The organism is Promicromonospora sp. NPDC057138 (assembly GCF_042670845.1).
Lineage (GTDB): Bacteria > Actinomycetota > Actinomycetes > Actinomycetales > Cellulomonadaceae > Promicromonospora.
In genome coordinates, this window is sequence record NZ_JBHUUX010000026.1 from 1 (window position 1) to 56,805 (window position 56,805).

Here is a 56,805-nt window from a genome sequence, read left to right on the forward strand (position 1 = left end):
GTCCGGCTCTCCCTGGTGACCCCTGGGAGAGCCGGACAGGCGCTCTACTTCGCGGATCCCTTCGCGGATCTGCTCACCGAATAAAAAGTTGCGGAGTGAGTGCTCACTCATTTAGCGTCGTCGGCATGCACACCACACGACGGCGGGCCGCCCCCATGGCGCCCGATGACCGCAAGGCGGCCATCGTCGACTCCGTCCTCCCGCTGGTCGCGGAGCGGGGCAACGACGTCACCTCGCGCGAGCTGGCGCAGGCCGCCGGCGTCGCGGAGGGCACCCTGTTCCGGGCGTTCGGCGACAAGACCGCGCTGGTGGGCGCCGTCGCCGCGGAGGGGCTGCAGAGGGCGGCCCAGCCCGAGGAGATCCTCGAGGAGCTCACCGGCATCGACACGAGCCTCCCGCTGGAGCGCCGGCTGGAGCTCGTGATCGAGCTGGGCCGCGCGCGCACCGCTGACGTCATGCGGTGGATGACGGTGCTGCGCCAGCTGCATGGCGGTATGCCGCCGTCCGACGACGAGGCCACGCGACGGAGGATGAGCGAGTTCCGCAACGAGTTCATGGCCCGGCGCGCGCGGCAGCACGAGGCTAGCGTCAGAGGTATCACCGCGATCCTGACGCCCGACCTGCACCGCCTGCGCGTCCCGGTCGCGGTCGCTGTCGCTCTCGTCGAGTCGGCGATCGCGGGCACGCACTCGCGGCTCGACAGCCTCCAGCCGGAGATCCCCGCCGACGTCCTGGCCGACGCCATCGTGAACGGGCTCGCCGGTCACGAGGAGCCGAGCAGCCCCTGACGAGCGGAGCGGCTCCCGACCCGGTACTCCTGAATGACCCGGTACTCCTGAATCCAGAATCCCCAGAAACTGAATCCCCAGCCCCGAAGGGAACTCCTCAATGCTTGTCACGCTCGCCCGGAAGTATCTGGGCCCGTACCGCTGGGCGGTGGTGGCGGTGCTCGTCCTGCAGCTGGTGCAGACGCTCGCGGCCCTGTATCTGCCCAGCTTGAACGCGGACATCATCGACGAAGGCGTGGTGGTCGGCGACATCGGCCACATCTGGCGCACCGGCGGCTGGATGCTGGTGGTGTCGCTGGGCCAGGTCGTCGCCTCCGTGATCGCCGTCTACTTCGGCGCGCAGGTCGCCACGGCCTTCGGCCGGGACCTGCGGCGCGACCTGTTCCACACCGTGCAGACGTACTCCGCGCGGGAGATGGCGCGGTTCGGCGCGCCGACCCTGATCACGCGCGGCACCAACGACGTCCAGCAGGTCCAGATGACCGTGCTCATGACGTTCACCATCATGGTGATGGCCCCGATCATGCTGGTCGGCGGCGTGATCCTGGCGCTGTCCCAGGACGTCTCGATGTCGGGCCTCCTGCTCGTCATCGTGCCGGTGCTGGCGGCCACCGCCGGCGTCATCGTGTGGCGCATGGTGCCGCACTTCCGGCGCATGCAGAAGCGGATCGACGCCATCAACTCCGTGCTGCGCGAGCAGATCACCGGCCTGCGGGTGGTCCGTGCGTTCGTGCGCGAGCACCGCGAGAAGGAACGCTTCGGCGTGGTGAACGAGGAGCTGTTCGACACCTCGCTGCGCGCCGGCCGCCTCATGGCGCTGGTGTTCCCCGTGGTCATGCTCATCATGAACATGTCGTCCGTGGCGGTGCTGTGGTTCGGCGCGCGCGAGATCGAGGCGGGGGCCATGGAGATCGGCTCCCTGACGGCGTTCCTGAGCTACCTCATGTACATCCTCATGGCCGTGATGATGTCGACGATGATCTTCATGATGATCCCGCGCGCCGCCGTCGCGGCGGAGCGGATCGGGGAGGTCCTGGAGACCGAGTCGTCGGTCGTCGACCCGGAGAATCCGGTGCGGTTGGTCTCGACAGGCTCGACCAGCGGGGCGGACGACGAGGTCTCGACAAGCTCGACCAGCGGAGGAGGCCCGCGCGGCCGGGTCACCTTCGAGGACGTCGAGTTCCGCTACCCGGGCGCCGAGGCGCCGGTGCTGCACGACCTGACCTTCGCCGCCGAGCCGGGCCAGCTCACGGCGATCATCGGCTCGACGGGTGCGGGCAAGTCGACGCTGCTCAACCTGGTGCCGCGCCTGTTCGACGCGACGGGCGGCACGGTCCGCGTCGACGGGATCGACGTGCGCGACGTGACGCAGCGCGACCTCGGCTCCCTGATGGGGCTGGTGCCGCAGAAGGCGTTCCTGTTCACCGGGACCGTCGCGGACAACCTCCGGTACGGCAAGCCCGACGCCTCCGAGGAGGAGATGTGGGCGGCGCTCGAGGTGGCGCAGGCGCGCGACTTCGTCGAGGCCCTGCCGGACGGGCTGGAGTCGGTGGTGGCGCAGGGCGGTGCCACGTTCTCCGGCGGGCAGCGGCAGCGGCTGGCGATCGCCCGGGCCGTGATCCGCAAGCCGCGGATCTACCTGTTCGACGACAGCTTCTCCGCTCTCGACTACTCCACCGACGCGCGGCTGCGGGCGGCCCTGCGGCCGCAGACCCGCGACGCGACGGTGATCATCGTCGCGCAGCGCGTGGCGACCATCCGGGACGCGGAGCAGATCCTGGTGCTCGACCAGGGCCGCATCGTCGGCCGGGGCACGCACGCGGAGCTGCTGGCCGACAACCCGACGTACCAGGAGATCGTGACGTCCCAGATGAGCTTGGAGGAGGCCGCATGAGCACGCAGGACAAGCCGCAGAGCAGCACGACCGCCCCGGCGGGACCGCCGCGCGGTCCCGGCGGAGGCCGCGGCCCGGGGGCCGGCGGTCCGTTCGGCAACATGGGTATGCCCGTGCAGAAGCCGATGGACTTCAAGGGTTCGCTGCGCCGGTTCGCCGGCATGCTGCGGCCCGAGCGGCTGAACGTCGTGGTCCTCATGGCGCTGGGCATCGGCTCGGTGGCACTGACCGTGCTGGGCCCCAAGCTGCTCGGCAACGCGACGAACGTGATCTTCGCGGGGTTCGTGGGCGCTCAGCTGCCCGCGGGCGTGACCAAGGAGCAGGCGATCGAGGGGCTCCGTGCGTCGGGGCAGGGCCAGCAAGCCGACCTGCTGTCCGGCGTCCCCGGCGTCGTGCCCGGCCAGGGCATCGACTTCACGCTGCTGGCGCAGACCCTCGGCTGGGTCGTCGCGGCGTACCTCGGGGCGTTCCTGTTCGGCTGGATGCAGGCGCGCATCACCACCGGCGTCGTGCAGCGGACCATGCGGAACCTGCGCGACCAGGTGGAGGCGAAGCTGCACCGCATCCCCCTGTCGTACGTGGACGCCAAGCAGCGCGGCGAGATCCTCTCGCGCGTCACCAACGACATCGACAACGTGGCGCAGACGACCACGCAGACCCTCGCGCAGCTCGTGACGGCCGCGCTCACCGTGGTGGGCGTGCTCGGCATGATGTTCTGGATCTCCCCGGTCCTGGCGCTCGTGGCCCTGGTGACGGTGCCGCTGTCCGTGCTGATGACGGCGCAGATCGCCAAGCGCAGCCAGCCGCAGTTCGTGGAGCAGTGGGCGGCCACGGGGCGCCTGAACGCGCACATCGAGGAGTCGTTCACGGGCCACGCGCTCGTGAAGGTCTACGGGCACCAGGAGACCACCGCCGAGGCGTTCGCCAAGGAGAACGCCGCGCTGTACGGTTCCAGCTTCAAGGCGCAGTTCATCTCGGGCACCATCCAGCCCGCGATGGGCTTCCTCGCAAACCTGAACTACGTGATCGTGGCGGTGATCGGCGGGCTCCGCGTGGCGTCGGGCACGCTGTCGCTGGGTGACGTGCAGGCGTTCATCCAGTACTCGCGCCAGTTCACGCAGCCGCTCACGCAGGTGGCCTCGATGATGAACCTGCTGCAGTCCGGCGTCGCCTCCGCGGAGCGGGTGTTCGACCTCCTGGACGCCCCGGAGCAGACGGCGGACCCCGCCGAGTCGCAGAAGATGGTGCCGACGCGCGGGCGGGTCGCGTTCGAGGACGTCGAGTTCTCGTACACGCCCGACCAGCCGCTCATCACGGGGCTGAACCTGGTCGCCGAGCCGGGCCAGACCATCGCCATCGTCGGCCCCACGGGCGCCGGCAAGACGACCCTGGTCAACCTCCTCATGCGGTTCTACGAGGTGGACGGCGGGCGCATCACGCTCGACGGCGTCGACACGCGCGACATGTCGCGCGACGAGCTGCGCTCGTCGGTCGGGATGGTCCTGCAGGACACCTGGCTCTTCAAGGGCACCATCGAGGAGAACCTGCGGTACGGCGTGGCCGACGGCGCCACGGTCGACGACGAGGCGTTCCGCGCCGCCACCCGGGCCACCCACGTGGACCCGTTCGTGCGGACCCTCCCCGACGGCTACGACACGGTCGTGGACGAGGAGGGCTCGTCGGTCTCGGCGGGGGAGAAGCAGCTCCTCACCCTCGCCAGGGCGTTCCTCGCCGACCCGGCGATCCTGGTGCTCGACGAGGCGACGTCGTCCGTGGACACCCGCACCGAGGTGCTGGTGCAGGAGGCGATGAACCGGCTGCGCCAGGACCGGACGTCGTTCGTCATCGCGCACCGCCTGTCCACGATCCGCGACGCCGACGTGATCCTCGTGATGGAGCACGGCGACATCGTGGAGCAGGGCTCGCACGACGAGCTGCTCGCGGCCGACGGCGCGTACGCGCGGCTGTACGCGAGCCAGTTCGCGGCCCCGGTCGTGGAGGAGCCGGCGGCGACGTAACCGCTCCGCAGCGGCGGCCCGCCCGTTGGTCGAGCTTGTCGAGACCCGTGCTGTCATCACGGAGGTCTCGACAAGCTCGACCAACGAGCTGCGGTCTCGACCGGCTGGGGCGCCGCGCCGCTAGGGTCGGTCCGTGACCTCTCTCTTTACCGCGCCCGACGACGGACGCACGCCCGACCCGAGCCTGGCGCACCGGCGCGCCGATGCCACGGTGACCCTCCACGGGCCGGACGGCGCTCCGCTGGCCGGCCGCGACGTCGTCGTGCGGCAGACGCGGCACGCGTTCCTGTTCGGTTGCATCGGGTTCGACCTGATGGACCTCGCGAACGGCACCTCGCGGGACCCGGAGTACGACGGCCGCCTCGCCGACGCGTGGTTCGACGTCTTCAACCAGACCACGCTCCCGTTCTACTGGGGCACGTTCGAGCCCGAGCGCGGGGCGCCACGGACCGAGCCGCTGCTCGGCGCGGCGCGGTGGTTCGGGGAGCGCGGCGTCGTCGTCAAGGGGCACCCGCTCGTGTGGCACACGGTGCAGCCGGGCTGGCTCCGCGGGCTGCCCGACGCCGAGGTGGAGCGGCTGCAGCGCGAGCGCATCCGGCGGGACGTCGCGGCGTTCCGAGGCGTGATCGACACGTGGGACGCGATCAACGAGGCGGTGATCATGCCCGTCTTCACCGCCGAGGAGAACGCGATCACGCCCCTGGCGCGCCGCAAGGGCCGGGTCGAGATGATCCGGATGGCGTTCGAGGAGGCCCGCGCCGAGAACCCGGGCGCGACGCTGCTGCTGAACGACTTCGACATGTCGACGGCGTACGAGTGCCTCATCGAGGCGGTGCTGGAGGCCGGGATCCCGATCGACCGGCTCGGCCTGCAAAGTCATATGCATCAGGGCTACTGGGGCGAGGAGAAGACCCTCGCGATCCTGGACCGGTTCTCGCGGTACAACATCCCGATCCACTTCACGGAGACGACGCTGCTGTCGGGCGACGTGATGCCGAGCCACGTCGTGGACCTCAACGACTGGCAGGTCGAGTCGTGGCCGTCCACGCCGGAGGGGGAGGAGCGCCAGGCCGACGAGGTCGAGCGGCACTACCGGACGCTCCTGTCCCACCGGGGCGTGGAGGCCATGACGTACTGGGGCCTGTCGGACCGGGGCATGTGGCTGGGCGCCCCGGGCGGGCTGCTGCGGGCCGACGGCTCGCGCAAGCCCGCCTTCGACCGGCTGCGCGGCCTGGTCAAGGACGAGTGGTGGCTCCCGCCCACCACGCTCCGCACCGACGCCGAGGGCCGGCTGAGGTTCGGCGGTTTCCTGGGGGACTACCGGATCGAGCCGGTGGACGGCGGAGGTGCCGTCGCGGAGATCACGCTGGACCACCCCGGCCCCCTGGTACTCGACGCCACCACCCTGCCGCCGCGGTAGTCCATCTGTGAGGTCTCGACAGGCTCGACCACCGGTGGTCGAGCCTGTCGAGACCCGTCGTGGCCATCAGCTCGCTGCGGCTGCCGCGATCGGTTCCGACGCGTTCAGGGCCTCTACGACCTCGTCGTAGTCGCCCCGGACCTCGCCGTAGCGGAGGAACTTGACCAGCTCGACCTGGATCTCGTGCGCGTCCGGCTCGGACTGAAGGAGCGCAAGCGTCTCGTCCGCGTACTCGTCGAGCGGCATGGCATTGGGGTCCACGTCGTGGCCCGGCATGAGCGCGGTCTGCACGGACGGCGGCACCAGCTCCGTCACGGACACGCTCGTGCCCGCGAACTGCAGCCGGATGCTCTCCGACAGCATGTGGATCGCGGCCTTGGATGCGTTGTACGTCGGGGTGACGCGCAGCGGCGTGAACGCGAGCCCCGACGACACGGTGAGGATCGTCGCGTCCGGCCTGCTCTGCAGGTGCTCGGTGAACGCGGCGATCAGCCGGATCGGGCCGAGCACGTTGGTCGTGACGACGTCCTCGGCGTCCGCGAGGAAGCCGCGGCTGCGCCAGTTCTCCGCGCGCATGATCCCGGCCATCGGGACCAGCACGTTCACCTCGGGGAACCGCTCGATCACCTCGGCGGAGGCGCCGGCGATCGAGGCGGGGTCGGTGGTGTCGATCCGCACGGTGGCGAGGCCGCGCTCGGCGGCGGCGTCCAGCGCCACGGTGTCGCGGCCGCCGACGATCACGGTGTTGCCCGTGGCCTGGAGACGAGTGGCGAGGGCGAGGCCGATGCCGCGCGTCCCGCCGGGAATGAAGATGGTGTTGCCTGTTGTGTTCACGGCTCCACCGTGCAGCGCAAGGTCCGACGGCGGGAGAGACCCGGTGAACCAGGGACCGGCGATCCCTGGCTCCGTTCCGCGGCGCGGCGCACGATAACCACATGAACCGTGCAGCCCTCGCCGACTTCCTCCGCCGACGCCGCGAAGCGCTGCGCCCGTCCGACGTCGGACTGGTGCCCGGGCCGCGCCGTCGGGCACCTGGGCTGCGCCGCGAGGAGGTCGCGGCCCTCACCGGGATGTCCGTGGACTACTACGCGCGGCTCGAGCAGCAGCGCGGGCCGCAGCCGTCGGAGCAGATGCTGGCCGCGCTCTCCCGGGCGCTCCGGCTGACGGTCGAGGAGCGCGACTACCTGTTCCGGCTCGCCGGGCACGGCGTGCCGAGGCGGACGCCGCTCGAGTCCCACGTGGCCCCCGCGCTGCTGCGCGTGCTGGACCGGCTGGAGGACTCCCCGGCCCTGATCCTGTCCGGCCTCGGCGAGGTGCTGGTGCAGAACCGGCTCGCGGAGGCGATCTTCGGCGAGCCGCCGGCCACTGGCCTCGCGCGCAGCTCGGTGTACCGGTGGTTCACGGACCCGGAGTCCCGCAACGTGTACCCGCCGGAGGACCACGAACGGCAGGGCAGGAGCCAGGTCTCCTCGCTACGGGCGGCGCTCGCGGCCGCCGGCCCGGGCTCGGTCGCCGACGAGATGTTGCGCGTGCTGCTGCGGGAGAGCCCCGAGTTCGTCCGGGTGTGGGAGCTGCACGAGGTGTCGCGGCGGTTCGAGGACCACAAGACGCTGGTCCACCCCGAGCTCGGCCGGATCGACGTGGACTGCCAGGCGCTGTTCACCGAGGACCAGGCGCAGGCGCTCGTGGTGCTGACGCCGGCGCCGGGCAGCGAGGCGGAGGAGAAGATCCGCTTGCTGGCGGTGCTGGGGCACGAGACGTTCGCTTAGCGTTCCGCCTGCGAGATCGCCCAGGCCGCGTTGACCAGGCCGATGTGGCTGAACGCCTGGGGGAAGTTGCCGAGCATCTGGTCGCCGAGCCGTTCCTCGGCGAGGAGGCCGAGATCGTTGCGGAGGCCGATCGCCCGGGCGAAGACCTCGCGGGCGCGGTCGACGTGGCCGGCGGCGGCGTGCGCGTGTGCGAGCCAGAACGTGCAGATCACGAAGGCGCCCTCCGAGCCTTCCAGGCCGTCGTCGGACCGGTACCGGTACACCAGGCCGTGCTCGTCCACCAGGCTCTCCTCGATCGCGGCGATCGTCGACAGGACCCGGGGATCACGCCCCGGGAGGAACCCCACGATCGGGATCAGCAGGGCGCTGGCGTCGAGCGTGTCGGCGTCGAGCGACTGCGTGAACGCGCCGCGCGCCGGGTTGAACCCCCGCTCCAGGACCTCGGCCATGATCGAGTCCCGCTCCAGGAGCCACCGGGCCCGGGCGTCGGCGCCCGCCCCGAGCTCGCCGGCCATCCGCAGCGCCCGGTCCAGCGCGACCCAGCACATCACGGCCGAGTGCACGAACCGCTGCGGGTCGCCGCGAACCTCCCAGATCCCGCGGTCCGGATCGCGCCACTGCTGGGCGGCCGCGTCGGCGAGGCCCCGGAGGAAGGTCGCGGTCGCGGGGTCGGTGGGAAAGATCTGCGGGCGCAGCCGGTGGACGGCGTTCAGCACCTCCCCGTACACGTCCAGCTGGCGCTGAGCGAAGGCGCCGTTGCCGATGCGCACGGGCCTGCTGTCGCGCCAGCCGGCGAGGTGGTCGAGCGTGCGCTCGGTCAGATCGTGCTCGCCGGCCAGCCCGTACACGATCTGGATCCGCCTGCCGCCGCCCAGGTCGGCCGCAGCGGCGTCGACGAGCCAGGACACAAACTGGCCGGCCTCGTCGGGGCAGGCGGCGACCCAGAGCGCGTCGAGCGTCATGCTGGCGTCGCGCAGCCAGGAGTACCGGTAGTCCCAGTTCCGGGTGCCCCCGACGACCTCGGGCAGCGACGTGGTGGGGGCCGCGACGATCGCGCCCGTGCGGGTGAACGTCAGCCCCTGCAGGACGGCGCCGCTGAGCCGGACCAGGTCGCGCCACGGCCCCTGGTAGCTCTGGTGGTTCGCCGACCACGACGCCCAGCCCTCGGCCGTGTCCGCGATCCGCCGCGCGATCTCGCCGGCGTCCCACGGCGGCGCGACCTCGCCCGGGGCCGCCCACTGCAGCACGACGCCGACGCTCTGCCCGGCCCGCAGGGTCGTCCGGCCCGTGGCGACCCCGCCCTCGACGGTCATCGGCAGGTCAGTGGTCAGGAACAGCGTGTCCGCCTCGCCCCGCACCTCGATGCCGTGCGGGGTGCGGCGGAGCAGTGGCACCGCCAGGCCGTACTCGGGCCGGGGCGCGTAGGACAGCTCCACCTCGACCCGGCCCGACTCGCAGGTCGCGTGGCGCACCAGGGCGTGCGGTGCGCTCAGGCCGATGTCGTGCCCGCGCTCGCCCTCGCCCAGCGCCATGGCGTCGGTGATCCGCAGCACGCCGCCGTCGGTTCGCCGGGTGGTCTCGAGCACCAGCCCCCCGTCGAGGTATCGCCGGGTCACGCGGGCCGGGCCTGTCGTCCCGAGCCGCAGGTGTCCCGCGCGCGGGTCCAAGAGCCGGCCGAGGACGCTGGGCGCGTCGAACCGCGGGAAGGCCAGCCAGTCCACCGACCCGTCCGTGGACACCAGGGCCGCGGAGTTGCAGTCCGACAGGAAGGCGTAGTCCGCGATCGGCAGTGTGCTCATGGCATGCCCCTCGAGGTTGCGAAGCCGACGCCTCGACCCTATCGCCGCGGCACGCGAGAGTGCCCGGACCGTCGGGCCCGGGCACGTTCGGTGTGCAGCTGATGTATGTCAGCCGCTGAAGGAGATGTACGGGCTCGTGAAGCCTGCGAACGTCAGCGTGTAGCTCCAGCTCGCGATGTGGACGCTGCCGGACTGGACCGAGGGGGTCCAGTTGGGGTTCGGGCAGTCGGCCTGCGCGAGAATGGCGGCGTTCGTCGGGGCCGTCGAGCTCAGTGCCGGAACGACGAGCCGGCCGTTCTTGCTCGACGTCAGCGCGGCGCTCGTCACCGTGGTCACCGCGTCGCTGTGGACCTCGACGAGCTGGCCGCCGTGGTTCGTGCAATTGATGGTTGCCCCGTACGTCACCGCGAGGGAGACCGTGGCGTTGGTGTGTCCGACGCCGGCGAGCTCGAACGAGGCGCAGCTGACGCCTGTCGCGGTCGCTGTACAGCCGGGGGTACCTACCTGTACGTGCGTGCCCGAGGGCGCGTTCGCGGGGAACACTGCCGCGCCCGCGGGACTGGAAAAGATCAGCAGGGCGAACAGTGCGGTGATAGCAATGAGCACCGCATGTGCTGCGCGTTTGGAAGTGGTCATGAGGGGTGCACTCCTTCGTGCTTTGTCGTGGCACCTAAATGGCGCTTTGTGGAGATTTCTGCTGGGCACCCCGGAGGGAGCGGATGGGTTGCGCGGAGGATTGTCCTGGCAGGACTTCCGCCTCTTCAACGTACCCCTCTGTGAAGTGTTTTACCGCTCGGCAGCGCAGCCCCGTATATTATCCCGTTTCAATGAATCCGTCGGAGCGGGTGAAAAAACAATTAAACCACCATGATTGCCGAGATCTAATACGTATTCAGGCGAAAATAGAGTTCCATGAGATTCTGCGATTCATTCGCCCCGTAGCAATTCTGGTCCGGACTTGGCCGCCGATGCGAGGATTGTTCCGTGAATGACGACAACCGCTGCCCCTGCCTCTCCGGCGACACCTACGGCGCCTGCTGCGGGCGCTACCACTCCGGCGCCGCGACCGCGCCGACCGCCGAGGCGCTGATGCGCTCGCGGTACTCCGCGTTCGCGGTCGGCGACGACGCCTATCTGCTCGCCACGTGGGCGCCGCAGACCCGTCCGGACACTGCCGGGCTGGGCGACGAGCAGTGGCGTCGCCTCGACATCCACCGCACGGAACGAGGCGGCCCGTTCGACACCACCGGCGTCGTCGAGTTCACAGCCTTCTACCGCTACCCGACCACCGGCGTGCGGGGCAGCCTGCACGAGACCAGCCGCTTCGTCCGCGAGGGCGGTCGCTGGTACTACGTCGACGGCGACCGAGAGGCAAACGACCGCTAGACCGGAGGTTCGCTGCGCCGCAGGTGGCATGGCCCAGGGCCAGACCGGGCCGAGCTGAGTCAAGCTACCAGGGGGCTGCCGAAGTCCCACTGCCATGGCGAAGACACTCGTTGACATCCCCGTAGGCCGAGATCTATGCTCCAGCGAACCGGTTCGCCCCGCGGTCGTCACTCCCCACGTTGGGGCACTTCATGACAATCCACCCGGTTCGTCCCGCTCCGCATCGGCGCCGAGCGAGACCCCTAACCGCCGTTGCTAGACAGCACGTCGCTAGGCACAGCAGATCCCCTGTCACCACCGGAGGAGTCGCTCATGAACAACCCATCAGAGACCCGGCCGAGACGACGCGGCACGCTCGCCGCCCTCGTCTTGGCCGGTGTCCTCGCCGCCGCATTCATGGTCCCGGCCGCCCTACCCGCACAGGCCGCAGACGAGTCGATCAGCGTCGACTTCTCCGTGGCCGGAGGCTCCCCGACCTACCGTGCGTCTGGGTGGATCTATGGCATGACCGAGGACGCGTCAGGGCCGGCGGACCACTTCTACCGCGACGTGAAGTTCCGTTACATGCGTGCCGGTGGTGCGCAGCTCGACCAACCGGGCGGGTGGGTCTCCGGCCAGTACGACCGCCGGTGGAACGCAACGCGCGCTCAGATGCTGCGGACGCAGGCGCTGGGCGGGACGTTCATCCTGCTTCCGCATGACCTGTGGGGTGCGGATGGTTACCCGATCTCGCGCTTCCCGGGGGACAACGGCGACTGGACGGACTACGACAACTTCCTCACCCGTCTGATCAACGATGTGCGGGCCACGGGCGTGCCGGTGCAGTGGGACATCTGGAACGAGCCGGACGGCTCCAACTTCTGGAACCGTCCGCAGTCGCAGTATCTGGAGATGTGGCGCCGTACCCACCAGCGCATCCGCCAGGAGTTCCCGACCCAACTGATCTCAGGTCCGAGTGTTGCCTGGCACCCCAGTGCCCGCGACGACTGGTGGATTCCGTTCATCGACTACGTGCGCGCCAACAACGTTGTCCCGGATATCTGGAGCTTCCACACCCTGCCCGCCGATCCTGTCAACGAGCGCAACGTGCTCAACGGCTGGTTGGACTCGCGTGGGATCGCGCACTCGCGGCCGTACCAGATCAACGAGTACGCCTCGTCCGTGGAACAGAATCCGGGCGACGGTTCCTGGTACATCGCGCGCCTGGAGCGGGCGGGCGTCGATGGTCTGCGCGCCAACTGGGCAAGCACCGCGAACCTGCACAACGATCTGGGCAACTTGCTCGTCCGCAACTCGGCGGGTGTGCACCTGCCGAAGGGGGAGTGGTGGGTCTACCGCTTCTACGGCTCGCAGACCGGCTCAATCTCGTCGGTCACCCCTAGCGCGACCTACGACGCGTTCGCGACAAAGGCGACCGGTACCGCGAAGATCCTCGTCGGGGGCGGCGGGGCGACGGGCAACGTCGCCGTAAACCTGCAGCGCCTGGACACGACCAGCGGCATCGTGCAGGGTAACCAAGTGCGGGTGATCGCTCAGCGCATCCCGTACAACAGCGGCGGCGCGGTCCAGGGCCCGATCACCATCCAAAATTCGGTCGTGACGTTGTCGAACAACGCCACGACGGTCAACTTGCCCCACACGAATGCCGACGAGACCTTCACCATCACGTTGTTGCCGCCGTCGGACGGCAGCTTTCAGTCCGTCGCCGTCGCGCAGCACTCCCAGCAGTGCCTGGACAACACCGACCTGCGCACGAACGACGGCAATCAGCAGCAGCAGTACTACTGCGAGGGCGGCGACCAGCAACTGTGGAACTTCCGGCCGGTCGCCGGTGTCGCTGACACGTACACACTCGTGAACCAGCAGAGCGGCAAGTGCCTGGACGTCAGCGGCGTATCCACCGCCGACGGTGCGGCGGTCCAGCAATGGACCTGCATCGACGGGGCGCAGAACCAGCAGTTCGCTCTCCGCAAGGTGACCTACTCGGGCAACGACTCCCACGACTACCAGGTCGTCGCCCGGCACAGCGGCAAGTGCGTCGACGTGAGCGCGATCTCGACGGCGGCCCGGGCGCCAATCCACCAATGGACATGCAACCCGGCAAGCCAGAGCAGCCCGCTGAACCAGACCTGGCGACTCTGGGGGCGCTAGCCGTACCAGCACCACTGCACCCGGCGCTGTCATCCCCGACAGGGAGAATCAGCGCCGGGTGCCAGCAAACCCGTGGCGCAGCCGAACGCAGTTCAGCCCACCTGGCACCTATCAAACAGCACACCTTGCCCGATGGCGACGGCTGCCGGGCGGCGAGTCGCTCGCCCCGGTCACCGCGTCCCTTAGATCCAGCCTTCTTCCCAGGCGCGGTGCGCCGCCGCGTGGCGGGTGGCGACCCCGAGCTTGGCCATCGCCGACGACAGGTAGTTGCGTACCGTCCCGGGCGCGAGGTGCACGGCTGCCGCGATCTCCGAGACCTGGGCGCCGGCGCGCGCCTCGCGCAGCACCTCCAGCTCGCGGTCCGTCAGCGGGCACTCGTTCTCGGTGAGCGCGGACGCGGCGATCTCGGGATCCACGTACCGGTGCCCGACGGCGACGTCGCGCACGATCTGCGCGAGCCGCGCCGCCGGCGTCGACTTGGGCACGAACCCGCTCACCCCGGCGGCGAGAGCCCGGCGCAGGACGGCGGGGCGGGCGTGCCGCGTGACGATGATGATCCGGGGCGGCGTGCCGTCGGCGTGGGCCAGGATCTGGCCGGCCGCGTGCAGCCCGTCGGTGGGCGGCATCTCCAGGTCGAGCACGGCGACGTCGGGCCGATGCTGCTCGGCGAGCCGCACGGCGTCGGTGGTGGTGGCCGCCTGGGCCACGATCCGCAGGTCGTCCTCGAGGTCGAGCAGCGAGCAGAGGGCGCCGCGCAGCAGCTCCTCGTCGTCGGCCAGCAGCAGGCGGATCATCCAGCCACCGTCGCGGTGACCACGAACCGGTCGCCGTCGCCCACCCACGACAGGCGCCCGCCGACGGCGTCGAGCCGCTCCGCGAGGGACACGAGGCCGGTGCCGTCGCCCGCCGTGCCGCTCCCGTCGGTGCCGGAAGTCCCGCCGGCGTCGGCCGGATCGGCAGACCCGTCGCCCGCCGTGCCCGGACGCGCGCCGTCGTTGTCGATCACGAGGCGGGCGCCAGCGTCGTCGGGCGTCAGGACGAACGCGGCGCGCGTGGCGCGGCTGTGCCGCAGCAGGTTGGTGGTGGCTTCGCGCACGACCAGGCCGAGGAGGCTGCGCGGGCCCTGGGGGAGGGACGCCGCGAGGTCGGCGTCGACGTCGGCCCGGACCGCGACGCCCGCCGCGGTCAGGACCTTGGACGCGTTGGCGATCTCCGCGTCGAGGGTGGTGCGCCGGTAGCCCTGGACCAGGGCGCGGGTCTCGCGCAGGGCGTCCCCGGCGAGCCGCTGCACCTCGCGCATCTGCTCGGCCGCGCGGGCCGGGTCGGCCTCGGCGAGCCGCGCCGCGAGCTCGCTCTTCAGGGCGATGACCTGGAGGTGGTGCCCCTGGATGTCGTGCAGGTCGGCGGCGAACCGCAGGCGCTCGTCCGCGACGGCGAGCTGGCCGGCGAGACGCCGGGCGTCGTCGAGGCGGGCCGCGACCTGCCAGGCGTGGAGCATGCCGACCATGGCAGGGCCGAATGCCAGGACCATCAGGGCGGGCATCCACGCCGCGTGCGCAACGTTGGGCTCGCCCATGGCCAGAGCCGCGACCAGTCCGATCGTCGGCAGCACGAGCAGGGCGGCGCCGAGCGTGAACCACGCCCGGCGGGCGGTCAGGAACGTGACCAGCACCGAGATCGTGGCGGCGGGCGCGATCGGCCAGATCCCGAACTCGCCGAGGGCGAGCGGCACCGCGGCGGCGACCGCTGTCGCGCAGCCCGCGGTCACGAGCCAGATGGCCGACGGCGTCTCGTCCCGGATCCGCCGCGCCAGGAGGACACCGCACGACACGATCGTCGTCGCCGTCGCCAGACCCGTGAGGGCGCGGAGACCGGCCTGGATGTCCGGGTCCAGCACCCAGTCGCCGACCGAGAAGCCCAGCACGCACGCCACCGTCCCCGCGAGGACCCACCACGTAGTGCGGCGGAAGCTCACGAGGCCGCTGCCGCCGTCGTCCACGACGGCCCGTGCGGTGCTCATGACGTCATCCTGCCAGCGCAGTCGCTGGTCCGGGGCGCGACGCGGGGCCCTGATGACATCTGTCATGCGGGCTCGTGACATGTGCCCGCGCCCGAGTGCGGTCCGGCACTACTGGCCGCGGTCGCCGTCGGACAGCGTGGAGACCAGCGCGGCGAGGGACGCCGCCCGGAGGGTGAGGAGACGACGATGACGGAGACGACGGCGGCGGCACGGACGCACGTGGCGCACGTGGCGCACGGGGCGCACGGGGCTGAGCACGACACGGCGCACGGCACCAGGCCCGCGACGCGGGGGCGGAAGGTCGGCAGGTTCCTCGCGCACCTGGTCGAGATGGTCGTGGTCATGGTGCTCGGGATGATGCTGCTGGGACCGGCGTGGGACTGGGCGGGCGCGGCCCTCGGGATCGAGGCGGTGCTGGGCCGGCCCGACGTCGGCGCCGTGGTGATGGTCCTGGACATGGTGGCCGCGATGACGGTGTGGATGCGGGTCGGGCGGCACGGCTGGGCGCCGATCTGGGAGATGAACGCGGCGATGGCGGCCCCGTTCGCGGTGCTGCTGGTGCTGTTCTGGCTCGGCGCCGTCGGCGCGGGCGACCTGATGCTCTGGGGGCACGTGCTGATGGTCCCGGCGATGGCGGGGGCGATGCTCCTGCGGCCGGCCGAGTACACGGAGCACGTCCACGGGTTGAAGGCCGCTCGCTAGTGGGCGGTGAAGCCGGTCGTGGTCGTGGGCCGCCTGATCAGGCGAGGCGCAGGACAGGGCCCTCGCCGTCCGCCCCGCCGTGCTCGCGGAGCGGGTGCAGCTCCGCACGCTCGCGGGGCGTGTCGTTCGGGCGATGGAGGACCAGGACTGGCGGTCCTCCATCGTCGAACGTCATGGCATGCCCGCCGTCCTGGTCCCACAGGGGAGTCCTGTCGTGCTCCCACGCACGTCGATTGTTGCCAGAATGTTGCCAGATACGATCCCGCCGAAGCAGGGTGCGATTTCGCGCGGGGCGGAGATGGGCGGCAAAGTGATGTGGCGCGATCTGGTCGGGCCAATCCAACGCGCACGTCATGGCCGATCCAACTTCTCGATCCGATCGGCAAGCCAGGTCGCCTGCCGCTCCCAGTGGTAGCCCTCGCCGCCCTCGTGCTGATTGAAGCGGTAGACCTCTACGTCGGCGCCACCTGCGTACGCGTTCGATGCTGCAAAAACGGTCGAAGGGGGGCAGATCGGGTCGAGCAGCGCTACAGAAAAGAGCGCGGGCGCGGTCGATCGTTTCGCGAGGTTGACGACGTCGAAGTACGAGAGAGTCTGGAAGGTTCTTTCAACCGCGTCGCGGTGAACGGCGAGGTAGCGGACGATCTCCTGGTAAGGGTCTTCGCCCGTGAATCCGACCGCTCGTTCGAAATGACTGAGGAACGGGACATCCGGCATCGCCGCGGCGAGGTCAGGCTCCAGACCCGCCACAGCCAGAGCTATGCCTCCGCCTTGGCTCCCGCCGGTCACGGCGACCCGCTCAGGATCGACACGGTCGAATCCGCGTACGACGTCGACGGCTCTCACAGCATCTGTGAATACGCGGCGGTAGAAGTAGGTGTCGGGTGACTCTATTCCGCGTGTCATGTAGCCGGGCGCGGACGGTCCCGCTCCCTGTGGGTCGGCGGTGTCACCACCGGAGCCCCAGGCGCTTCCCTGCCCGCGGGTGTCCATCAACAGATAGGCGTAGCCGGCGCTGACCCACGCGAGTCGCTCGTGTGGTCGTCCGCGACCGCCGCCATAGCCGTTGAACTCGACCACCGTGGGCAGTCGGCCGACCGAATTTGACGGCACCAGATACCAGGCACGAATCGGGTCGCCGGCGAATCCCGCGAACTCGACATCATGCACTTCGACGCCGGTGAGTGCCGACTTGACTCTCTCGACCCGCGGAACCCAGCTAGCCGCGCGCGCGTCAGAGATCGTCCTCGCCCAGAAAGAGTCGAAGTCCGACGGCTCGGCGACCTGGGGCCGGTAGGCGGTCAGCTCCTCGAGAGGGAGGTCGAATCGAGGCATAGCGGCGGGTCCTTTCAGGAGGTGGATGTCACCGTATGGGGCGAGGGTTGCCCGGCGGCTCATTTCGGTCGCTGATCATCCGCGGTCGCGCCGGCATTCGCGATGATCTCGTTGATCTGACCATGTGCAATGGCGGCCGGATCGAACAGACGTGCCTCGACCAGGATGTTGCGGTCCGCATTGATGTTGCGGTCCCCATTAATCGCCGTCAAGCCTTCACTCACCCAGTTTCCCGACCCGGAGAGATCTGTGACGTTGGGGCACCCGAAGTTGGGGCCGAACCACTCGCCACTGACCACGACGTTGTTGGTGAAGATGAGTCCACGAGATCCCTCATCGGGATAGAAGCCCTTGTGCGCAGCGTTTTCGATGAAGTTGTTCGAAACGATCGTTCCTGTGTTGTCGGACAGGTTGTAAAAGCCTCCCAGATCGGTATGCATCGTGCCGTATCGCGCGATGTAGTTAGCGGTGACGAGGTTGTCTTTCGCCGTCGTGGGCGTCGAAAAAATGGGTTGGTAGTTGTACAGCCCCCGCCTCCCGTAGATCGGGTTGCCGCCGGCATCGTTCGCGCCCAACCCGTACCCGAGGTTGATCGCACCGTAGGGAAGATCTGTGACGTCGTTGTGCGCGATAACGGAGTTCTGGCTGTACGTCAGCAGGATCCCCGTGGCGCTCGTGTAGGTGTCGGCAACGTCCCAGATCCGGTTGTTGACAACGTGGATGTCCGAAATGGTCATCGCCGCAACCGTCGCATCGCTGATCGCCGGGTCTCGCGTTCCATCAGCGCCCGTGCCGGGGTGATGAGCTTGCTGTTCAATGCCACCGACGGTGAGCGCACTCCCGCCGATCGCTGTAAAGCGCGAGTCTTCGACCGAGATCCGTTGCGCCGCCAAACCCTCGCCGGAGAGGTGTGCGCTTGCGTCATTTCCGATACCCACCCCACCAGCGCCCAAGCCTGTGAAGAACGAGCGCTTGATAGAGACGTCCGTTGCGGCGGAGATCTGCACCGCCGAGGGCATTTGCGCCCAGTGCGGGCGGGAACCTTCGAAGGTCGGATACCCGCCTTCCGGGTAGTCCGAGCCAAGGGACATATAGCAGCCGGTTTGCTGGTCCACGTATCCGCCAGTCGTCGTGGGTTCGTTCCAGGTAGAACCCGTGAAGGTCAGACCGTCGAGCTCGATATGGTGCGCCTGGTCAGCGACCGTGCCACTGATCGTGAACAGTGCCTCCAATCGAGGCAACTCGATGGTGAGAGCGTCAATCGTCGCCGGGTCGGCTGGCTTGTAGTAGAGCGTGTTGGTGTGAGTGTCGAGGAACCACTCGTTGGCGGCATCCAAGAAGGGCAGGGCGTTCTCCGCGTAGAAGCCTCCTTCATGAAACGGCTGACCCAGATGGTCCCAGCCCCAGATGTTGTTGACCCAAGCCGGCTGACTCATCACCAGCGTCGCTCCGTCCGCACTGAGTGAGTCGACGCGGCTGTACCTATCGGTGAACGAATTCAGACCCCTGATCTCGACATCGGTGAGTTGTTGCGGGGTGAGGTTACGGAGGAACTCCATCTCAGCTGTCATGGTCAATCCCAGAGGCGTGAATGCGCTGGCTGCGGGGCGGATGAATTTCGTCCGTGCACGCGTTGCGCTCTTACCGTCCACATACAGATTGCGGGTCTTGCTGCCATCTGGAACCTGGACGGCGAAGATTCCCGTGACCGGGTCCGCGAGCGTCCACCCTGTGACGCGGCTGCCCCCGGACAAGATGGGATGGGCGCCGTCGGCGGCTCTCCACCGCACAACGAAGCCGTTGCTTCCAGAGTCGGCGGCGGTGAGCTGGATCGGTGCCTCGAGTCGGTAGGTGCCGTCCGCGAGAAGCACCTCGATGTCGGACCGCATGTCCCCGTTCAGGGAACGCACGAGCTCGACGGCTCTCTTCAGCGACGCGGGGCTGCGTTCAGTGCCCGGAGCGAAATCGTCGCCAGTCGGTGACACGTAGATTGATTGGCCCTGCATTTCTTGATATCCCATCATTAATCGCGACCGTTTCCGGTAGCGAAGTTGGTGCGGCTACTTCAGATCGCTGCTCGTCGCGGACTGGGTGAAGAACGCGGCTCGCAACGCCACATCCGTTTGACTGCGACTGCGCTTTCGGTTGCGGTTCTCGTAACGCGGGTCCTAGGCGCCAGCCAAATCGGCGAGCGGCTCAGCCCAGCCCATCCGCGGGTCCGGTCGCGAGTCGTCCGACCACATCCCCGTGCACGTGTATGCAACGGCCATGTTCGACTCGGGATGGGCAAACCCGATGTTTCCACCAGCTCCGGGGTGTCCGAAAGTTCCACCGGATTCGAATCGCTTGCTCGCGAATTGCGAGCCCAACCAGAACCCCAGCCCGAACTCGGCAATCTTCTGGTTGGGCACGGTAGCCAGTTGAGGAACGGGGCCCAAACCCACAGTGCGTGGCTGGGTCACGAAGTCAAGCGTCTTTGGCGAGAGTATCCGAATGGAGTCGATCTCGCCGATGGTGGCGGCGTAGATCTTTGCCACCGAACGTGCGCTCGCGATTCCGCCTGCCCCGCCGAATTCCATCTGGTGTCCCTCGGCGGTGTTGAGAAACTCGGCCATGTCTGGAATTGACTGCACCTCCTCGAGTAGCTCGCTCACGACTGGATCAGACACATCCACTCCGTGTTGGGACCACAATTCACCAGGGCTGGTGGAGGGCAGATGGTTCAAGCGGCTGCGATGCGTGACGGTCGCCTCGCGATCCGCCGGCAGGCCGCCGATCCAGAAGTCGACTCCGAGCGGCCTGGCGATTCGCTCTGCGAAGAGTTCGCTCACGCTCTTTCCCGTCAACCGGCGAATTACCTCGCCATTGAGATAACCGAATGTGAATGGGTGGTACCACGACGCAGTCCCTGGCGCCCAAAGTGGTTCGGCGGCGGCTAGCGCCTCAGTGCAAAGCGCCCAGTTCGGTAGGTCACGGCTCTCGATCCCCGCACCAGAGGGAAAGAAGGGAAGACCAGCTGCATGGCTGAGGAAGTGAGCAACGGTGGTCTGATCCTTGCCCCGAACGCCGAATTCTGGCCATACAGACGACACCAGTTCATCGGGGTCGAGGTGGCCCTGTTCGATAAGCAACGCTGCGATGATCGCGATCATGCCTTTGGTCGTGGACCACAACACGAAAAGGGAGTCTCCGTCGATGGCAACGTCAGTCTCAGGGTCCGAGCCTGCCCAGAGATCGACAACCATGTGTCCCCCTTGGTAGACGCACAGCTGGGCGCCACCCGGATCGTCTGATTGTCCGCGCTCGAAGGCATCGGCGATTGGCTCGAAGCCTGGGGCAACATGGCCGTGAATCATGGGATGAGCTCCTCCGCTCGCAGACGTGTCCGGAGTTCTATTGCGTAACGGCAACCGCGACTATTGAGAGGGTCACTGGGCTCCACGGGAAAGTGGACCGTATAGGCGCCATCGATGACGCTGCTGAGGGGAACGAAGTGTATGTCCGGGGTGCGGATGGTGCGGTAGGTGCCTGCATTCCACCAGTTGTGCGTCCTGGTCTCATCTGGCGCCAAAGTCGTGGTGGCGTCACCGGCCGCGCCGCGTGCACCTTCGAGTGCGACGCGTCGTGAGATCAATCCAGCGCGATTCACCTGCGCTCTGGACAGTGCGGGACCCTCGCGGAGTGAGGTATCACGAGGACCCACGAAGCTAATCGGAACTTTCCGACTCACAGGATCTCCCGATCAGCTGGGATCCGGTAGATCCCGCTTGCCTCAGCCACGCGCTCGATGGTCAGCCGTTCGAAGGGAAGTTCGTTGGGCTGGTGGAAGATCAGAAAGCGATCGCCACGCGTTGCGAGCAGCATTGCGTGTCCACCATCAGCCGCGACCAGAGGTTGCGGTTGGTGCACCCACGGTCCGGTGATAAGACCCGTGGAGCTGCGAGCGACGCCGACCGAATAGCCCCCTTCGCCACCGCTCGACCAGAGCAGTGCCAGCCCCGCGTCGTCGTGAACGACGAAGGGACCATCAGTGATGTACGCGTGGTCGTCGTAGCCAGTTGCGGCATTGCGAAAGGGTCGAGTCCACGGCGCCTGCGAGGCAGTGAACAGCAGTGTCGGACTGCCGCGAGACGTTCGCAAGTCGTCACTGAGACGCTGCGCATAAATCGCGCCGTCCCCGGCCTGCAGCCATTCATGGCAGAAGACCAGCCATGGCGCACCGGACGGGTCCACGAACAGGGTGCCGTCAAGACACATCCACTCACTCGGCGTGACGGGTCCGTCGCTCCAGGGTTGGAACAGTCCGTCTGGTCCGGTTGCGGCCAGCACCTGGGTGCCCCGGCGGCCGGCGTGATCGGCGAAGGTCGCGAACATCCACCATGCGCCGTTGTAGGAATGTACCTCCGGTGCCCAGAATTGGGTTTCACCCCAAAATCCAGGACTCGGGCGAAAGGCGGGAAACGGTCCCGTCCACTGCTCGAGGTCGCCGCTCTCGTAACGATCGAACCCGACTCCCGGGCCGTTCCACGGGCTTGGATCCGTCGTCCCGAAGAGCAGGTAGCGGTCGTCGTACTCCACGATATACGGATCGCGGATGCGCAGCTCGGACCGATCGATCGCGTCGTGGCCGGGGTTGATCAACGTGGGGGAGTGGATTTTGCTTGCGTCGTGCGGTTGGTTGCGCGCCATTGTCACGACTTCACGGCACCCATCGTGAGTCCGCTTACGATGTTGCGCTGGAAGAAGGCAAACACGATGAGCAGTGGCGCGACTCCGAGCAACGCGGCCGGGAACAGCAAACTGGGGTCCAGGGTGTAACTGCCGACGAGTGAGTACGCATTCACCATCACCGTTTTCAGGGCGGGATCCTGGACAAAGACCAGCGGCACGATCAGGTCATTCCACACGCTGAGCGTCAGGAACGTGGCCAAGGTAGCCGTGACCGGTCGAAGTAGCGGGAACAGCACAACGAAGAACGTGCGAATGGGTCCCGATCCGTCGATAGCGGCCGCCTCCTCGAGCTCGATCGGAATCTGTCGGAAGAACGACGTGTAGAAGAAGATCGCGACCGGAAGGGTGATGGCGGTGTAGGTGAGGATAACTCCTGCGTAGCTGTTCAGCAGACCAAGGTCTCGAAGAAAGAGGTACAGCGGAGCGATCAGAACGAAGATCGGCACCGTCGAGCCGGCGATGAAGATGCGGTACACCCACGTCGTCCACGATCGGCTGATACGGGCGAGCGGGTAGGCAGCAAGTGATCCAACGACGATGGTCAAGATCAGTGTGCCGGCCAAGACAATGCTCGAACTCAGCAATCCCTGGGTGTAGTTCATTTTCGAATAGGCGTTCGCGATGTTGTCGATCGTCAGGCTCGCCGGCCAGCCAAGCGGATCGTTGATCACGTCCGAAGCAGGGCGCAACGACGTCACCACCGTGTAGGCGAACGGCGCAGAGATCAGAACCACCGCGATGGCCAAGATCACGTCGCCGATCCGCGATAAGGGTCCTCGACGCACTCGTCGTCCGAGACGGAGCTCATGCCGGGCGACGCCGAAGCCAGCTCGACGTTGCGCTCGAAGCGCCGTAGGGGTTGCCTTGATTGATGTGTTCGCCATGTCAGATTCGCTCCTCGCGACGTCGAAGAAGTGATTGGGTCACTCCGGCAAAGAGCACGACAACCACGAGAAGTAGGACGGAGATGGTCGCGCCGTACGCAAAGCTCCCCTGTCCTCCGAAGACCTTGGCGAAGATCAGCATGGTGAGGGTCGTGGTCGAGCCTGCTGGTCCACCATTTGTCATCACGAAGGGCAGCTCGAAGACTTTGAGGGACCCGATCAGCGACAGGGTCACACCCACGGTCGTCGCCGGGGCCAGAAGGGGCCACTCGATTGAGACGAATCTGCGCCAGCCTGCTGCGCCATCCACGCTCGACGCGTCGAGGAGTTCACTCGACATATTCATGTACCCTGCCAGGAAGATAGCGGCTGAATAGCCCGCGAACATCCAGATGTTGACCAGCGCGATCGCCCAGAGTGCGGTTGATGGATCGCCGAGCCACACGTGTGTGAGCGTGCTCAAACCGAGCGATCTCAGCAGCGAGTTGATCGCTCCGTCTGGCGCGAGAAGCGAATTCCAGACGAACGCTGCCATCACTGCCGACATCAGAGTTGGGACCAGAATAAGCGTGCTGCCCAGTTGTCGGACACGGGGCCGCATATAGAGAGCTCTGGCGAGGGCCAGACCGACCGCGTTCTGTGCGATGACGACTACCACGGCGTACGCAACCGTGATGCCCAGTGCTCGCATCACGTCGCCGTCGCTTGCCAATGCGGCGTAGTTCGCGGCTCCGACGAAGGCGCCAACATTGCCGATCTTGCTGTCCGTGACGCTCAAGACGAGCCCCTGCAGGAGCGGGTACACAATGACGGCGAGGTAGAGGGCAACGGCCGGAGCGATGAAGGCGACGGCTACGAGGGGTCTGCGGTGGATCATCGGTGTTCCTTCGATAGAACTGAACGGCAGGGGCCGATCTGGCTGCCAGTCGGCCCCTGCCACAGTTGCTCGCTACTTCGCGGGCTTGAGCTTCTCGTCGAGGTTCTTGACCGTCTCATCGATGCTCTGCTGACCGAGCCAGAGCGCCTGGACCTGCTCCTGCAGGGTCTTCTCGCCCGCAGCGCTCAGCCACGTGTTGGAAGGGAGGATGCGGTACCTTCCGTCGTTCACCGCGGCAACAAAGGTCGTTGTCGCGTCTCCGGACGGGGTGTCGCCGTCGGTGAACGGCGACACGGCATTCTCGGCCTGGAGGTAGAGCGAGGCGTTCTCACTCTCGGACCAGAAATCGACGTACTTCTCTGCGGCCGTCTTGACACTCGACTTCGCGTTGACGCTGAGCATCGTGCCCACGAACAGGTTCGCGTTCGAATCGTCGTTGTCAGTGGCCGGCCACGGGATGAACGAGTCGTCGAGCCCGGCCGTCGTGAACGTCGACTGGTTCCACGCACCCTGCACGTAGAAGGCGCTCTTGCCCGCCTGGAAGTCCGAGATGCCGGTGCTCCACTCATCGACGCCGAGCTCGCTCTTGAAGTCGACGAACCCCTTCGACTGCAGATCCATCATTTGCTGCAGCGATGACTCCCACGAAGAGAACGACGCCTTTCCTTGGACGAAGTCCGCGTCGAACGACGGGTTGTCCTGGTAGACCAGGGTTGCGGCAATCGCATTGATCACAGCGTCTCCCGTCCACCCACCCTTGTTGGGCAAAGACAGCGGCGTGATGCCGGCGTCCTTCGCCTTCTGGAGGTCCGCCTCGAACTCGGGCCAAGTCGTCGGGGTCCCTTCGATGCCTGCCTGCCGAAGCAGGGTGTTGTTGGCGAAGAGCGAGATGCCAATCACCTCCATGGGCATCGCATACGTCTTGCTGTCGTTCTCGATGAAAGGCTTGATCTCCTTGCGCACGCCGGTCACCCAAGGCTGGGAGGACAAGTCCTCGAGGTATCCGGACGATCCCCAGTCCTGAACCTTGGCCGAGTCGGTCATGAGGACGTCGGCGGTGTTGCCAGCGAGAAGTTCCGACTGCACACGCTGGGGATACCCAGATGACGGGATGAATTCGTACTTGAGTGTGATGTCCGGGTTCGCCTTTTCGAAGGCGGCGTTGATCTCGTTCACGTTCGCTGGCTCGGCGTCCCCGCCCTTCCAGCCATAAACCTTCAGGACGGTCTTTCCGTCGCTTGTGCTGCCGCCGGTCGACGTGCAGCCGGCGATGAGGAGGGTGGCTGCGGCGAGCACAGCCACTGCAACGAGGTGCCTCCGGCGTACTGGGGTGCCCCTAGCAGGGGCAATAGCCCCGCGAGCGTGGCTGGTTCTGTGATTCATGTCATCCTCTCCTTTGAGAATTTGTAGCGCTCCAAATGGCGTAGCTAAAGGATGCGCACCCCTGATCGTTTTGTCAAGTCAGCGGGACAATCTAGGACAATCCGGTTGATTCGCGCGCGACGAGGTGGAACGGAACGGTGAGTTGCTCCGGAGGCGAGTCTGGGTCGGCGAGTTGCTTGGCAAGAAGTCGGACAGCTTCACGCGCCATCCACTCCTTGTCGATGAAGATGGTGGACAGCGTGGGTGAGGCAAATCGGCCGTCTTCGATGTCGTCGATCCCGATCACCGCGACGTCCTCCGGCACCCTCAGCCCGCGTCGTCGAAGGGCCGACATCGCCCCCAGAGCGAGCAAGTCGTTCGCGCAGAAAAGCCCGTCGAATTCGATGCCCGCGTCGAGGAGCTCATCCACTGAGCGAGCGCCGTCTTCGCGAGTCCAATCTCGAACCCCTCCAACGGGCCCGGCTTCGCGCAAGCCGGCCTCCTGAAGTGCGAGGTGGAAACCTGCCTCACGCTCCGAGACTACAAACGGGTCACCGAAGGTCTTGTCGCCGATCATCACCAAGCGCGAGCGACCCTGATCCAACAGGTGCTTGGTGGCAGCATGCGAGATCGCCACTGAATCAATCCCGACCCGATCGACGGACGACAACTTCGATCGCTCGCCCAAGAGAACGAGCGGGGCGCGACCGCGCCTCTGCTCGATCTCCTCGTCCTCGATCACCGAGGGACTGAAGATGAGACCGTCGGCAGAGCCCAGGTTCCACGAGTCCGCAGCTTCTCGTTCGCGCTCCAACAGGTTGTCGGTCTGCTGAACGATCAGACGCATCCCCACTTCACCTGCTGCGGCCACCGCGGCTCGCGCCAACTCGGCGAAGTAGGGTTGCGCAAAATTCGGGATCGCAAGACTCACAAGACCCGTCCGCCCCGAAACGAGGTTCTGGCCGATTGCCTGTGGTCGGTAGCCGAGCTTGTCGATTGCGGCGTTGACGCGCTGCCGCATCGACTCCCGAACGTGCGGATGGTTGTTGATCACGTTCGAGACGCTGCTCTTCGAGACCTGCGCCTCGGCGGCGACGTCTTCGAGTGTTACTTGCCGACCCATTGCCATCCTTCGATCCTCCCCCGACTGCGCGTAGGGCCCCTCGGGCCGGCAGCTCATTTGGAGCGTACCAAACACAAGATGCGGCGGCGCCGCGGAAGGTGGCCGTGTCGCTGAGCTGCCGACACGGCCACCGTGAGGTGCTGACCTAGCCCACGGTCATGATTGCGAAGTCATCGCACACCCCGGCAGCTGATCCAGTGCCCTTGTAGCAATAGATGTTCGCCTGCGTGTTGGCAGTGCCCGTGGTGAATACCACCGCTCCGGGGGCGTATGTCGCCCCGGCAACGTTATGGAAGTACTCCGCGGCCCCGAACGACTTGACGCCGACAGAGATCTCCTCGCCTGACACGGCGTGCAGCCACCCGGTGAGAACGTATGTCTTGCCCGGTTGCAACCCGGTGATCGTCTGCTGCACACCGCTGTTCGCCACGCCCGTGGCGAGGCCGAACGAGCCGCTATGAGCAGCGGATGCCGTGACACTGACGCCCACCGCAGACGAGAGACCCCACGGTGTTCGCGAGCCGGTCTCGAAGCCTCCGTTCACGACCGGGTTTGCGGCGTTCGTCAGCTTGACGATGCTGAAGTCGTCGCAGAATCCCGCCCCAGACCCAGCGTTCTTGTAGCAGTAGACCGTCGCGGTCGTGCTGCTCGGTCCAGTGGTGAACGGAACGGTAGTGAGCGCCCACGTCGAGTCGGTCGACTGAGCGAAGGTCTCTGGGGCGCCGTAGTTCTTGACTCCGATGGCCACCTGTTCGCCGACGACCGCGACCTTGGTCCAGGCCGACAAGAGGTACGTGGTCGATGGGGCGAGCCCGGTGACTATATTCTCGACTCCGCTGTTCGCGTGGCCGGTCTGGAGGGCCGAGGTGCCGTTGAACCGCGTGCTGGTCGTGACGGACGATCCGGCGCCACTCAGGGTCCACGGAGTGATAGCCCCGGAGTCGAAGCTGCCATTTCGCACGAGGTTCGTATTGGCCTTCTCGTACGCGCCGATGCTGGGCACAGCCGCAATCGAGTTGCCGGCGAAGTCCCTGCCGCCGTTGGAGGCGATGGGCACACCAGCGCCCAAAGCCGGCGACGATTCCCGGGGCTGATAGGCAGTCGCGCCGATCGAGGCCTGCGCCGCCGATTCCAGAGGGCCGACTAGCTGGGGGTCCAGGTAGACCGACCCGGTTGTCGGCTCGTTGCCGTTGTGCGGCCCATAGAACAGGTTGTTGGCGAAGACCGAGCCGGTCGTGTACAGGTAGCCCCTGATCCCGTAGTTCAGCACCAGGTTGTTCCGGAACTTGTAGGAACCGGGCTGGGTGCCCCCGCTTCGCGTTCCGACCACCCAAGTCTGCTGTCCGGATGAGATGTAGATCGTGTTGTTGTAGATGTCCGGAAGGGGCGCGGACGAGCCGCTCAGATTGGGGATGGGGCCAGGGAAGTCAAACACGTTGTGAGTGCGGTTGAAGTTGCTCGTGATCGGGCAGCTGGCCGTGTTCGTGTCGTCTTCGCTCACGTTGTAGCGAACGACCGTTCCATCGCTCGGGGGGATGTTGCCGGTCTGCGGCATCATCATGAGAAAGCCGCCGGAGTTGTTGCGCGAGTAGTTGTACTGGATCGTCGTGTTGTGATTGCCCCAGTCGACGTCGTACGCCATGCCGTCCTGCTGGTTGATCGTGCAGGCGACCGAATTGTTCTGGATTATCGTGTCGTTGCTGCCTGCCACCCAGATCGATGCTGATGCCCCGTTGCAGACTTGGCCGGCCGGCGGGCAGCCGGCCATCGACTTCGACCCGCCGTACGCCGCATCGTTTCCGTCAATCAGCCCTCCGCTGCCGTTGACGATCAGAATGTCGTCGCCGCCCGAATACCGGATGTTGTTGTTCAAGATCCGAATGTTCGTCGGCTTGGGCGTCCCGTCGTTGGGGTTGTCTGGCGTGACCGCAACCGCGATGCGATCGACGTGGTCGAACGTGTTGTTGGCGACGGTGACGTCGTTCCAGGTGGAGGCGGGCGTGGTGTGGTCGGTCTGGATGGCGACACCCGCGTTCGAGGAGTACCAGCCGCCCGCCCATCCTGAGATGTTCCGAATGGTCATGTTGGTGATGGAGATGCCCGAGAGCGTCGTGCCGGAGGAGTTCTCGACCATCACCCCTGTTCTGTAGGCGGGAGAAGCTGCGGCATCTCGCACCTCGAGACCTGAGAGCTGCCACTGCTGAACGTTGAGGAGCTTGATTACCGCACCTACAACGCCGTTGCCGTCGATGATCGGCTTGGCGCCAGATCCATAGCTCGTGATGACGGCGGGGCTGCCTGACGCTCCCGAGCCCGACGGTGTCAGCTGTCCGACACAGGTCGTCCCGGCCTTGAACAGCACGCGTTCGCCCGGGCCGAACTGCAAGGAGTTCACCGGCGCCAGGGAGTTCCACGGATCCGCCTGAGTTCCCGAGCCGTTCGTACCGGCTGAGCAGTCGACGTAGTGGTCTGATCCTGCGGCGTTCGCCACCCAGACGTTGCTTTGCCCCGCCACGGTGAGGAGCGCGGCGGCGAGGAGCGCAAGCATCCCTCGGCGATATTTTGGACTTGTCAGCATGGGATGTTCCATTCTCCTTTGAACGGTACCGCGACTTGGAGCGCTCCAAGTCGCGGTACACTTTCTCCCAGAACGCCCAAGCTGTCAACCACCATGCGGGTCGACGACTGGTCGATACGACCTCGATTCGATGACGACCGCGAGAAGGATCCACAATGACGTTGCCCCCGATCAACCCGAGCGACCTGCCCGATCCGGTCGACGTCTCCGACAACACGGCGGCCCTGGCCGGCGTGAAGCAGGTCATCGAAGCCGGGCCCTACGAGGCGAGCTGGGAGTCACTCCAGAGCTACCGGGCTCCGCTCTGGTACCACGACGGCAAGTTCGGGATCTTCCTGCACTGGGGCGTGTTCTCGGTCCCCGCGTTCGAAGACGAGTGGTATTCCCGCAACATGTACCTGCAGGGCTCGAAGCCGTTCGAGCACCACGTCGCCACCTACGGGCCGCAGCGCACCTTCGGCTACAAGGACTTCATCCCGAGCTTCACGATGAACAAGTTCCAGCCCGACGACTGGGCCGCCCTGTTCAAGGAGGCGGGCGCACAGTTCGTAGTGCCGGTGGCTGAGCATCACGACGGGTTCGCCCTGTACGACACCGACCGTTCGCGGTGGAGTGTCACGCAGCTGGGGCCGCGCCAGGACGTGTTCCGCCAGCTCGGCGACGCCGTCGATCGCGCCTGGATGGTCTTGGGCGCCTCAAGTCATCGCGCAGAGCACTGGTTCTTCATGAACGGAGGGAGCCGATTCGATTCCGACGTTCGCGATCCCGCCTACGCGGACTTCTACGGGCCGGCCCAGCGAGAGGAGATCGCGCCGAATGAGCGCTTCCTCGAGGACTGGCTGCTGCGATGCGTCGAGATCGTCGACAAGTACCGACCCCAGATCTTCTACTTCGATTGGTGGATCGAGTCGGCCGCCTTCGAGCCGTATCTGCGTCGCTTCGCGGCGTACTACTACAACCGCGCCGCGGAGTGGGGCCGTGAGGTCGTCATCAACTTCAAGTGGGACTCCTTCGCGCCCGGAAGCGCCGTCTACGACATCGAACGCGGCGCCATGGGCGGCATCCGCGATGTCGTGTGGCAGAACGACACCTCGGTGTCGCGCACCTCCTGGAGCTGGGTCGAGGGACACGACTACAAGGGCGCCCACGAACTGATTGCCGAGCTGGCTGACACCGTGTCGAAGAACGGCGTGCTCCTTTTGAACATCGGACCGAGAGCCGACGGCGCCATCCCAGAAGAGGAACGCCGGCTCCTCCAGGCCATCGGGGCGTGGCTGACGCGAAACGGCGAAGCGATCTACGGCAGCCGACCGTGGACGATTCCCGGCGAGGGCCCGACCGTGGTCACGGTCGGCTCATTCGTTGACAGCTCCTCGCCCGAGTACACGGCCGCGGATGTTCGATTCACGACACGAACCCACGTCACCGGCGACTACGTGTACGCGACCTTGCTTGCCCATCCCGAGGATGGGGTCGCGCGAATCCGATCGTTTGGGAGCGGCGCCGGGCTCCTCGCACGAGGCATCCGGGAAGTTCGAGTGCTCGGTTCTCAGGATGAGGTTGCGTGGCAACAATCAGCTGAATCGCTCGATGTGACGCTGCCGACCCAATCGCAGACAGCCGCGGGCCCGGTCGTGCGGCTCTACCTCGAGGACGACACTCGGTCACCCCGGGTCGACTTCTTGCACGGATGACGTCGTCGGCCCAGTCTGCGCCGACAGTTCGTTCGGTTTAGCGGCCGCGGCTGGTCGGCCGTTGATCGATTGAAAGGGCGCTTCCGGGGTGAGCTGGATCGACCCTACCTTCCGGCCGAATACCAGGCGTCCCTGGCGACCTCCGCGAAGTACGGCTGGGCGAAGTTCGGGATCGCGAGGGCGACCTGTCCCGTCGAGCCGGACCGGAGGTTCTGGCCCATCGCCAGCGGCCGGTAGCCGAGCTTGTCGATCGCGGCCTGCACCCGTTCGCGCACGGCGTCCCGGACGTGCGGATGGTTGCGGATGACGTTCGAGACCGAGCTCTTCGAGACGCCGGCCTCGCGGGCCACGTCCAGCAAGCTGACGCGCGACTGCCCACCGTTCCGAGTGGCTTCCGAAGCCATGCGACCACCTCCGGATCGGGGTATGACGCGTTCCAAGCCGAGATGACAGCCCGGGAGGGGCGAGGCCCTCCGGCCCCGCCCTCGCCGTCCGCCCGTCAGGGGAGTGCGGTCACAGCGTCCAGTGCTGGTTGGCGCCCCCGTTGCACGGGTACTGCTTCAGCCGGACGCCGTTCGCCGTCGACGACGCCGGCACGTCGAGGCACTTGCCCGAGTGCCGCGCCACGATCTCGACGTAGCCGCCGCTCACGCTGCGCAGCTGCCACTGCTGGTTGGTGCCGCTGCCGCAGGTGTACTGGATGATCGCCGCGCCGTCGGCCGTCGAGGCGTTGTTGACGTCCAGGCACTTGCCGGAGTGCTGCGCGACGAGGTTGTAGTAGCCGTTGCCGAGGTTCTGCAGAGCCCACTGCTGGTTTGCCCCGCTCCCGCAGGTGTACTGGTCCACCTCGGCCGCGTTCGCCGTCGAGGCGCTGACCACGTCGACGCACTTGCCCGAGCTCTGGTTCACGATGTCGGTGACCGTGGCGCCGGCGGCGTTGCCCGCGTTCGGGTCGACGTTGTCGCCCCACGCCCAGCGCAGCTGGTTCGCGCCCGACGCGTTGCGGACCGTCAGCGAGAGGTCGGTGCCGCTGCCGCCCTTGATGTACATCGAATAGCCGTCGTAGCCGATGGTGCCGGGCTTGCCGCCGATCGCCGGCCAGTAGGTGCCACCCATCTGGTTCTCGCGCATGACGTCGGTGACCGCGCGGATGTGGCGCACGAAGTTATTCGTGCTGTTGGGGTCGCCGTAGTTCAGGCCGGTGTTCATGGCCGCGCCGAACTCCGTCATGACGGCGCGGGAGGCGCAGTTCCCGAGGCGGGTGATGACGTGGTTGCGCCAGCCCTCGTAGGTGTTGTCCCCGTAGAAGAACGCGTAGTGGTGGTAGGACAGCAGCGTCCCGCTGAAGCGGCTGTCGTTGCACACGTCCCGCAGGTCCTGGCTGTAGCCGACGCCGCCGATCAGGACGCGGCTGGGCACCGCCGAGTAGTGGTAGTCGAGCCAGTCGGCGGCGACGTCGCGCCACTCGGCGGAGCTGTAGCCGTGCGGCTCGTTCATCGGCTCGAAGTACACGTTGGTGTTGGACCCGTACTGGTACGTCACCGTGGACCACATGGTGTTCCACGCAGCGTAGTTCGTGATCCGGCCGCCGGAGGCGGCGCCGTCCTCCCAGTAGGCCAGGATGACCTTGAATCCGCGGGCCGTCGCGGCGTCGATCGCGCCGCGGTAGTTGTTCCACCAGGCCGTGCCGACCGTGTGCGTGTTGATCGGCAGCCGGACGGTGTTGACGCCGAGCGTGCTCGCCATGTCGTCGTACACGGCGTTGGCCTTGGCCTGGACGGTGGCGTAGCTGTCGGAGCTGCTCAGGCCGTCGAGGACGAGCGGCCCGGTGCTGAAGTTGTCGCCCAGCACCGCCCAGTTCATGCCGCGGAAACCGCTGGTGGCGGCCGTGGCCGGGGCGGCGAGGGACAGCGCGGTGATCGGGAGCAGGACGAGGGCGGCCAGCATGCCGACCGCTCGCCGGAAGAGCGGCCGCCAGGCGGGCGGAGTAGTGCGATGACGTGCGTTCATGGTGTCGACCTATCTCGTGCGCCGTTGCACGTAGCGGGACCCGAACTGTGGGCGATGCGGACATCAAACTATTAACGTCAACATCGGCGCAATTCTCGCGTTTCGCCCGCACGAGGTCAAGAGCGCGGACCACCTGACCAGCGGCGACGCGTGTCCTGCGGGATTCCCGCAGGATGTGGCCGGGCGCGCGTGGCGCGGTGCGCGGGGACGACCCGCTGCCCTACTTTTGGGCGCTATGGAAAGCGCGCCGCCCGGCACTCCGACCAGTCCGCAGCCACCCGGCCCGCAGGAGCCCGGCCCGGAACGGCCCAGCCTGGAACGGCCCAGCCCGGAGCCCGCCATCCTGGAGCTGCGGATCCACGGCATCGCGAACGAGCTGCCGTACGGCGCGCTCGACCTGCCCCGCGGCGAGGTGACCCAGTCCGACGGCGACGGCCTGGGCAGCTTCTGGATCCCGACCCGTGCCGCCGAGGCGCGAGACAAGGCCCTCCCGCCGGGGCACGTCCACGCGATCCGGCCCGACGTGCGCCGCGAGGCCTACTCGTGGGGCGCGATGGCGCGGCTCGGCGGCATCCCGTTCGGCGGACTGCTGGGCGTGGTGGGCAAGCTCGCGGTGCGTCTCCTGTGGGCGGCGATGGTCCCGTTCGGCCTGGTGAACGCTGCGTACTGGGCACGCCGCATCCCGGACCCCGAGCCCGGCGCGCACGGGGCGCCCGGCGCGCGGGAGGCGCACGGCCGCTCGGGCAGCCTGCGCCCCGAGGCGACCGCCGCGCTGACCCGGGTGTTCGCGCTCGGGCTGACGCTCCTGTTCGTCTCGGCCGTGGCCACGGTCTCGCTGTCCGTGCTCGGCACGCGCTGCATGGGCCTGGCGACGGCGGGGGCCGACTCCGTCGTCCCCGTCTGCGCGCGCCTGCCCGCCGCGCTGTACGGCCTGGCCCGGATGGACGTCGGCGACCGTCTTGCGCTGCTGTCCCTCGTGCCGGTGCTGCTGGTCGGGGTGCTGGTGGCGGTGGCGCACAGCGGCCAGGTCCGGTTCGAGTCGAAGTTCTCGGTGATGCGTGCCGGGGGCACCGTGCCGCCGTCGGGCCCGCCGCTGTACCGGGCCGGCTTCTGGACGCAGCGCTCGGGCTCGGGCCTGCTGTGGGCGCACCTCGGCGCGGCCCTCGGGCTGACGGGGCAGTTCCTCACCTGGACCCGGTACGCCGACGCCGGCCTGCCGATGCCCGGCCTCCCCGTGGCGGGCCTGGTGGTGATCCTCGGGGCGTGCGCGTTCGTCGCCCTGCGCACCGACGACGATGGCGTCCAGGCCGTCACCTCCCGCTGGAAGGGCCGGGCCGGTCTCGGGGTGTTCGCGGCCGGGCTGATCGTCTGGCTGGTGGCCTTCATCGCCTGTGTCGCGGGGCCGCAGCCGGCGGTCATGCCCGCCCTGATCGGCCTGGACCTCGTGCCCGCGCTGCTCGGCGTCGGGCTGTTCGGCATCGCGGCGACCGGGCTGGCCTGGCGCACCGCGCGCAGCACCGCGGCCGTCGCCGCCTGGACCGCCGTACCGGTGGTCGCCACCGCGTGCGTGGCGGTGGTGCTGGTGACCGAGCCGGGCGCGCCGCTGCGCCACCCGCTGGTCGCGGCCGCGGTGCTCGCCGTCCTGAGCCCGGTCGCGGTGGTGCTGGCGGCGATCCTGCAGCGGCGTCGTACCCAGGAGGGCTGGAACGGCGCGGGACCTGGCGTGTTCCTGCTGGTGTCCGCCGCGGCGGCCGCCGTGTACTCGAGCCTGCTCGTGCTCGGCGTGCAGTGGTTCCTGCGCGAGGGCGAGCACGCGGCGCCAAAGCCCCTCGGGGACGGCCTGGTCGGCATCCCCCGCGGCGTGGCCGACGCCGAGCTCGTGCGGGTGCCGCCCGTGTACACCGAGTTCGGGACGGCGTCCGTGGTGATCGCGCTGGTGTTCCTGGTGCTGGTCGTCGTGGCGCTGGGCGGGCCCTACGTCTTCGACGCGGTCCGCTCCCGGGCGCTGTGGATCCCGGGCGCGCCGCGCACGCTCGGGCCGCAGTACGGCCCGGCGGTGCCCGCGTGGCGGGCGGTGGCCGACGCCCCGGACCCCGACGGCGGCCCGAACCCCGTGCTGGAGCGCGTGCTGCGCGGCCGGCAGGTCGCGGCCATGTCGCACCGGGCGGAGCTCGCCGCCGGCGCCCTGGCGGCGGCCGCCTACGTCGCGGCCCTGGTGGCCCACATCCCGCTGATCGCCCAGCACGACGACACCGGCACCGTCCAGGTGCCCACGTGGCTGTCCGGCCTGGCGGTGCCGGCCCTCGGGGTGCTCGCGACGACCCTGGTGGTGAGCGCCATGGCGGCCGGCGCGGGAGGCGGCCCGGCGCGCCCGTGGGGCCTGCTCTGGGACCTTCTGTGCTTCCTGCCGCGCAGCGCCCACCCGTTCGGCCCGCCGAGCTACGCCGAGCGGGCGGTGCCCGAGGTGCGCTCCCGCGTCGACGCCTGGCTCACCGGCGCCGACATCGCCGACGACGCCGAGCGCGAACGGGTGGCCCCCACACGGCGCGTGGTGCTGTCCGGCCACTCGATGGGCGGCGTGCTGGCCGCGGCGGTGATCCTGATCCGGGCGGGCAACCCTCTGCCCGACACCACGGACGGCCGCGTCGGCCTGCTGACCTACGGCATGCAGCTACGCCCGTTCTTCGGGCGGTTCTTCCCGGACCTCCTCGGCCCGACGACGATCGGCACGCCACCGTGCACCGGGCCGGCCTGGTCGGCGGACCCGTGGGGCGGCCAGGTGCGGGGTACGGCGGCGACGCCCACGGGCGCGGCGGGGGGTTCCGGACCCGGGGCTGCCCCGGCGGCGCCGTTGACGCCGGAGCGCCCCGAGCCCGGCTCGGGGGAACAGGTCACGCTGGTGTCACTGCTGACCTGCGGTGCGAAGCCCGCATGGGTGAACCTGTGGCGGCGCACCGACTTCCTGGGCTTCCCGGTGGTGGGCTACGGGGTGAACGAGATAGACCGCGGGGCGGAGGAGATGGACCGGTCGGCCTATCTCTTCGCCGTGGCGGCCCACGCGGGCTACCAGTCGTCGTGGGCGTACCACGCGGCGCTGGACGAGGTGATCGCTCGGCTGAGGGTCACGCGGCGAGGGGAGCCGGGCTGACGACGTCGCGCAGCCGGGCCAGCGCGCTCTCGAGGATCTGGGCGACGCGCTCCTTGGTCACGCCAAGGCGGCGGCCGATCTCGTCGAGGGTGCGCGTGGTGCCGTCCAGGAGCCCGAAGCGCATCTCCAGGACGCGGGCCTCCACGGCGTCGAGGTGCCGCAGGGCCTGCCGGACGCGGCGGCGCAGCATGGTCTGCTCGAGGGTCGGCCCGCTCTGGCTCGCCGACTCGGCCTGCTCGGCGGCGGCGACCGCGCGGACGATGGAGCGGCGCACCCAGCGGTGGGCGTAGGCGGCGAACGTGCCGTGCGCGGGGTCGTACGAGTCGGCGGCGCGCACCAGGCCGACGTTGCCCTCCTGCACCAGGTCCATGAACGGCATACGGCCGGAGTAGGTGGTCGCGATGGTCGGCACGAGGCGGAGGTGGGCGAGGACGAGGCGCTCCTTCGCGTATTGCCCGTCCTTGACCCGCGCTTCGAGCTGTACGCGGAAGCTGGGGGAGACTGCGGTGGAGCTGAGGGTCCGTGCGGCGTCCGCGCCGGCGACGGCCCGCTCGAGGAGAGACTCGAGCTGCGCGTCGTCCAGCGACGGCGTGCGCTCGATCATTGCCGCGTAGGACTGGGGCAACGCTGGGTGCGGGGTGGGTTCCTTGCTGCGGCGGGCGCGGGACGACCGGTGATTTCGGGTAGTTCTCATCACAACTCTCCTCACGAGCGGGACGAACTTTCCTTGCCCGGAGAATATGGAGTCTTGGTGCCCCGAGGGAAGGGGGAAGGATTTCGCTCTCAGAGATAACGGGACGATAACGGCGTCCCAGCGCGGCCGTGCGCGGAACTCGGGTTCCAGGCGTCGGCAGCGACCTGCGAGGTCGCGCCGAGCACATGACAGCGCAGACCCGTCCCGGAAGACTCGTGCCATGGGCCCGCGCGCCGTCCGCTGGGTGTTGCACGTCGACCTCGACCAGTTCCTGGTCGCGGTCGAGGTGCTGCGCCGCCCGGAGCTCGCCGGGAAGGCGGTGATCGTGGGCGGGCGCGGCGACCCGGCCGAGCGGGCGGTGGTCTCGACGGCGTCGTACGAGGCGCGGAAGTTCGGCGTCGGGTCGGGCATGCCGCTGCGCGTCGCGGCCCGCAAGGTGCCGCACGCGATCATCCTGCCCGTCGACCACGAGGTCTACCTCGAGGCCTCCGGGCACGTGATGGACACCCTCCGCGGGCTCGGCATGGTGGTCGAGGTGCTCGGCTGGGACGAGGCGTTCCTCGGCTGCGACGCCGACGACCCGGAGGCGGTAGCCCGCCGGGTGCAGGAGGCGGTTCTCGCCGCCACCGAGCTGCACTGCTCGGTCGGCATCGGCGACAACAAGATCCGCGCGAAGATCGCCACCGGGTTCGGCAAGCCGGCGGGCGTCTTCCGCCTCACCGAGGACAACTGGTTCGACGTGATGGGCCGGCGGCCCACGATCGACCTGTGGGGCGTCGGGTCCAAGGTGTCCAAGCGCCTCGCCGCGCACGGCATCGACACCGTCGCCCACCTCGCCGCGGCCGACGGCGACGTGCTGGTCGCCGAGTTCGGGCCCCGCATGGGCGCCTGGTACGGCGACCTGGGGCGGGGGCGCGGCTCCGCCGTCGTCGACGACACGCCCTGGGTGGCGCGCGGGCACAGCCGCGAGACCACCTACCAGCGCAACCTCACCACGCCCGAGCAGGTGGAGGCGGCGCTGCGGGACCTCGTCACGCAGGTGCACGCCGACACCGAGGCGGAGGACCGGCCGGTCTTCCGGATGGGCCTGAAGGTGCGCTACGCGCCCTTCTTCACGCAGAGCTACTCGAAGAAGCTCCCCGCGTCGACGCGGTCGCTCGCGGAGATGACCGCCGCCGTCCTCGCCCTCGCGGCGGGCATGGAGCCCGGCCGCGAGGTGCGCCTGCTCGGCGTGCGCGCCGAGATGGTGATGCCCGACGGCGGTGACCCCCTCGAGCGCACGCCCGTCCGCGGGCGGATCTGACGGCCCGGGACGACAGGTCAGGGAGAATGCACGGGTGACCACCCTCGACGTCGTCCGCATCGACGACCCCACCGACGAGCGCCTCGCCGACTACAACAGCCTCACCGACGTCGTGCTGCGCTCCAAGCACGAGCCGGCCAAGGGGCTCTACATCGCCGAGAGCTCGACGGTGATCCGGCGGGCGCTCGCCGCGGGCCACCGGCCGCGGTCGTTCCTCATGGCGCCGAAGTGGCTGGACTCGATGACGGACCTGATCGCCGAGACGGGCGCGCCGGTCTACGTCGCCGAGGAGCCGCTGCTGAAGGCGATCACCGGCTTCCACCTGCACCGCGGCGCCCTGGCCGCCATGCACCGGCCGCCGCTGCCCGGCGTGGACGAGGTGCTCACGAGCGCGCGCGGCGGGGCGGGGGCGCGCCGCGTCGTGATCCTCGAGGACATCGTCGACCACACGAACGTCGGTGCCGGGATGCGCGCGTGCGCGGCTCTCGGGGTGGATGCCGTGCTGTTCACGCCGAGCTGCGCGGACCCGCTCTACCGACGGGCCGTCCGGGTCTCCATGGGGACCGTCTTCCAAGTTCCGTGGACGCGGATCGATCCGTGGCCGAGCGGCATCCGGACCCTGCACGAGCATGGCTTCAAGGTGGCAGCGCTCGCGCTGGAGGATGATTCGATCTCGCTGGACGACCTGGTGGCCGACCCGCCGGAGAAGCTCGCGCTGGTTCTCGGGACGGAGGGCGACGGCCTGAAGCCCCGGACGATCGCCGAGTGCGACATGACCGTCCGGATCCCGATGTCCGGGGGAGTGGATTCCCTGAACGTCGCCTCGGCGGTGGCGGTCGCTGCCTGGGCCACGCGTGTGCCGGACGGCGATCACTGAACCGCTACGTTCTCGGCGAGGAGCGCGGGCAGCTCGGCGAGCGAGGTGATCCGCATGGGGCCGTCCGGACCCGGCTCGGTTCCGCTCCGGTCGAGCCAGATTCCGGTGAGTCCGGCGGCGTCGGCCGCCCGGGCGTCATTGTCGGCCAGGTCACCGACGTAGGCGACCGCTTCGGGCGGCAGGTCGAGAGCGGCGCAGGCGACGTGGAACGCCGCGGCCGCGGGCTTGGCGACACCGAGCTCCTCGGCGCAGGCCAGCACCTCGAAGCGGTCGCGGATGCCCAGGGCGCGGAGCTTCTGATCCTGCTGGAAGGCGGCATTGTTGGAGAGCACCCCGTGCCGGTATCCGGCGGCGAGCGCGTCCAGCGCCGGGACGGTGTCGGGAAACGCCCGCCAGTGGTGCTGATAGGCGCCCAAGTAGCCGCCGAACCAGGCATCGGCCTCGTCGTCGGTGAACGCCCGGCCCGCGAGGGCGCGCGCCCGCTCCCGCCGCTGGTCCTGGAAGGTCAACGCCCCGTCGAGGTAGCGCCGCACGAACGCCTCTGACACCTCGTGCCAGTGCGCGGCGGCCTCCTCCTCGGAGCCGTACCGCTCCAGCAGCCCTTCGGACGCGAGGTGTTCGAGCGCCGCGAGCCGCTCCGCACCCGAATGGTCGAACAGGGTGTCGTCGACGTCCCACAACACCGCGGCGATCCCCCGGTCACCGCTGGTGGCGTTCGGATAGCGACCGCTCATGGGCGACAAGAAGATCGGCTGAGGAGAATCACCTGCGGAACGCTACTCGGCCCCGATCAGAGCGCCAACGTGTCGCGGGAGCTGACGATCGCGGTACCGCCGAGGCGGATCCCGGCGCGCGAGCCCGCCGGTGCGGCCGCGGTGATCGCGGCGGGGCTCCCGAGAGCATCGCCCATATCCACGGTGATGGAGCTGAGGCCCTGTCCGGCGAGCAGGGCGGCAAGGCAGGCGGTGCTGTTGGCATTGGCGATGTCCTCCTCGACGCCGATCGAGGGCGCGAACATGCGCGCCGCCAGACGACTGCCGCTGTCGGGGCGGCTGTAGACGTAGCAACCGAGCAGCCCCAGCCGGTCGCAGACGGCACGGAGCCCGGTGAAGTCCGGTTCGAGCGCCGCCAGCGCCGATCGGGACCCGAGCGGCACCAGCATTCGCTCGCGCCCGATCGAAGCGATACTCGCTCCGGGGACGGCGTCATCCGGCGCGATGCCCAGTGCCGCCAGCACCGGTCGGAGCTCTTGAGGGCGCGGTTCGCGAAACTCGACGGGCCCGGTCTCGAAGCCGGCGCGAAGCTGCCCCCCGTCATTCTGGGACCAGCCGGTGAAGGCGCCGGCGGCAGTGCGCAGCACACCACGGAAGCGCTGATTCCCGGCGAGGAAGGCGAGGGCGGCGATCGTCCCGTGCCCGCATGCCGGCAGCTCGCCCTCGGCGGTGAAGAACCGCAGCGCGGCCCGGCCTTCGCCAGCGGCAACGAAAACGGCGTGGGAAGCACCGGTCATCAGCGGGATGCGGCGACGCTCATCGTCGCTCAAGGGCGTCTCCTCGACCACCGCGGTCGTGCTGCCGCCCCGGCCATCCCGCAGACACGAGCGAACGATCGCGACGCGCGGCACTCGCCCGTTCATGGGCGGCAACAGCATCGACGAAGGACCAGCATCGATCGAAGACTACTCGCGTCCCGCTCCCGTGTAGGCCAACGCTTGCACGACCGCGGCGCTGGTCGGCGTCATGGGCATCGCTCTGGACCAGCTACTCGCTGGGGTCAGTCTTCCGCCGCAGTCGCACAGTCACCCACGCTGACGTCAGACGTGGTCTCCCCTAGATCGGGTAGTGGCGCGACCCCGACTGGATCGTGATCCAGCGCAGCTCGGTGAACTCCTCCAGCGCGGCCCGAGAACCGAACCTGCCCCAGCCGCTGGCGCCGACGCCGCCGAACGGCATCTGCGGCTCGTCGTGCACCGTGGCCCCGTTGATGTGGCAGATGCCGGACCTGATGCGCCGGGCCACGGCAAGCGCGGCGGTGACGTCGCGGCTGAACACGGCGGCCGACAGGCCGTACTCGGTGTCGTTGGCGACCGCGACCGCCTCGTCCGCGCCGTCGACCTCGATGATCGCCACGACCGGGCCGAAGGACTCCTCGGTGTAGATGCGCATCTCGGGCGTGACGCCGCGCAGCACGGTCGGGCGTACGTACAGGCTGTCGGCCGTCCCGCCGGCGAGCACCTGCGCGCCCTTGGCCCTGGCATCCTCGATCAGGTCGATCACGTGGTCGCGTGCCCGGGTGTGGACGAGCGGGCCGAGGTGCGCGTTCGGGTCGTCGGGGGCGCCGACGACCAGGCTGTCGGCCTTTCGTGCCAGCAGCCCGGAAAGCTCGGCACCGACGGTGCGGTCGACGATCACGCGTTCGGTCGACATACAGATCTCGCCCTGGTTCATGAATGCCCCGAAGCTGGCGGCGGCCACCGCCTCCGTCAGGTCCGCGTCGGCGAGGACGACGAACGGCGCCTTGCCTCCCAGCTCAAGGACCACGCGAGTCAGATAGCGGCCGCCAAGCTCTCCGATGACCCGTCCAACCTTGGTCGAGCCGGTGAAGTTGACGCGCTTGACCTCGGGATGGGCGATGAGCGCCTCGACGACGCCGGGTGCGTTCTCGGGAGCGTTGCTGATCAGGTTCACGACGCCGGCCGGTGCGCCGGCGTCGTGCAGCGCCTGCACGATCGCGGCCTGGGTCAGCGGCGCCTGCTCGGAAGCCTTGAGCACCACGGTGTTGCCGTAGGCCAGGGGCATGGCGATCGACCGCACTCCGAGGATGAGCGGAGCGTTCCATGGTGCGATACCGACGACGACGCCGACGGCCTGGCGGACGCCGAGCGCAGTGAGCCCGGGGACGTCCGACGGGATGACCTCGCCCACGGCCGAGTACACCTGGGCGGCCGCCTCGGCCAGCATGCCGGTCGCGACGTGCACGTTGAACCGGCACCACGGTGCGGTGGCGCCCATCTCCCGCCCCATCAGCGCGACGATCTCGTCGGCCCGCTCGCTCAGCAGGCCGGCGGCACGCTGCAGGACGTCGCGGCGCGCGGCGGGGGCGATGGTCGACCAGGACTCGAAGGCAGCGGCGGCTGCCTCGACGGCCCGGTCCGCGTCGGCGACCGACGCGGCGGCGACGTGGGCGATCGGCTCGCCGGTGATGGCCTGGACGGTCTCCACGTAACGGCCGTCCTCGGCCGGGACGTGCCGGCCTGCGATGAAGAGGTCTGACGTGCGCACGCCGGTGGCGGTCCCGGCCTCGCGCTCGGTTGGTGACATCGATGTCTCCTCGGTGGGTGCGGCCGCCGTCGTCGTCGAGCGGCGGAACGTTGGCTGGTGCGGGTCGCAAGCCATCGTGACAGGCAGCGGTTGACCGCGTCGGCCGATCCTGACAGTGTTCTCTCTGAGCACGTTCGTTCGGATGCCGCACACTCTATCGTGCCGCGCGGTGCTCCAGGACGAGCCGAGGAGGGCCAGATGGCCGACGAGACGAGCGGTGCCGGCACGAGCCCCGACGACGTGGCAGCGCGTTCGCCTGAGTTCGTGCAGTCGCTGGAGCGCGGGCTGGCGGTGATCCGCGCGTTCGACAGCGAGCGGCCGTCGCTCACCCTGAGCGACGTGGCCCGGGAGGCGTCGCTCAGCCGCGCCTCGGCGCGCCGGTTCCTGCACACGCTGGTCGAGCTCGGGTACGTCGCGACGGACGGGCGTGAGTTCTCGCTCCGGCCGGCCGTGCTCGACCTGGGGCATGCCTATCTCTCGAGCCTCACGCTGCCCGAGATCGCGACGGTGCACCTGCAGGAGCTCTCCGAGCAGGTCGGGGAGTCGTCCTCGGTGGCGGTGCTCGACGGCGCGGACATCGTCTACGTGGCGCGTGTCGCGACGCGCCGGATCATGAGCGCGGCGATTCGCGTGGGTACCCGGTTCCCGGCCTACGCGACGTCGATGGGGCGTGCGATTCTCGCCCACGCCGAGCCGGCGGTGCTGGACGCCTACCTCGCCGCGACCGAGCTCGAGCCGCTGACGTCGCGGACGATCACGAAGCAGCGGGACCTGCGCGCGGAGCTGGTGCGGGTCCGGGAGCAGGGCTGGGCGCTGGTGGACCAGGAGCTGGAGGAGGGACTGCGGTCGGTCGCAGCGCCGCTGCGGGACGGTACGGGGCGCGTCGTCGCGGCGGTGAACGTCTCCGCGCCGGTGCGCCGTGGCGAGATCGCCGAGATCCTGGAGTACCTCCTGCCTCCGCTGCTGAAGGCGGCCGCGGCGATCGAGGCCGACCTCGCCCGGATGCGCTAGGGAGTATGGGCTGACGGCGTCGCCGTGACCAGCCCAGCGGGAAACGACGACAGGTAGGGGAGTGATCTGATGCGAGGGGCCTTTGTCTTCGACGCCGTCCGGACGCCGTTCGGACGGTACGGCGGCGCGCTCGCCCACGTCCGGCCGGACGACCTGGCCGCGTTCGTGGTCGGCGAGCAGGTGCGGCGCGCGCCAGGGCTGGATCCCGCCGTCGTCGACGACGTGATCCTCGGCAACGCCAACGGCGCGGGGGAGGACAACCGGGACGTGGCGCGCATGGCCGTGCTGCTCGCGGGTCTACCGGTCACGGTGCCGGGTGTCACGGTGAACCGGCTGTGCGGGTCGTCGCTGGAGGCCGCGGTGCAGGCGGCCCGGGCGGTCGAAACCGGCGACGCCGACGTCGTCCTGGCGGGTGGCGTGGAGTCGATGAGCCGCGCGCCGTGGGTGCTGCCCAAGACCGAGCGGCCGTTCCCGGCGGGCGACCTGAACCTGTCCTCGACCACCCTCGGCTGGCGGCTGGTCAACCCGCGGATGCGGCCGGACTGGACGGTCTCGCTCGGGGAGGCGACCGAGCGGCTGCGCGAGCGGCACGGGATCACGCGGGAGCGGCAGGACGAGTACGCGCTGCGCAGCCACACGCTGGCCCATGCCGCGTGGGAAGCCGGGCACTACGACGACCTGGTGACCCCGTACCCCGTGACCGGCTCGGAGAGCGGGCTGACCCGCGACGAGCCGATCCGTCCCGGCACCTCGCTGGAGCGGCTGGCGGCCCTGACGCCGTCGTTCCGGCCGGCGAGCGACGGCCCCGAGGGCGGCACCGTCACGGCGGGCAGCTCCTCACCGCTGACGGACGGCGCCTCGGCGGCGCTGATCGGGTCCGAGCGGGCCGTCGCGCTGACGGGCCTCGAACCTCTGGCCCGCATCGCAGGCCGGGCGGCCGTGGCGAACGAGCCGCAGTACTTCGGGTACGCGCCGGTCGAGGCCGTCACGCGTGCCCTGGAGCGCTCGGGGATCACCTGGGACGACGTCGCCGCGGTGGAGATCAACGAGGCGTTCGCCGCACAGACCCTCGCCTGCACCGACGCCTGGGGTGTCGACATGGACATCGTCAACGCGTGGGGCGGCGCGATCGCCGTCGGGCACCCGCTCGGGGCGTCGGGGACCCGCGTGCTGGGGACGCTCGCCCGGCGCCTGGTCGCCGACGGCGCCCGCTGGGGTGTCGCGACCATCTGCATCGGCGTCGGACAGGGCATGGCCGTGGTGCTGGAGAACGTGACCAACGGGAGACCCGCATGAGCGCGCCACGGTTCGCGTCGAGCGCCCTCGACGCGCTCGGGGAGGTCGCCGACGGCGCGACGGTGATGATCGGCGGGTTCGGGCCGGCCGGGCAGCCGACGGACCTCGTGGAGGCCCTGCTGGATCAGGGCGCCTCGGACCTGGTGGTGGTGAGCAACAACGCGGGTAACGGGGACGACCCGCTCGCGCGGCTGATCCAGCGGGGGCGGGTGGCCAAGATGGTGTGCTCCTTTCCACGTCAGGTGGACTCGTGGCACTTCGACGCCGCCTACCGGTCTGGAGACGTCGAGCTGGAGCTGGTGCCGCAGGGCAACCTGGCCGAGCGGATCCGGGCGGCCGGCGCCGGGATCGGCGCGTTCTTCACACCGACCGGCTTCGGCACGCCGCTCGCCGAGGGCAAGGAGCACCGCCGGATCGACGGTGTCGACCACGTGCTCGAGTACCCGATCCACGCGGACGTCGCCCTGGTGCGGGCCGACCGGGCCGACGGCGTCGGCAACCTCGTGTACCGCAAGACCGCGCGCAACTTCGGCCCGATCATGACGGCCGCCGCACGGCGCGCCGTCGTGCAGGTGCGGGAAGTCGTCCCGACCGGGGCCCTCGACCCCGAGGCCGTGGTCACACCCGGTATCTACGTGGACGCCGTCGTCCAGATCTCGGGACGCGCCACGATCGCGACGGAGGAGCCCGCATGACCACTACCGATACCGCAGCACGCCGTGCACCGCTGACCAAGGCCCAGATCGCCGCCCGGGTCGCGCATGACATCCCTGACGGGTCGTACGTCAACCTAGGCATCGGGCTGCCGACGCTCGTCGCGGACCACCTGGCCACCGGCCGCGGGATCACGCTGCACACCGAGAACGGCATGCTCGGCATGGGCCCGTCCCCGGAGCCGGACGCCGTGGACCCCGACCTCGTCAACGCGGGCAAGATCCCGGTGACCGAGCTGCCCGGCGCGTCCTACTTCCACCAGGCCGACTCGTTCGCCATGATGCGCGGCGGCCACATCGACGTCTGCGTGCTGGGCGCGTTCCAGGTCTCGACCTCGGGCGACCTGGCGAACTGGTCCACGGGAGCGCCCGACGCCGTTCCCGCCGTCGGCGGGGCCATGGATCTCGCGATCGGTGCCCGGCGCACCGTGGTGATGATGACGCTGCTGACCAAGGACGGCGCACCGAAGCTCGTGGAGCACTGCACGCTGCCGCTGACCGGCGTCGGCTGCGTGTCCCGGATCTACACGGACCTCGCCGTCATCGACGTAGGAGTCGACGGCGCACGCGTCGTCGACGTCTTCGGCAGGACCCACGGCGAGCTCGAGGAGACGCTCGGCCTGACGCTCGGCTCGACTCTCGGGAGGACTCGTTGACCGTGGAACACACGCCCGTCGCGATAGTCGGCGGCGGCCCGGCCGGGCTGCTGCTCTCGCACCTGCTGCACCGGTCCGGGATCGACCACGTGGTGCTGGAGGCCCGCTCGCGCCACGAGATCGAGCACACGCACCGCGCCGGGATCCTGGAGGCGAGCTCGGTGCAGACCCTCGTCGAGTCCGGCCTGGACCGGGTGCTGCGCGACGGCGACCGGCACGACGGGATCGTCCTGCGGTTCGACGGCGAGGACCACCACATCGACCTGACCGGGCTCACCGGACGCAGCGTGTGGCTCTACCCGCAGACCGCCGTCTTCGTCGACCTGGCCACCCGGCGCGAGGCCGACGGCGGCGACATCCGCTGGGAAGCCACGGTCACGCAGGTGCTCGACCGGGACACCGACCGGCCCGGCGTGCTCTGGACCGACCCCCAGGGAGCGACCCACGAGCTGCGCTGCGACGTGCTCGTCGGCGCCGACGGCTCCCACTCGACCCTGCGGCACACCCTGCCCGAGGCGCAGCGCCGCACCTTCGTCCACGAGTACCCCTACGCCTGGTTCGGCGTCATCGTCGAGGCACCACGCAGCGCGCCCGAGCTCGTCTACACCGCCTCCGAGCACGGGTTCGCGCTGATCAGCCAGCGCACCGAGACCCACCAGCGCATGTACTTCCAGTGCGACCCGGCCGAGGACCCGACCGGCTGGAGCGAGGACCAGATCTGGGCCGAGCTACAGCGGAGGGTCGCCGGGCCCGATGGATTCCGGCTTGTCGAGGGGCCCGTCGAGGAGCGGTCGGTGCTGCGCTTCCGCTCGTCCGTCGTGGAGCCCGTACGGCACGGCCGCATGCTCCTGGCCGGCGACGCCGCCCACACCGTCCCGCCCACCGGAGCCAAGGGCCTCAACCTGGCGCTCGCGGACGTGGTCGTGCTGCACGACGTGCTGGAGACCTGGCTCGCCAAGCGGGACGACACCGTGCTCGACGAGTACGGGCGCAGGGTGTCCGAACGGGTGTGGCGCGCCCAGCACTTCTCCGCGTGGATGAGCGGCATGCTGCACTCCCACCCCGGCGAGACGGGTTTCGCGGCCCGACGCCGGGTCGCCGAGCTGCGCACCCTCACCTCCTCGGAGGCCGGCCGCCGCTACCTCGCTGAGGGCTACACCGGCTGGGGGCCCGTGCTCGGGAAGCCGGCGCTCGCGGGTCTCCTCTCGTGAGCGCGGGCAGGAACGACGATGACGTCGAGAGGGAGATGACGATGGATGACGCAGCAGCGGACACAGCCGGCACGGCTCCGGACACCGCACTCGATACGGCCGCCGACTCGCAGGCGCAGCTCAGCGCCGAGATCGAGGCCGGGCACTGGGCGTACGAGAAGGGTCTGCAGGAGGGCGCGCCGCAGGAGCACGGCCCGCGGCGCAACTGGGCCCCGTACCGCAGCTCGCTCCTTCGGCACCCGACCAAGGACCTGCACCACGCCGACCCGGAGACGATCGAGCTGTTCGCCCCCGTCTTCGGCGAGCGCGACATCGGGGCGCTGGAGGCGGACCTGACGGTCCAGCGCAACGGTTCGCCGATCGGCGAGCGGATAGTGGTGCGCGGCCGGGTGGTCGACGGGCAGGGCCGACCGGTGCGGCGTCAGCTCGTCGAGGTCTGGCAGGCCAACGCGGCGGGGCGGTACATCCACAAGCGCGACCAGCACCCGGCACCGATCGACCCGAACTTCACCGGGATCGGGCGGATGCTGACCGACGACGACGGCTGGTACCAGTTCCAGACCATCAAGCCGGGTCCCTACCCGTGGAAGAACCACTTCAACGCCTGGCGCCCGGCGCACATCCACTTCTCCCTGTTCGGGCGGGAGATCACGCAGCGCATCGTCACCCAGATGTACTTCCCGGGCGACCCCCTGTTCCCGCTGGACCCGATCTACCAGTCGATCCAGGATCCGCGGGCCCGCGAACGGCTGGTGGCGGCCTACGACCACGACGTCTCGCGGCACGAGTGGGCCACCGGGTACCGGTGGGACATCGTGCTGACCGGGTCGCATCGCACCTGGACCGAGCCGGAGGACGGCGATGAGTGAACCAGCCACGAACGATCTGCTTCCGCCGACGCCGGGGCAGACCGTCGGGCCGTTCTTCGGCTACGCGCTGCCGTATGCGCGCGGCAACGAGCTGGTCGAGGCGGGGACGCCGGGCGCCGTCCGCCTGCACGGGACCGTGTACGACGGCGCGGGTGCCCCGGTGCCCGACGCGCTGATCGAGATCTGGCAGGCCGACCCCGCGGGCGCGGTCGTACACCGGAGCGGGTCGGTCCTGCGGGACGGCACGTTCACCGGCTGGGGCCGCGCCGAGACCGATCGCGAGGGCGGGTACTGGTTCCGCACGCTGAGCCCTGGTGCGACCGAGCCGGGCCGGGCGCCGTTCTTCGCCGTGACGGTCTTCGCCCGCGGGCTGCAGGACCGGCTGTTCACCCGCGCCTACCTGCCGGACGCCACGACCGACGACGTCGTCGCGCTCATCCCGGGCCCGCTGGAGAACGACCCGCTGCTCGCCTCGCTCGAACCCGAGCGGCGCGCGACGCTGGTCACGGCGCGCGAGCCCGACGGCTCGCTGCGCTACGGCGTCGATTGCTCGCTGCGCTTCGATATCCGACTCCACGGGGAGGGAGAGACGGTGTTCCTCACCTACGACGAGGGGCCGGCAGCCGGAAAGGACGGCGTCGGTGCCTGACGTCGGCCTGCTGTGGCCGGGGGCGGCGGGCGACGACGTCACCGACGACGTCGCCGTCCTGCGAGCGCTGCTCGCGGCCGAGGTGGCGTGGGTCCGTGCCCAGGCCGCCGTCGGGCTGGTGCCCGGCGCGGCCGCGGACGCCGTCGAGGCCGCGGCCACGGAGCTCGGCGGTGCGACCGCCGAGGGGCTCGCGCGCGAGGTCGCCGCCGAGTCCGCCGGCGGCGGCAACCCCGTGATCCCGCTGCTGGCCCGGCTGCGAGCCGCTGTCCCCGAGCACACCACGACGATCCACACGGGCCTGACCAGCCAGGACGTGCTCGACACCGCGCTGGTCCTGGTGCTGCGCGACGCCGCTCACGCCGCAGTCCGCGATCTCGGTCGGGCGTGCACGGCGGCAGCCCGACTGGCGCGCACCCATCGCGACGCCCCGGCACTGGGGCGAACGCTCGGCCAGGCCGCCGTCCCCACCACGCTCGGCGCCCGGTTCGCGGGCTGGCTCGGCGGCCTGCGCGCGGCCCGCCAGCACCTCGGCGACGTCGCCGAGGTGCTCCCGCTCGCCTTCGGCGGAGCGGCCGGCGAGCTGTCCGGCGTCGCCCGGCTCACCGACGACCCGTACGCGCTCGTCGACGCCTGGGGCGGCGAGCTCGGCCTGCCCGTCCCGCCCGGCCCGTGGCACACCACGCGCACGCCCATGACCCGTGCTGCCGCCGCGCTCGCCGAGACCTGCGCCGCGTTCGGGCACGTCGCGGGCGACGTCCTCCAGGGCGTCCGCCCCGAGGTGGGCGAGCTGCGCGAACCGGCGGCTCCCGGCCGGGGGACGTCGTCGGCCATGCCGCACAAGCGCAACCCCGTTCTCTCCGTGCTGCTGCGCCGGTCGGCGATCGCGGCGCCGCACCTGGCCGCGACCGTGCAGAGCGCGGCGGGCCTCGCCGCCGACGAGCGGTCCGACGGCGCGTGGCACGCCGAGTGGCCCGCCCTGCAGCAGCTCGCCCGGCACGCCGTCGTCACGGCTCGCCTCGGTGCCGAGCTGCTCGAAGGGCTCGAGGTCGACACCTCGGCGGCCGCGCGGAACCTGCACGCCGCACTGCCTGACGCCCGGGGCGTCGGGATGGCGCCCGCCGTCGTCGACCGGGTGCTGGCGCAGCTCGCTGCTCAGGACTCCGCCACTGATGAGTCCAGCCTGGAGGAATCATGACCGCCGCCCCCGCACTCGGTGCCAGCGCCTACGCGCTCACGGACAGGTCCCGGCCGCTGCTCGTGCTCGGGCCGTCGCTCGGCACCGGCGTCACAGCGCTGTGGCAGGACGTCGTGCCGCTGCTGGCCGGCGACCTCGACGTCGTCGGGTGGGACCTGCCGGGGCACGGCTCGGCGCCCGCACCCGACGCCGCCGACCTCGCCGGGCTGACGGTCGCGGATCTTGCGCGCTCGGTGCTCGACGTCGTCGACCGGGCCCAGGCCGAGCGCGGCGACGAGGGCGCCCCGTTCTGGTACGCGGGCGTGTCCGTGGGCGGCGCCGTCGGGCTGCAGCTCCTGCTCGACGCGCCCGAACGCCTGCGCGGTGCGGCCCTGATCTGCACCGCGGCCTCGTTCGGAGAACCCGGACCATGGCTGGAGCGGGCGCGGCTGGTCGAAGCCGCCGGCACGCCCACACAGGTGGTCGGCTCGACGCAGCGCTGGTTCGGTCCCGGGTTCGTCGAGCGCGAGCCCGAGGTGGTGCTGCGGCTGCTCGCCGGCCTGCAGACGGCCGACCGGATCGGCTACGGCGCCGTGTGCCGGGCGCTGGCGACGTACGACCTGCGGTCTCGGCTCTCCGCGACCCCGGTGCCCGTCCTCACGATCGCGGGCGAGCACGACGTCCCCGCGCCACCCGCCGCCCTCGAGGAGATCGCCCGAGGCGTCGGCGCCGTCCGCACGGAGGTGCTCGGCGGCGTCGCGCACCTCGCCCCGGCCGAGGCTCCCGTCCGCGTGGCCGAGCTCGTGCGCGAGCTCGTGACCGTGGGGGCGGTCCGGTGACCGGCGGCCCCGGGGTCGAGGCCGGGCCCGAGCCGGAGCCCGAGCGCCTGCCCGAAGGCACTGGCGACGGGATGCGCGTGCGGCGCGAGGTGCTCGGCGACGCGCACGTCGACCGGGCGACAGCGGGCACCACGGAGTTCACCGCCGAGTTCCAGGACCTCATCACCCGGTACGCGTGGGGCGAGATCTGGACCCGTCCGGGCCTGGACCGGCGCAGCCGCTCCATGATCACGCTCACGGCTCTGGTCGCGGGCGGGCACTGGGGCGAGCTCGCGATACACGTGCGGGCCGCGCTGCGCAACGGGCTGACCGTCGACGAGCTGCGCGAGGTGCTGCTGCAGACCGCGATCTACTGCTCGGTGCCGAGCGCCAACCACGCGTTCGCCGTCGCGCAGGACGTGCTGCGCGAGGAGGGACTGCTCTGAGCGGCCCGGGCCCGTCGGCGCGGGCCGTCCGCCGCGGACTCGTCCTGGTGTGCCGGCGGGCCGCAACCGCGTGATCGGTCAGCGGAGCTGCGACCGACGGCGGGGGTCGGCGGCGTCGCGCCGGATCTGCTCCTGCCGGCCCTGCCAGCCCTTGAACTTCTCCTGGGCCTCCAGCTCCGCGGCGCTCGGCGCCAGCCCGATCACCAGGAGCAGCAGGATGGTGCTGATGGTGACGCCGATGATCAGCGGGCCGAGCAGCGCGCCGACGGACACGCCGGCGTCGGGCACGACGACGGCGCCGGTGACGACCTCGGCGCGCATGGCCGACATGCCCGTGTAGTGCATGCCGGAGACGGCGAGGCCCATGATGAGCGTCGCGGCGGTGCCGGCGGCGAAGTTCTGCACCTTCGCGGAGAGCCAGAGGCCCGCGGTCGCCGCGACGATGCCGACGAGCACCGACATGACGACGGTGACGGGGTCGTATGTGATCGCGACGCCGACGTGCAGGGCACGCATGCCGAGGTAGTGCATGGCGGCGATGCCCAGGCCGGTGACGATGCCGCCCGCCAGCAGCGCGAAGGCCCCGACGCCGGCCGTGCGGACGATGAACAGGCCGAGCCACACGACGGCGATGGCGAGCAGGCCGCTGGCGATCGTCAGCAGGACGTCGAACCGGGTCTCGGTGCCGCGGACGTGGAAGCCGAGCATCGCGACGAAGTGCATCACCCAGATGCCGGTGCCGCCGATGGAGACGGCACCCAGGCCCAGCCAGGCGGTGCTCGCCAGGCCGTGGGTGACGCGCGCGCGGGCCGTGCAGGTCAGGCCGACGGCGCACCCGGCGCACGAGAGCAGGAACGAGAGGATGGGCGTGACCCAGCCCAGCGCGAAGTGGTCGATCATGGTGAGGCTCTCCAGGGAGTGCGTACAGGAAGCAGATGGCGCGCGCCGGTCGGTAGGCCTGGCGTGGGATCGCTCCCAGGCCAGGGCCGGACCGGGGCAGGGTCCGTGCACAGTAAATAGCCCGGATACAGCAAGTTGCACCCTTTGCTCGGGTGAACTTGCCGGACGAGCGGGTGATCTTCGATGTTCGCGACGTCCGTGCCGGCGCCCGCCGGATGTGATCCGTCTCGCGCCTGCGAACCGTTGCGAAGGGGTGGCGAAGTTAGGTTAGGCTCACCGTCGTGACCACCAAGACCGAGGGGCTCGAAGCCAAGCCCTCGCGCATGTTCGACGTCGAGGTAGCGCGCGTGACGCGCCTGTGCCCGTCCTTCGTCCGGTTCACCTTCCGCGGCCCGGACCTCGACAAGTTCGCGGACAACGGCCGCGACCAGCGGATCAAGCTCCTCCTCCCGTCGCCCCGCGGCGGCTGGGACGCCCTGCGCCGCGACGACCCCGACTGGTACGCGGCCTGGCGCTCGCTGCCGGACGACGAGCGCAACCCGATGCGCACCTACACGGTCCGCACGGTCCGCCAGGACATGCGGGAGGTCGACGTCGACGTCGTGATGCACGGTGACACCGGCCCGGCGTCGCGCTGGGCGCTGAGCGCCGCCGCGGGGGACCCGCTGGTCATCATGGGCCCCAACGCCGAGTACGACGGCATCCACGGCGGTGTCGAGTTCGCCCCGCCGGCGTCCAGCCACGCGCTGCTGCTGGCCGGCGACGAGACCGCCGTGCCCGCCATCGCCGCGATCTGCGAGTCGCTGCCCGACGACGCGGTGGGCGAGGTCTACCTCGAGGTGCCCCACCCCGAGGACGGCTGGGAGCTCGGCGCCCCCGCGGGCGTGCGCGTGCACTGGCTGGCCCGCGACGGTCGGGAGCACGGCGACGTGCTGGTCCCGGCCGTGCGGACGGCGGCGGACCGGCTGCTCGCGATGGGCGTGCGGCCGTCGTCGGACACCTCGCCCGCCCTCACCGCCGCCGGGGTGGACCTGTCGGGCGAGCCGCACGACGTCGACGTCGACGCCGAGATCCTCTGGGAGGTGCCCATCGACGAGTCGGGCCGGCCACTGGCGCAGGACACCGTGCTGTACGCGTGGCTCGCGGGCGAGGCGGGCGTCATCAAGGCGCTGCGCCGCTACCTCGTGAACGAGTGCCAGGTCGACCGCAAGTCCGTGGCGTTCATGGGCTACTGGCGCAAGGGGCGCGCCGAGAGCTGACCTTCTCGCTGGAGCTCCGACTCTCGTCCGGCTTCTCCCGGTACGTCGGGCCGATATCGCGCTGACCCGCAAAACCCGAGGTCAATGTGGTAAATATCGGACCCTGACGTTCGGGAGGACGGATGGGTGCGACGGGGCAGCCTGGAGAGAAGGCCGAGCGCAGGGACGGTGGTTCCCGGCCGTGGTGGGGGGATCACCGGACGACGGTGTTCGCGGTGTTCGGCACGGTGGCCGGGATCTGCACCGCGGCGATGGGTGTCGTCGACCGCGGGACGTCGATAGTGCTCCTGGTGGTCTCGATCGGCCTGTTCCTGGCGGGGCTGGCGGGTCTCGTCCGGGTGCGGACCTACGCGCGCTGGCTCGCCGCGGCGTGGAGGTGGGCGCGGGGCCACCGGATAGTCGTCGCCGCGGTGACCGTGGCGCTGCTGGCCGGCTCGGCGAGCGCGGCGGTGGCGCTGCAGTCCGCCCGGTCCTGCGAGGACCCGACCGAGGTGGCGGTCATGGTTCCCGAGGACGGTGCCGCGGGCTTCTCGGCCGCCGCCGACGACTTCGAGCGGGACTCGACCACGCCGTTCTCCTGCCCCCGCTACCACGTGACGACGTTCGGCGTGGGCTGGCCCGCGCTCCGCGGGGCGTTCGCGTCCGGCTGGGGCGCCGCGCCGGGCGAGGCCGGCGCGACGTCCCTGGACCTCGGCCCCCGGCCGGACGTGTGGATCGCGGAGTCGGGGGCGCAGGTGGACATCGTGGCCCCCGGTGGGCAGGGCCAGGGCTTCGAGGTCTCCGACGGCCGGACGCTCGTGGCGGGCTCGCCGCTGGTGCTGGCGGTGCCGGAGCCGCACGCGGAGGCCCTGCGCGCGACGACGGAGCCGGGCGACACGGTCCAGGAGCTGATGGCGGCCGCCGCGGCATCGGGCCTCGACGTCGTGCGGGCCAACCCGGACGCGTCCTTCGCCGCCGCGCTGCACACGGTCAGCCTCTACGCGGACTCCGACGCCGCGGCGCTGGAGGCGCTGGAGCTCGACCTGGGGCACGCGCTCGAGCAGGCGGGCCTGCCGGTCGGGACGGACGGCGCGCTGCTGTGCCGCCTGGACGAGCTGTCCCGGACGGAGCCGCCGCGGGTGGCCGTGCTGACCACCGAGCGGGCGATCGGCGGCCGGGGCGCGGCCTGCCCGGCGTCGGGCGCCGGCGAGAGCGACGCCGCCCTGGTCCCGTTCTACCCGGGCGCGGGTCTCGGCCTCGACTACGCGGCGGTCCGGCTGAGCTGGGCCGACGCCGGGCCGGCCGGACGCCGGGCCGATGCGGCGTCGGCGTTCGTCGAGTGGCTCCGGACGAACGAGGGGCAGGCCGCCCTCGGCCGGGAGGTGGGCGCGCGGGGCCTGGACGGGCGGCCGCCCGCGGACGCGGACGGGCCGCTGCCGGGGCTGCAGGACGCGCCGGTGATCGAGCCGGGCGCGAGCCTCGTGGCGTACACGCGGGTCGTGTCGACCGAGCAGCAGTACCGCAAGGCGCGCCGCCCGGCGCGGGTCCTGGTCATGGTGGACGCGTCGGCCTCCATGGGCAGGCCGGCGGACGGCGACCGGAAGCGCATCGACGTCGCGGAACGAGGGGTCCTCGGGGCGCTCGGGCACTTGAGCGGCTCCGACGAGGTGGGCGTCTGGTCGTTCTCCGGCGCGGCCGCGTCCAGCCCGCACCGGGTGCTGGACGTGACCGGGAGCGAGGTGGCGCGGAGCGACGCGCCGGAGCGCCTGGGCACCCTGCGGCCCGACGGCCACACGCCCCTGTACGACGCGGTCGCGGACGGGACGTCGTACCTGGTCGGCCTGGACCCGGAAGGCGCGTCCCGCCGGCACCTGACGGCGCTGGTCGTGCTGACCGACGGCGAGAACCTCCCGGGCGACGGGCCCGGGGCCGAGGTGACGGCGTCCGACCTGGTCGAGTCCGCCCGCGCCCAGGAGGCCTCAGGCGTCCGGGTCTACGTCGTGGCGGTCGGGGAGGCGTCGTGCCAGGTGAGCGACCTGCAGCAGATCGCGGCGGAGTGGGACGGCGAGTGCTGGGACAGCTCCTTCGGCGAGCTGGAGAGCACGCTGGGCAGCCTGTTCGGGCAGCTGGGGGGTCGGTGACGTGACGGCTGGTGCGGGCGGGGGGACGGCGGGCGGCAGCGCGCACGGCGGGATCACCCGCCGGGGCCTCATCGTGGGCGGCGTGGCGGGGCTGCTGGCGGGTGCCGGGCTCCCGCTGGGCCTCGAGCGGCTGTTCGGCGGCGCGGCCGACCTGGAGCGGTTCGCGACGGGGGACCAGCTCACGATCCTCAGCGGGCGTGACGAGACCGACGGCGGGCAGCGCCGTCTGCTCGTGGACCTGTGGAACCGGGTGCACGAGACGCACCCCGCGCGGATCGTGGAGGTCTCCAGCAACGCCGACCGCGCCTACAGCACCATGCTGTCGGCCGCGCAGGCCGGCGAGCCGGGCTACGACGTCTACAACCTCGACATCCCGTGGGTGCCGCAGTTCGCGCAGAGCGGCTACCTCAGGCCGTTCGACGGCGCGACGGGCGACGGGTTCCTGAGCGAGCCGTGGGCGGCCGGCACCTGGGACGGTGTGGTGTACGCGCTGCCGTTCAACTCCGACGTCGGCCTGCTGTACTGCAACCTCGACCTGATCGCCGAGTACTACGAGGGGCACGTCCCCGCGACCGACCCGATCCCGCTGCGCGAGGGCTGGGCCGGCGTGGACACGTTCGCGCACGAGGTCCTCGCCAAGGTCGGCGGCGAACGCGCCGGCCTGGGCCGGCCGCCCGTGGACACGGCGATCGCCCTGCAGCTCGCCGACTACGAGGGGTTCACGGTCAACCTCTGGGAGATCCTGCTGGGTGCGGGATCCGTGTCGGTCGACGCCGGGGGGCGGCCGGTCTTCGAGGACGTCGACCGGATCGGGGCGACCGTCGAGAGCCTGGCCGAGCGGCTGCGTGCGACGTCGGACGGCCCGAGCGGCACGGCGGCGTCGCTCGCGTTCGACGAGCAGGGCTCGCTCGCCGCGTTCGCCGCGGGGCACGCGGTGTTCCTGCGGCACTGGCCGCGGGCGCTGCGCGTGCTGCGGGGCGAGGACGCGGCGCCGTTCCGGGTCGGGTTCATGCCGGTGCCCGGCGGGGGCGTGCTGGGCGGGCAGAGCCTCGCCGTCGCGGCGGCCTCGCGGTACCCGGTCGCGGCCCGGCGCCTCGTCGAGTTCCTCACGGACGAGCGCAGCCACCAGGTGATCTTCGAGCGCGGCGGCTTCGCCGCGAGCCGGGAGGCGCCGTACCGCGACCCCGAGGCGCCGTGGGCCCTGGAGCCGACGACGGACGGGCTCGCCGCGTCGCTCGCGGACTACGCGACCGGGAAGGGCGTCGAGGGCACCAACGACCCGCTGCGCAAGGCCAACGACGCGCTGCGGCAGGCGCTGGACGGGGCGTCGCCCCGCCCGCGCCTGCAGCATTACGTGGAGCTCAGCGAGGAGTTCCGCCGGTACGTCCGGACGGTCCTGTCCCCGGATGACGCCGCGCGGTTCGACGGCGCGGAGCTCGCCGAGCGCATGGACGCGGCGATGGACGGCAAGGTCACGCGCGGCTGACGCCGTGCGCTGCCGGTCGCGGTGTCTCGCCGGGCTGCCCGCCAGGTATTGACGGTCGTGCCGCGGCCTGCTGTACTTAACACATCGCGCAATTAACAGGAAGGTTAAATGAATGCCTGGCACCGCTTCCGACGTCGACACGCTCAGCGTCACCTTCGCGGCGCTCGCCGACCCGACCCGGCGCGCCATGCTGGCGCGCCTGCGGCAGGGGGAGACGACGGTGACGCAGCTCGCCGAGCCGTTCGCGATGAGCCTGCCCGCGGTGTCCCGGCACCTGAAGGTGCTGGAGCGGGCCGGGCTCGTGAGCAAGGGGC

48 protein-coding genes (1 of these 48 only partly in view) are annotated in these 56,805 nt (G+C 69.9%); 26 read left to right on the forward strand and 22 right to left on the reverse strand.

Features of this window, described 5'->3' with window-relative positions; all coding sequences use genetic code 11:
* The first annotated feature begins 125 nt into the window (after positions 1–125).
* The 4 genes from ACFT2C_RS15390 (at position 126) to ACFT2C_RS15405 (ending at position 6,120) form a co-directional block, all read left to right on the forward strand.
* Positions 126–788: a TetR/AcrR family transcriptional regulator gene (locus ACFT2C_RS15390; RefSeq protein ID WP_377207934.1), complete on the forward strand. Its 663-nt coding sequence runs from the start codon at positions 126–128 to the stop codon at positions 786–788.
* Positions 789–888: 100 nt separating this feature from the next.
* Entirely contained in the window at positions 889–2,682 is a 1,794-nt protein-coding gene (locus ACFT2C_RS15395; protein ID WP_377207935.1) for an ABC transporter ATP-binding protein, read from the forward strand.
* On the forward strand, positions 2,679–4,700 hold the full coding sequence (locus tag ACFT2C_RS15400) for an ABC transporter ATP-binding protein (RefSeq protein ID WP_377207936.1): 2,022 nt from the start codon (positions 2,679–2,681) through the stop codon (positions 4,698–4,700). The genes ACFT2C_RS15395 and ACFT2C_RS15400 overlap by 4 nt, the downstream gene beginning before the upstream one ends.
* 133 nt (positions 4,701–4,833) lie before the next feature.
* On the forward strand, positions 4,834–6,120 hold the full coding sequence (locus ACFT2C_RS15405) for an endo-1,4-beta-xylanase (RefSeq protein ID WP_377207937.1): 1,287 nt from the start codon (positions 4,834–4,836) through the stop codon (positions 6,118–6,120).
* A gap of 66 nt (positions 6,121–6,186) precedes the next feature.
* Here the strand turns inward: ACFT2C_RS15405 and ACFT2C_RS15410 are convergent, their stop codons facing one another.
* Positions 6,187–6,954 (reverse strand): SDR family oxidoreductase, encoded by a 768-nt coding sequence (locus tag ACFT2C_RS15410; RefSeq protein ID WP_377207938.1) that lies wholly within the window; start codon positions 6,952–6,954, stop codon positions 6,187–6,189.
* 101 nt (positions 6,955–7,055) lie between these two features.
* On the opposite strand from ACFT2C_RS15410, the gene ACFT2C_RS15415 reads away from it, so the two are divergent.
* Positions 7,056–7,889 (forward strand): helix-turn-helix transcriptional regulator, encoded by an 834-nt coding sequence (locus ACFT2C_RS15415; protein ID WP_377207939.1) that lies wholly within the window; start codon positions 7,056–7,058, stop codon positions 7,887–7,889.
* Here the strand turns inward: ACFT2C_RS15415 and ACFT2C_RS15420 are convergent.
* Together ACFT2C_RS15420 and ACFT2C_RS15425 are read right to left on the reverse strand one after the other, a co-directional pair.
* Complete coding sequence (locus tag ACFT2C_RS15420) at positions 7,886–9,688, reverse strand: glycoside hydrolase family 15 protein (protein WP_377207940.1); 1,803 nt, start codon at positions 9,686–9,688, stop codon at positions 7,886–7,888. The genes ACFT2C_RS15415 and ACFT2C_RS15420 overlap by 4 nt on opposite strands.
* 108 nt (positions 9,689–9,796) lie before the next feature.
* The gene (locus ACFT2C_RS15425) at positions 9,797–10,324 is read right to left on the reverse strand and encodes a hypothetical protein (protein ID WP_377207941.1); all 528 of its coding nucleotides are present in this window, start codon (positions 10,322–10,324) and stop codon (positions 9,797–9,799) included.
* A gap of 348 nt (positions 10,325–10,672) precedes the next feature.
* Here ACFT2C_RS15425 and ACFT2C_RS15430 point away from each other — a divergent pair, with 348 nt between their 5' ends.
* Both ACFT2C_RS15430 and ACFT2C_RS15435 read left to right on the forward strand, forming a co-directional pair.
* Complete coding sequence (locus ACFT2C_RS15430) at positions 10,673–11,074, forward strand: YchJ family protein (RefSeq protein ID WP_377207942.1); 402 nt, start codon at positions 10,673–10,675, stop codon at positions 11,072–11,074.
* A gap of 504 nt (positions 11,075–11,578) precedes the next feature.
* Complete coding sequence (locus tag ACFT2C_RS15435) at positions 11,579–13,225, forward strand: RICIN domain-containing protein (RefSeq protein WP_377207943.1); 1,647 nt, start codon at positions 11,579–11,581, stop codon at positions 13,223–13,225.
* 182 nt (positions 13,226–13,407) lie between these two features.
* Here the strand turns inward: ACFT2C_RS15435 and ACFT2C_RS15440 are convergent, their stop codons facing one another.
* Both ACFT2C_RS15440 and ACFT2C_RS15445 read right to left on the reverse strand, forming a co-directional pair.
* Positions 13,408–14,019, reverse strand: a complete 612-nt coding sequence (locus tag ACFT2C_RS15440; RefSeq protein WP_377207944.1) for a DNA-binding response regulator — start codon at positions 14,017–14,019, stop codon at positions 13,408–13,410.
* Complete coding sequence (locus ACFT2C_RS15445; RefSeq protein ID WP_377207945.1) at positions 14,016–15,245, reverse strand: sensor histidine kinase; 1,230 nt, start codon at positions 15,243–15,245, stop codon at positions 14,016–14,018. The genes ACFT2C_RS15440 and ACFT2C_RS15445 overlap by 4 nt, the downstream gene beginning before the upstream one ends.
* Positions 15,246–15,431: 186 nt before the next feature.
* On the opposite strand from ACFT2C_RS15445, the gene ACFT2C_RS15450 reads away from it, so the two are divergent.
* Positions 15,432–15,947, forward strand: coding sequence for a hypothetical protein (locus tag ACFT2C_RS15450; RefSeq protein ID WP_377207946.1), 516 nt, complete (start codon positions 15,432–15,434; stop codon positions 15,945–15,947).
* Positions 15,948–15,984: 37 nt separating this feature from the next.
* Here the strand turns inward: ACFT2C_RS15450 and ACFT2C_RS15455 are convergent, their stop codons facing one another.
* The 10 genes from ACFT2C_RS15455 to ACFT2C_RS15500 all read right to left on the reverse strand — a co-directional run bounded on the left by ACFT2C_RS15455 (position 15,985) and on the right by ACFT2C_RS15500 (position 28,849).
* On the reverse strand, positions 15,985–16,122 hold the full coding sequence (locus ACFT2C_RS15455; RefSeq protein WP_377207947.1) for a hypothetical protein: 138 nt from the start codon (positions 16,120–16,122) through the stop codon (positions 15,985–15,987).
* A 176-nt stretch (positions 16,123–16,298) separates the two neighbouring features.
* Positions 16,299–17,282, reverse strand: coding sequence for an acetylxylan esterase (locus tag ACFT2C_RS15460; protein ID WP_377207948.1), 984 nt, complete (start codon positions 17,280–17,282; stop codon positions 16,299–16,301).
* Positions 17,283–17,341: 59 nt separating this feature from the next.
* Positions 17,342–19,171, reverse strand: coding sequence for a hypothetical protein (locus ACFT2C_RS15465; protein WP_377207949.1), 1,830 nt, complete (start codon positions 19,169–19,171; stop codon positions 17,342–17,344).
* Positions 19,172–19,450: 279 nt separating this feature from the next.
* A complete protein-coding gene (locus ACFT2C_RS15470) occupies positions 19,451–20,638 on the reverse strand; it encodes a serine hydrolase domain-containing protein (RefSeq protein ID WP_377207950.1) in 1,188 nt (395 codons plus the stop codon).
* Between the two features lie 370 nt (positions 20,639–21,008).
* Positions 21,009–21,971, reverse strand: a complete 963-nt coding sequence (locus ACFT2C_RS15475) for a glycoside hydrolase family 43 protein (RefSeq protein ID WP_377207951.1) — start codon at positions 21,969–21,971, stop codon at positions 21,009–21,011.
* A gap of 2 nt (positions 21,972–21,973) precedes the next feature.
* A complete protein-coding gene (locus tag ACFT2C_RS15480; RefSeq protein WP_377207952.1) occupies positions 21,974–22,765 on the reverse strand; it encodes a carbohydrate ABC transporter permease in 792 nt (263 codons plus the stop codon).
* A 133-nt stretch (positions 22,766–22,898) separates the two neighbouring features.
* Positions 22,899–23,774 (reverse strand): carbohydrate ABC transporter permease, encoded by an 876-nt coding sequence (locus ACFT2C_RS15485; RefSeq protein ID WP_377207953.1) that lies wholly within the window; start codon positions 23,772–23,774, stop codon positions 22,899–22,901.
* Positions 23,775–23,846: 72 nt separating this feature from the next.
* Positions 23,847–25,157: an ABC transporter substrate-binding protein gene (locus ACFT2C_RS15490; protein ID WP_377207954.1), complete on the reverse strand. Its 1,311-nt coding sequence runs from the start codon at positions 25,155–25,157 to the stop codon at positions 23,847–23,849.
* Between the two features lie 91 nt (positions 25,158–25,248).
* Positions 25,249–26,265, reverse strand: a complete 1,017-nt coding sequence (locus ACFT2C_RS15495; protein WP_377207955.1) for a LacI family DNA-binding transcriptional regulator — start codon at positions 26,263–26,265, stop codon at positions 25,249–25,251.
* 139 nt (positions 26,266–26,404) lie between these two features.
* Entirely contained in the window at positions 26,405–28,849 is a 2,445-nt protein-coding gene (locus ACFT2C_RS15500; protein WP_377207956.1) for a carbohydrate binding domain-containing protein, read from the reverse strand.
* Positions 28,850–28,992: 143 nt separating this feature from the next.
* Between ACFT2C_RS15500 and ACFT2C_RS15505 the strand changes: the two genes are divergently transcribed.
* On the forward strand, positions 28,993–30,531 hold the full coding sequence (locus tag ACFT2C_RS15505; RefSeq protein WP_377207957.1) for an alpha-L-fucosidase: 1,539 nt from the start codon (positions 28,993–28,995) through the stop codon (positions 30,529–30,531).
* Between the two features lie 104 nt (positions 30,532–30,635).
* On the opposite strand, the gene ACFT2C_RS15510 is transcribed toward ACFT2C_RS15505, so the two are convergent.
* Both ACFT2C_RS15510 and ACFT2C_RS15515 read right to left on the reverse strand, forming a co-directional pair.
* Positions 30,636–30,935, reverse strand: coding sequence for a LacI family DNA-binding transcriptional regulator (locus ACFT2C_RS15510; protein ID WP_377207958.1), 300 nt, complete (start codon positions 30,933–30,935; stop codon positions 30,636–30,638).
* 109 nt (positions 30,936–31,044) lie between these two features.
* A complete protein-coding gene (locus ACFT2C_RS15515; RefSeq protein ID WP_377207959.1) occupies positions 31,045–32,541 on the reverse strand; it encodes an RICIN domain-containing protein in 1,497 nt (498 codons plus the stop codon).
* Positions 32,542–32,776: 235 nt separating this feature from the next.
* On the opposite strand from ACFT2C_RS15515, the gene ACFT2C_RS15520 reads away from it, so the two are divergent.
* A complete protein-coding gene (locus ACFT2C_RS15520; RefSeq protein ID WP_377207960.1) occupies positions 32,777–35,689 on the forward strand; it encodes a hypothetical protein in 2,913 nt (970 codons plus the stop codon).
* Here the strand turns inward: ACFT2C_RS15520 and ACFT2C_RS15525 are convergent.
* Positions 35,664–36,383, reverse strand: a complete 720-nt coding sequence (locus ACFT2C_RS15525) for a sigma-70 family RNA polymerase sigma factor (protein WP_377207961.1) — start codon at positions 36,381–36,383, stop codon at positions 35,664–35,666. The genes ACFT2C_RS15520 and ACFT2C_RS15525 overlap by 26 nt on opposite strands.
* Before the next feature lie 220 nt (positions 36,384–36,603).
* On the opposite strand from ACFT2C_RS15525, the gene ACFT2C_RS15530 reads away from it, so the two are divergent.
* Together ACFT2C_RS15530 and ACFT2C_RS15535 are read left to right on the forward strand one after the other, a co-directional pair.
* Complete coding sequence (locus ACFT2C_RS15530) at positions 36,604–37,686, forward strand: DNA polymerase IV (RefSeq protein ID WP_377207962.1); 1,083 nt, start codon at positions 36,604–36,606, stop codon at positions 37,684–37,686.
* Between the two features lie 34 nt (positions 37,687–37,720).
* The gene (locus ACFT2C_RS15535) at positions 37,721–38,563 is read left to right on the forward strand and encodes a TrmH family RNA methyltransferase (protein WP_377207963.1); all 843 of its coding nucleotides are present in this window, start codon (positions 37,721–37,723) and stop codon (positions 38,561–38,563) included.
* Here ACFT2C_RS15535 and ACFT2C_RS15540 read toward each other — a convergent pair.
* The 3 genes from ACFT2C_RS15540 to ACFT2C_RS15550 form a co-directional block, all read right to left on the reverse strand.
* Positions 38,557–39,297 (reverse strand): HAD family hydrolase, encoded by a 741-nt coding sequence (locus ACFT2C_RS15540; protein ID WP_377207964.1) that lies wholly within the window; start codon positions 39,295–39,297, stop codon positions 38,557–38,559. The genes ACFT2C_RS15535 and ACFT2C_RS15540 overlap by 7 nt on opposite strands.
* A gap of 56 nt (positions 39,298–39,353) precedes the next feature.
* A complete protein-coding gene (locus ACFT2C_RS15545; protein WP_377207965.1) occupies positions 39,354–40,214 on the reverse strand; it encodes a PhzF family phenazine biosynthesis protein in 861 nt (286 codons plus the stop codon).
* A gap of 178 nt (positions 40,215–40,392) precedes the next feature.
* Positions 40,393–41,883: an aldehyde dehydrogenase gene (locus tag ACFT2C_RS15550; RefSeq protein ID WP_377207966.1), complete on the reverse strand. Its 1,491-nt coding sequence runs from the start codon at positions 41,881–41,883 to the stop codon at positions 40,393–40,395.
* Between the two features lie 198 nt (positions 41,884–42,081).
* Here ACFT2C_RS15550 and ACFT2C_RS15555 point away from each other — a divergent pair, with 198 nt between their 5' ends.
* From ACFT2C_RS15555 to pcaC, 10 genes are all read left to right on the forward strand, one after another.
* On the forward strand, positions 42,082–42,894 hold the full coding sequence (locus ACFT2C_RS15555; RefSeq protein WP_377207967.1) for an IclR family transcriptional regulator C-terminal domain-containing protein: 813 nt from the start codon (positions 42,082–42,084) through the stop codon (positions 42,892–42,894).
* 69 nt (positions 42,895–42,963) lie between these two features.
* Positions 42,964–44,190, forward strand: coding sequence for a thiolase family protein (locus ACFT2C_RS15560; protein WP_377207968.1), 1,227 nt, complete (start codon positions 42,964–42,966; stop codon positions 44,188–44,190).
* On the forward strand, positions 44,187–44,885 hold the full coding sequence (locus tag ACFT2C_RS15565) for a 3-oxoacid CoA-transferase subunit A (protein ID WP_377207969.1): 699 nt from the start codon (positions 44,187–44,189) through the stop codon (positions 44,883–44,885). Before ACFT2C_RS15560 ends, ACFT2C_RS15565 begins: the two co-directional genes overlap by 4 nt.
* A complete protein-coding gene (locus tag ACFT2C_RS15570; RefSeq protein ID WP_377207970.1) occupies positions 44,882–45,559 on the forward strand; it encodes a 3-oxoacid CoA-transferase subunit B in 678 nt (225 codons plus the stop codon). The genes ACFT2C_RS15565 and ACFT2C_RS15570 overlap by 4 nt, the downstream gene beginning before the upstream one ends.
* A gap of 2 nt (positions 45,560–45,561) precedes the next feature.
* Positions 45,562–46,770 carry a 4-hydroxybenzoate 3-monooxygenase gene (locus tag ACFT2C_RS15575; protein WP_377207971.1) on the forward strand — a complete coding sequence of 403 codons (1,209 nt, stop codon included), beginning with the start codon at positions 45,562–45,564 and terminating at the stop codon, positions 46,768–46,770.
* Positions 46,771–46,811: 41 nt separating this feature from the next.
* Positions 46,812–47,639: a protocatechuate 3,4-dioxygenase subunit beta gene (pcaH, locus tag ACFT2C_RS15580; protein ID WP_377207972.1), complete on the forward strand. Its 828-nt coding sequence runs from the start codon at positions 46,812–46,814 to the stop codon at positions 47,637–47,639.
* Positions 47,632–48,288 (forward strand): protocatechuate 3,4-dioxygenase subunit alpha, encoded by a 657-nt coding sequence (pcaG, locus tag ACFT2C_RS15585; RefSeq protein ID WP_377207973.1) that lies wholly within the window; start codon positions 47,632–47,634, stop codon positions 48,286–48,288. The genes pcaH and pcaG overlap by 8 nt, the downstream gene beginning before the upstream one ends.
* Positions 48,281–49,483, forward strand: a complete 1,203-nt coding sequence (locus ACFT2C_RS15590; RefSeq protein WP_377207974.1) for a lyase family protein — start codon at positions 48,281–48,283, stop codon at positions 49,481–49,483. The genes pcaG and ACFT2C_RS15590 overlap by 8 nt, the downstream gene beginning before the upstream one ends.
* On the forward strand, positions 49,480–50,301 hold the full coding sequence (locus ACFT2C_RS15595; protein WP_377207975.1) for an alpha/beta fold hydrolase: 822 nt from the start codon (positions 49,480–49,482) through the stop codon (positions 50,299–50,301). Before ACFT2C_RS15590 ends, ACFT2C_RS15595 begins: the two co-directional genes overlap by 4 nt.
* Before the next feature lie 71 nt (positions 50,302–50,372).
* Complete coding sequence (pcaC, locus tag ACFT2C_RS15600; protein ID WP_377207997.1) at positions 50,373–50,726, forward strand: 4-carboxymuconolactone decarboxylase; 354 nt, start codon at positions 50,373–50,375, stop codon at positions 50,724–50,726.
* Positions 50,727–50,804: 78 nt separating this feature from the next.
* Here pcaC and ACFT2C_RS15605 read toward each other — a convergent pair whose 3' ends face one another.
* Complete coding sequence (locus ACFT2C_RS15605) at positions 50,805–51,626, reverse strand: MHYT domain-containing protein (RefSeq protein ID WP_377207976.1); 822 nt, start codon at positions 51,624–51,626, stop codon at positions 50,805–50,807.
* Between the two features lie 281 nt (positions 51,627–51,907).
* Here ACFT2C_RS15605 and ACFT2C_RS15610 point away from each other — a divergent pair, with 281 nt between their 5' ends.
* The 4 genes from ACFT2C_RS15610 to ACFT2C_RS15625 form a co-directional block, all read left to right on the forward strand.
* Entirely contained in the window at positions 51,908–52,885 is a 978-nt protein-coding gene (locus tag ACFT2C_RS15610; protein ID WP_377207977.1) for a siderophore-interacting protein, read from the forward strand.
* A 122-nt stretch (positions 52,886–53,007) separates the two neighbouring features.
* Positions 53,008–55,005 (forward strand): substrate-binding domain-containing protein, encoded by a 1,998-nt coding sequence (locus ACFT2C_RS15615; RefSeq protein WP_377207978.1) that lies wholly within the window; start codon positions 53,008–53,010, stop codon positions 55,003–55,005.
* A gap of 1 nt (position 55,006) precedes the next feature.
* The gene (locus tag ACFT2C_RS15620) at positions 55,007–56,491 is read left to right on the forward strand and encodes an extracellular solute-binding protein (RefSeq protein ID WP_377207979.1); all 1,485 of its coding nucleotides are present in this window, start codon (positions 55,007–55,009) and stop codon (positions 56,489–56,491) included.
* A gap of 112 nt (positions 56,492–56,603) precedes the next feature.
* Positions 56,604–56,805: the 5' portion of an ArsR/SmtB family transcription factor gene (locus tag ACFT2C_RS15625; protein WP_377207980.1), read on the forward strand. Its footprint extends 173 nt past the window's final position; only the first 202 of its 375 coding nucleotides appear in the window; its start codon is at positions 56,604–56,606; the stop codon falls past the right edge of the window.

Coding starts and splice junctions, on each gene's coding strand:
- ACFT2C_RS15395 (WP_377207935.1), top strand. CDS start 889: ATGCTTGTCACGCTCGCCCGGAAGTATCTGGGCCCGTACCGCTGGGCG.
- ACFT2C_RS15420 (WP_377207940.1), bottom strand. CDS start 9,688: ATGAGCACACTGCCGATCGCGGACTACGCCTTCCTGTCGGACTGCAAC.
- ACFT2C_RS15595 (WP_377207975.1), top strand. CDS start 49,480: ATGACCGCCGCCCCCGCACTCGGTGCCAGCGCCTACGCGCTCACGGAC.
- pcaC (WP_377207997.1), top strand. CDS start 50,373: ATGCGCGTGCGGCGCGAGGTGCTCGGCGACGCGCACGTCGACCGGGCG.
- ACFT2C_RS15470 (WP_377207950.1), bottom strand. CDS start 20,638: ATGATTCACGGCCATGTTGCCCCAGGCTTCGAGCCAATCGCCGATGCC.
- ACFT2C_RS15555 (WP_377207967.1), top strand. CDS start 42,082: ATGGCCGACGAGACGAGCGGTGCCGGCACGAGCCCCGACGACGTGGCA.
- ACFT2C_RS15515 (WP_377207959.1), bottom strand. CDS start 32,541: ATGAACGCACGTCATCGCACTACTCCGCCCGCCTGGCGGCCGCTCTTC.
- ACFT2C_RS15450 (WP_377207946.1), top strand. CDS start 15,432: ATGACGGAGACGACGGCGGCGGCACGGACGCACGTGGCGCACGTGGCG.
- ACFT2C_RS15615 (WP_377207978.1), top strand. CDS start 53,008: ATGGGTGCGACGGGGCAGCCTGGAGAGAAGGCCGAGCGCAGGGACGGT.
- ACFT2C_RS15425 (WP_377207941.1), bottom strand. CDS start 10,324: ATGACCACTTCCAAACGCGCAGCACATGCGGTGCTCATTGCTATCACC.
- ACFT2C_RS15565 (WP_377207969.1), top strand. CDS start 44,187: ATGAGCGCGCCACGGTTCGCGTCGAGCGCCCTCGACGCGCTCGGGGAG.
- ACFT2C_RS15400 (WP_377207936.1), top strand. CDS start 2,679: ATGAGCACGCAGGACAAGCCGCAGAGCAGCACGACCGCCCCGGCGGGA.
- ACFT2C_RS15445 (WP_377207945.1), bottom strand. CDS start 15,245: ATGAGCACCGCACGGGCCGTCGTGGACGACGGCGGCAGCGGCCTCGTG.
- ACFT2C_RS15550 (WP_377207966.1), bottom strand. CDS start 41,883: ATGTCACCAACCGAGCGCGAGGCCGGGACCGCCACCGGCGTGCGCACG.
- ACFT2C_RS15485 (WP_377207953.1), bottom strand. CDS start 23,774: ATGATCCACCGCAGACCCCTCGTAGCCGTCGCCTTCATCGCTCCGGCC.
- ACFT2C_RS15495 (WP_377207955.1), bottom strand. CDS start 26,265: ATGGCAATGGGTCGGCAAGTAACACTCGAAGACGTCGCCGCCGAGGCG.
- ACFT2C_RS15435 (WP_377207943.1), top strand. CDS start 11,579: ATGACCGAGGACGCGTCAGGGCCGGCGGACCACTTCTACCGCGACGTG.
- pcaH (WP_377207972.1), top strand. CDS start 46,812: ATGGATGACGCAGCAGCGGACACAGCCGGCACGGCTCCGGACACCGCA.
- ACFT2C_RS15505 (WP_377207957.1), top strand. CDS start 28,993: ATGACGTTGCCCCCGATCAACCCGAGCGACCTGCCCGATCCGGTCGAC.
- ACFT2C_RS15560 (WP_377207968.1), top strand. CDS start 42,964: ATGCGAGGGGCCTTTGTCTTCGACGCCGTCCGGACGCCGTTCGGACGG.
- ACFT2C_RS15460 (WP_377207948.1), bottom strand. CDS start 17,282: ATGCCTCGATTCGACCTCCCTCTCGAGGAGCTGACCGCCTACCGGCCC.
- ACFT2C_RS15500 (WP_377207956.1), bottom strand. CDS start 28,849: ATGGAACATCCCATGCTGACAAGTCCAAAATATCGCCGAGGGATGCTT.
- pcaG (WP_377207973.1), top strand. CDS start 47,632: ATGAGTGAACCAGCCACGAACGATCTGCTTCCGCCGACGCCGGGGCAG.
- ACFT2C_RS15490 (WP_377207954.1), bottom strand. CDS start 25,157: ATGAATCACAGAACCAGCCACGCTCGCGGGGCTATTGCCCCTGCTAGG.
- ACFT2C_RS15415 (WP_377207939.1), top strand. CDS start 7,056: ATGAACCGTGCAGCCCTCGCCGACTTCCTCCGCCGACGCCGCGAAGCG.
- ACFT2C_RS15390 (WP_377207934.1), top strand. CDS start 126: ATGCACACCACACGACGGCGGGCCGCCCCCATGGCGCCCGATGACCGC.
- ACFT2C_RS15465 (WP_377207949.1), bottom strand. CDS start 19,171: ATGCGGTCCGACATCGAGGTGCTTCTCGCGGACGGCACCTACCGACTC.
- ACFT2C_RS15545 (WP_377207965.1), bottom strand. CDS start 40,214: ATGCTGTTGCCGCCCATGAACGGGCGAGTGCCGCGCGTCGCGATCGTT.
- ACFT2C_RS15455 (WP_377207947.1), bottom strand. CDS start 16,122: ATGACGTTCGACGATGGAGGACCGCCAGTCCTGGTCCTCCATCGCCCG.
- ACFT2C_RS15605 (WP_377207976.1), bottom strand. CDS start 51,626: ATGATCGACCACTTCGCGCTGGGCTGGGTCACGCCCATCCTCTCGTTC.
- ACFT2C_RS15510 (WP_377207958.1), bottom strand. CDS start 30,935: ATGGCTTCGGAAGCCACTCGGAACGGTGGGCAGTCGCGCGTCAGCTTG.
- ACFT2C_RS15530 (WP_377207962.1), top strand. CDS start 36,604: ATGGGCCCGCGCGCCGTCCGCTGGGTGTTGCACGTCGACCTCGACCAG.
- ACFT2C_RS15520 (WP_377207960.1), top strand. CDS start 32,777: ATGGAAAGCGCGCCGCCCGGCACTCCGACCAGTCCGCAGCCACCCGGC.
- ACFT2C_RS15440 (WP_377207944.1), bottom strand. CDS start 14,019: ATGATCCGCCTGCTGCTGGCCGACGACGAGGAGCTGCTGCGCGGCGCC.
- ACFT2C_RS15475 (WP_377207951.1), bottom strand. CDS start 21,971: ATGGCGCGCAACCAACCGCACGACGCAAGCAAAATCCACTCCCCCACG.
- ACFT2C_RS15570 (WP_377207970.1), top strand. CDS start 44,882: ATGACCACTACCGATACCGCAGCACGCCGTGCACCGCTGACCAAGGCC.
- ACFT2C_RS15540 (WP_377207964.1), bottom strand. CDS start 39,297: ATGAGCGGTCGCTATCCGAACGCCACCAGCGGTGACCGGGGGATCGCC.
- ACFT2C_RS15525 (WP_377207961.1), bottom strand. CDS start 36,383: ATGAGAACTACCCGAAATCACCGGTCGTCCCGCGCCCGCCGCAGCAAG.